Raw genomic sequence first — 56,166 nt, forward strand, 5'->3', positions numbered from 1 at the left:
GACCGGGCGTGAAAACCGGCTTAACAAGTAAAATGCGCGGCTTTTTCAGCCGTTCAGGCGGGGTTTCCTTTGGCTTCAATCAGCTCGGAAATCTCGGTGACCTTCTGCTCCAGAAGCGCGCGATTTCCCTTTGTTTCAACGTTCAAACGCAGCACTGGCTCGGTGTTGGACGAGCGCAGATTGACCCGCCAATTATCAAACTCAAGGCTCAGCCCATCAAGACGATCCTGGGTGTTGGCGGCGGCGGCATAGGTCGCCTCGAAGGCCGATTTAGCGGCCTCGGTGTCGGCCAGCCGAAAGTTGATTTCGCCGGAGGAGGGGTAGTTTTCGCGCATTTGCTGCACCATCTGCGACAGGCTTTTGCCCTCGCTCGACAAGAGCTGCGCGATCATCAGCCAAGGGATCATGCCGCTGTCGCAATACATGAAGTCACGAAAGTAGTGGTGCGCCGAAATCTCGCCGCCATAAACAGCATCCTCCCGCCGCATCAGCGCCTTGATCAGCGAATGCCCGGTTGGGGAGGCCACCGCAGTGCCCCCGGCCTCGGCGATTACCTCGCGCGAGTTGAAGGCGACGCGGGTATCATGAACGATCTTCGCGCCGGGATGGCTGACCAGAAAGGCCTTGGCCAGCAGCCCGACAACAAACTCACCCTCCACGAAATTGCCGGTTTCGTCGCACAGGAAACACCGGTCAAAATCGCCGTCCCACGCGACCCCCATATCGGCCTTTTCCGTCGTGACCCGTGTGCCGGTGGCAGGCTGGTTTTCGGGCAGGAGCGGGTTGGGGATGCCATTGGGAAAGGTGGCATCCGGCGCGTGATGCATCCGCACAAAACTCAACGGTGCGCCGCGCGCGGCCAGTTTTTCGGCAATCGCATCAAACGGCGCCCCCGCCACGCCATTTCCCGCATTCACCAGTATTGTCAGCGGCTTGAGCGCTGAAATGTCAACAAAGCTCACGATCTTTTCGGCGTAGGCGTCACGGCAATCAACGCTCCTGCGGCTCCCCTTGGTGGCCGCATCCGGCAGAGCTGCGCCGCCACAGAGTGCCTTCAGGCGCTCCATTTCGTCCTCGGCGGACAGGGGGCGCGATCCGGGGCCGACCATCTTGATTCCGTTGTAATCAATCGGGTTGTGGGAGGCGGTAATCATCAGCCCGCCACCGGCCTCCAGGTGCGTTGTGGCAAAATACACCTCTTCGGTGCCGCAAAGCCCGATATCCAGCACCTCGACGCCCGCCGCCATCAGCCCCTCGGCGATGGCATCGGTGATCTCGGGCGAAGAGGGGCGGATATCCTGGCCCACGACAGCCGTTTTGCAGCCCGTCACCTCGGCAAAAGCCCGGCCAATTTTATGGGCGAGGTCGGTATCGAGATTTACCCCGATCTGGCCGCGAATATCATAGGCCTTGAAGGCGGAAAGGTCGGTCATATGGGGTGGTCTCCGAAACAGGGGCGGGGTTTATGCTGCACTTGCAAATGAACCTGACCCGCGGGTGAACCGCAACCGCCAATACAGGGGGGCGTTGCGGGGGAATTCCCTTTCAAATACGGCTTCCATAGGCTATGGCCTCGCGCCAAACACACAGGAAGGAATCCCGCATGGGTTATCGCATCGCCGTCGTCGGTGCCACGGGCAACGTGGGCCACGAAATGCTGAACATCCTCGCCGAACGCCAGTTTCCGGTGGATGACATCGTGGCACTTGCCTCGCGCCGTTCGCTCGGAACCGAGGTGAGCTTTGGCGACAAGACCCTGAAAACCAAGGACCTTGATACCTTTGATTTCACGGGTTGGGACATGGCGCTGTTTGCCATCGGCTCAGACGCGACCAAGGAATACGCTCCCAAGGCAGCCAAGGCGGGTTGCCTCGTGATTGATAACTCCTCGCTCTATCGCTACGACCATGACGTGCCGCTGATCGTGCCCGAGGTGAACCCCGATGCGATCGAGGGCTATGCCAAGCGGATGATCATCGCCAACCCCAACTGCTCGACCGCGCAGATGGTGGTGGCCCTCAAGCCGCTGCATGACCGCGCGAAAATCAAGCGGGTGGTGGTGAGCACCTACCAGTCGGTCTCTGGCTCGGGCAAAGAGGCGATGGAAGAGCTTTGGAACCAGACCAAGGGAAAATACGTGCCGGGACAAGAGGTTGCGGCTTCCGTCTACCCCAAGGAGATCGCCTTCAACGTGATCCCGCACATTGACGTTTTCCTTGATGACGGCTCAACCAAGGAAGAGTGGAAGATGGTCGCCGAAACCAAGAAGATCATCGACAAGTCGATCAAGGTGACGGCCACTTGCGTGCGCGTGCCGGTGTTTGTGGGCCACTCGGAATCGGTGAATATCGAGACCGAAGATTTCCTTGATGAGGACGAGGCCCGCGACATCCTGCGCGAGGCTCCGGGCATCATGGTGGTCGATAAGCGCGAAGATGGCGGCTATGTGACGCCGGTGGAATGCGTTGGCGATTACGCGACTTTCATCAGCCGCATCCGGCAGGACAGCACCATCGACAACGGGCTGAACCTTTGGTGCGTCAGCGATAACCTGCGCAAGGGCGCGGCGCTGAACGCGGTTCAGATTGCAGAGCTTTATGGCAAGCGGATCCTGAAAAAAGGCTAGGCTTTCCCGCCAGAGCAAAAAACTTCAAGGCCGGTCCAAGGATCGGCCTTTTTGCTGAGTCATACTCAGGAACCGGCACCCGATGCGGTGCCATATTCCAAAGCTTGCCAAGCGTGCAGGGGGCTTTCACACTCCGCGCAGGGCATTTCAAAACAAGGATTCCTCTGGTGACACGTTTTTTGCTGGCAACCGCACTTTCAACCCTCCCCGCAATGGCCGCGCTGGCGGATGATTTCCGCGCCGATGCGCCGGTGAGTGCCGTCACGGTTTACCCCGAGGGCGCCTCGATCACCCGCCTGGTTTCGGCCGAGTTGCCAGCGGGCAGCCACAGGCTGTTGTTCCCGGTGCCGCCCAGAATGGCCGCCTACGGTCCACCGCAAATCCGCACCCAAAGCGGCGTGGCGCTGGGCGCAACCCAGTTGCTGAACGGCTATGTGACCGACGCCGAAACGCTTTATTCTGAGGAACAAGAAGCCGCGAAAGCCTCTGTCGAGGCCGCGCGCGAGGCCGTTGTGGGCAAGTCAAACGAGATCGAGCGGGCGCAGGTGGCCCTTGCCGCCGCCGACGCGCGCATTGCTTTTCTGGCTTCGGTGAAGGGGGTGGCGCTGGATGCGATTGATCCCGAGGCGCTGCGCAATGCCGCCGGGATGATCGGGAGCGAAACCGCTGCCGCACAGTTGGAAAAGCGCACCGCCATGGAGGCGCTTCGTGGGCTTTCCGAGCAGTTGGACGTTCTGAAAAAGGCGCTCGCCCAGTCCGAGGCGGATCTGGCCCGGCTGATACCGCCGCAGGGTGCAATTGATATGCTGGCCGTGTCGCTGGAGCTTGATAACCCGCAAACGGTTTCGTTGGAGGTTGAAAGCCTGAGCCGGGAAGCCGCGTGGCGCGCGGATTATGATTTGCGGCTTACGCGTGGGGATGACGCCTCGGTGCAGATTGATCGCAAGGCGGTGATCTTCCAATACACCAACGAGCTGTGGAACGAGGTTGATCTGGTGCTCTCAACCGCCGATCCCTTCGCCCGCATCGTGCCCAGCGAGCCGCCGGTCAACCAAGCCAGCATTGGTTCGTCGCTAGAAAAGCGATCCAAGGTTTCCTCCGCGCCGCCGCTTGCGGCCTCACAGCGATACGCCGAGGCTGATTCTGCGGGGATGGCACTTGAAGAGCCCATGGTCATCGTTGCCGGGGTGAAGGTTGAGGGTATATCGGTGCGCTATGATTATCCGCGCAAGGTAACGCTTTCGCCGCGAGACCGGGACGGGCTGCAACTGGCGCTCGATACGGTGACGCTGGACGCCGAAGAAGAAATCACCGCCGTGCCACGCTTTGATGACACCGCCTTCCTGATGGCGCGGATGCGCAACACGCTGCCAGAGCCGATCCTGCCCGGCGAGGCCTCGATCTACCGTGACGGGGTGTTCGTGGGCCGCGGCGGGATTGATCTGATCCCGGCGGGCGCTGAAGAGGTGCTGTCCTTTGGCCCGCTTGAGGCGCTGCGGCTGGAGTGGAAGCTGCTCAACAATGATACCGGCGACCGGGGCATCGTGAGCCGCTCCAACACCCGCGAACAGGCGATGGAGTTCACCGTTGAGAACCTTTCGGCAGAGCCGGTAGATCTCACGGCGCTCTTTGCCTTGCCTTACTCCGAGCAGGAAGACCTGGAGCTTGATGTCGAGGCCCGCCCAAGGCCAACCCGCGAAGACCACGAAAAGAAGCGCGGTCTTGGTGCCTGGGACATGGAGCTTGCCGCCGGGCAAAAGCAGGTGGTGCGCATCGATGTGACCTTTGATTGGCCCACCGGCTCGGGGTTGAACTGGCAGCCCTGAGCTGACATGCCCCGCCACCGGGACGTCAATTTATCGACCCGCGCCATGGATGCCCGTGGCGCGGGGGTGATATGAGGCATGGCTTCAGGCGGCGCGCTGCTCTTTTTGCGCGCTGTTTTTCCTGGGGGGCCGTGCGGCGGGGAACTGGCTGGCAAACTTCAGCGTAAGGTCCTCGCGGGTGAGGCCAAGCCGGGCCAGCGGCACCAGCGGTTTTTCTATCGGCCAGGTGCATAGCACCAAGGGCGCGCGGGCGGTGCTGCCCTCGCGCTCTTTGGGGGAACGCAGCACATAGCCAAGTTTCCTGAGCCGCGCCTGAAGCCCCGGCCAGGTGACCGAATCTTCAAAGGCTGCCGCCAGAGCGCGGCGTTTATCGACCACCGTCGGCGGCACCTTAGGCGCTTCATCGAGGCGGGTAAGGATCGCCTGGCGGAGAAATTCCGCCAAGGTTTGGTCAGCCGCGCGGGCGGCGCGGTTGGCCTTGTTCAGGAGCTTGAGAGGCATCCGAAGGGTGAGGGTCATCGCAGGCTGTTTCATGCCCTTGATCCTGAGACCACTCAGTTAATTCGTGGTAAACGCAACCCGAAAAACTGGCCTCAGACGGGCACGAAATCATCCTTCCTGCCATCATAGTTGAGCAATGCGCCCTCTCGGATATCGACCCAAAGGCCATGCAGGCTTAGCTCTTCGGCCTCCACAGCGCTTTTGACAAACGGAAATCCGATCAGGTTGGAGAGTGATTCCTTCACCGCCTGCTGTTCGAGCGCGCGCAGCCGCTGCGGCTCATCCTCAATGTCCTTCACCCGCTCGTAACCGGGCCGCAGAATATCCAGCCAGCGCCCGATGAATGAGGCCTTCTCCTCCAGTTCCGGCAGCTTGCCCGAGCACATATCGGCGCAGCCCTGCACCCCGCCGCAGTTGGAATGGCCAAGCACCAGAAGATGCGCGACCTTCAGCACCGAAACGGCATATTCCACCGCTGCTGACGTGCCGTGCGGGTCGCCATCGGGCTCATAGGGCGGCACCAGGTTGGCGATGTTGCGGTGCAGGAAAATGTCACCGGGTTGAGCGCTGAACAGATCGTTCACGTTAACCCGGCTGTCACAGCAGGAAATCACCATCATCGGCGGGCGCTGGCCTTCATCGGCCAACCGCCGGAACCAGCTTTTGTTCTGCTCATATCGAGTGGCTTTCCAGCCCTCATAACGGGTTACGAGATAGTCGGGCAGTGGCTTGGTCAAAGTATCCATTGGGTTCGCCTTTTTGGAGTCTTGCGAAATTAGGCTGTATTTACGGGAATTTCGAGTGATTTCCACCATCGGGGCTAACGGTTTTTTCAGGCTGCTGGCGCTATGCCCTGTCTGGCGAAACTTTGGGGTGTGATTTAGGAGGTGCGAGCCATGGCGCTTGTTTCCGTTTTGGACGTTGTTGATGATATCCGGCTTGATCCGGACAGGCTGGGCCATCTGTATTATCAGCTTGGCGAACAGGGGGCCGAGGATGTGGTGTGCCGCGCGATGGAGGAGCTAGCCGTGCGGCTGGCGGACCTTGATACACTGTACCGTGAGCGCAAGCTAGAGAAGGTGGCGCGGCTTTCGCGCAGCCTGATCGCGATTGCCGAGCAGATCGGCATGATCGGCCTTGCGCGCGTGGCCGGGGATGTTTCCTACGTGGCCAAGACGGGCGATTTGCCTGCGCTCTCGGCCACGCTGGCCCGGTTGAGCCGCATCTCTGACCGCTCGTTGACCGAGGTGTGGGACGCGCAAGACCTCTCTGTTTAGGTGGGCGGTATCGGCGGGCAGGTGCGAATCATTGCTTTGGGCCGGGTCGTGGGGCACCCGGCTTCCCCTTCCGGGGGGGAGGCTTTAGGTTGGCACCAAAATGCCAGAGGGAGCGCCGATGTATTCCACCCAGTTGCCGGAATTTTCCACCAGATCCGAAGGGGCTGTGCCCGTTTACCTTGTTCTCGCCGAAGATATTGGCAGTCTCGCCGCGCGCATTGGCGAGGCCGGGGAGGCCTGGGCCAAGGCGGCTGGCTTTGCAGGCGGTGCGGGCAAGATCTGCCTTGTGCCGGGCGAGGGGGCGTTGGCCGGTGGCCTCGGCGCGGTGCTTTTGGGGCTTGGCCCCAAGGCAAAGCGCAATCGGCGGCGGTTTGATACAGGCGGGCTGCCGCACACGCTGCCCGCGGGCAGCTACCGCTTGGCCGATGAGCTTGCGCCAGAAGCCGCTGAGGAGGCCGCTTTGGGCTGGTTGCTGGGCAGCTACCGTTTCACGCGCTACGCTGGTGAGGCCAAGGCCGCCGCGCAGCTTGTGGTGCCAGAGGGCGTTGACGCGAGGAGGCTGGAGGCCATTGCGGCTGGTGAATTCCTCACCCGCGATCTGATCAACACCCCGGCAGGGGACATGGGGCCAGAGGCGCTGGAAGCGGCCTTCATGGCGCTGGCGGCAGAGCATGGGGCGCAGGCCTCAGCGGTGCTGGGCGACGATCTGCTCGGCCAGAACTTTCCGATGATCCACGCCGTGGGCCGCGCCGCCGATGAGGCGCCGCGCCTGCTTGATATGCGCTGGGGCAGCGAAGGCCCAACGCTCACGTTGGTGGGCAAGGGCGTGTGCTTTGATACCGGCGGGCTTAACCTCAAGCCCGGTGCCTCGATGGGGCTGATGAAAAAGGACATGGGCGGCGCGGCAACCGTGCTGGGCCTTGCCCGGATGATCATGGCGCTTGGCCTCAAGCTGCGGCTCAGGGTGCTGGTGCCCGCCGTTGAAAACGCGGTGAGCGGCAACAGTTTTCGCCCGCAGGATATTTTGCCCTCACGCAAGGGCCTGACGGTTGAGATCAACAATACCGATGCCGAGGGGCGGTTGGTGCTGGCAGATGCGCTCACCCTGGCGGGCGAGGACGCCCCCGATATGATCATCTCGATGGCGACGCTCACGGGCGCGGCGCGGGTGGCGGTGGGCGATGATATCGCACCCTTCTTCACCGGAAACGAAACCTTGGCCTCTGCTCTCGGCGAGGCGGCAGCACGGGTGGCTGATCCGGTCTGGCGTTTGCCGTTCCATGAGCCTTATGAAGCCCGGATCGAGCCGGGGATCGCAGACCTTGATAACGCGCCAAAAGGGGGCATGGCAGGGGCCACAACGGCGGCCCTGTTCTTGCGCCGATTCGTGCCCGACGGCGCGGATTACACCCATTTTGACATTTACGGCTGGCAGCCAAACGCACAGCCGGGGCGGCCCAAGGGCGGGGTTGGCATGGGCGCGCGGGCGCTGCTGGACGCCCTGCCAAAGGTGCTGAACCTGTGACTATGGATCGCCGCCTCACCGCCGCCAACACCCGCGTTGCCGCCGCCGCCCTGAAAGGGCTGGTCGAGGCGGAGCGCTATGTGGAAGGCGAGGCGGCCTGCGTTTCGGTGGCCGTGGTTGACCTTTGCAGCGCCCCGGCGGGTGCGCGGGATCGCCAGCTTTTGCTGGGCGCGCGCGTTGTCGTCTATGAGCGCCAGGCAGGCTGGGCCTATGTGCAGGCGGCGAAGGATGGCTATGTCGGCTACCTGCCCGAGGAGGCACTGGGGCCAGCCTTTTCGCCCACCCACCGGGTTACGGCGCGTGCCACGCATCTTTACCCCGAGGCCAATTTCAAAACCCGCGAGCGCATGGCGCTGTCCCACGGCACCCGACTGGAGGTGATCGGGCAGGAAGGCCGTTTTGCGCAAACCCCGCTGGGCTTTGTGCCGCATCACCACCTTGTCACGCTGGATGCCCGTGAGCCGCCAATTGATGTGGCCCGCCGCTTTTTGGGCACGCCCTACCTTTGGGGGGGCAATTCGGGCAGCGGGATTGATTGTTCGGGGCTGGTGCAGGCCGCGCTTTGGGCCGCGGGGGTGGGCTGCCCCGGTGACAGCGACCTACAGGAAACCACCATTGGTGCGGCGGTCGCGCTGGATGATGAGGTGCGCCCGGCTGATCTGTTTTTCTGGAAAGGCCACGTGGCCATGGCGCAGGATAGCCAAACGCTGCTCCACGCGACCGCGCATTTCATGGCGGTGGTCGAAGAGCCGCTCGCCGAGGCGTTGGCGCGGATCGAGCGGGATGACAGCCCGCTACGCAGCCGTCGGCGGATTGCCGGGCTTTAACCCCAGCTTATCGGGTCCAGCCGGAACAGTTCTGCCAATTGCTCATAAACCTCGGGCTCATCGCTTTTCAGCGCTGAGGGCCGCTCAAAAAACAGCTCGACCGCGACGGCAAAAAACTCTTCCTGCCCTTCTGCGCCGTAAGGGTCGATCACCGTATGGTGGCCGTGCTGAACAGCGTGCAGATGCCGCTCATAGGCCCCCACAAAAACCCGCGCATACTCTGCAAAGCTCTGGCCCTTGGCCAGCACCGGGGCGCCATCGGCGCGGCCTGAAAGATCATCCACCTGATGGGCAAACTCGTGCAGCACAACATTGTGGCCATCACTATCATCCAGCGCGCCCTGCTCGGAATGCTGCCATGACAGGATCACCGGGCCGCGGGCCCAGCTTTCGCCGGTGCGCACGGTTTCATGCTCGGTTACCACGTAGCCGTTGTGCTTTTGCTGGCGCGATTTGAAGGCGCCGGGGTAAATCAGGATGGTGCGCAGGTTCCTGTACCAGGTGCCGCTGTTCACGATCAGCAGGCAGGCCTGCGCAGCAATCGAAAGGCGCATCGCCTCGGTCACGTCCAGCCCGTTGCAGCCGATAAATTCGATCTGATCGAGGAACAGGTTGATGCGGCCTTCAAGCTGGGCGCGCAGCTTGCCGGGCAACCGCCGGGTGATCGGCACCTCCTGCGCGATGATCTCGCGCTCGGCCTCGGTGAGCGGGCTGGCGAGCAGGGCGGCGCGGGCGCGCGCTTTGCTCCAGCGGCGGTAGCCATAGGCCCCGGCGGCGAGCACCACGAGAAGGAGGATTATGACGAAGGGCATGGGGATGGGCGGCACAAACGATCGTTGGGTTGCGGGCAAAACGGCGTGAAAGGCCGCGCGGGTTACTCCACCGCGCGGATCAGCTTGCGCTCCAGCACCCTGAGCACGGTGCGCAGATCATGGCCGCGTTTCAGCACCTGCCCGTCGATGCTGATCACCGCGTACATCCCCTGCTTGGCGCGCAGTTTGGGGCGCTTCTCGACCCGGTAGATCGGTTGCTCGGCTGTGCGACGGAAGATCGAAAAGATCGCCACGTCACGCAGATGGGAAATCCCATAGTCACGCCACTCTCCCGCCGCCACGAAGCGACCGTAAAGTCCGAGGATGAGCGAAAGCTCGGGCCGTTGGAAGGCCACCTGTTCCTCTGCGCGCCGTCCGGGAAACGGTGTAGGCGTTTGCATGTTCATAGGTCTTAGATTGGGGGTGCGGCCCGGTAAAATCAAGCGTCGTGAAATTGCCACGAAGACACCGCGCCCCTGACGCGGTCCTTTCCTCTGCGTGCCGCGATCACCGCTCAGAATGGTCTGCATGCAACGAGCCTCAGGGCTCTCCCCGGCGGGGCGGCTTTTTGCCCCCACCCAATCCGCCGCGCCGGGGCTGCTATTTTCGCCCGTCGTCCTTTTGGGCGGCGGGCGCTTTTTTGGGCGGGTCAGGCGAATTGCCCCTGGCAAAACCACCCCGCTGAAAGCTGGCCACCGTGGGCGTAGTAAAGCCACAGGCGCATCCCGCAGCGGGTTTCGACGCGCCAGTAATCGCGCTGGCCGCTGCGCCAGTCGGGATCGTCCAGCCACCATTCCGGCGCAATCCGCTCTGGCCCGGCGGCCGAGGCAGTTTGGAATGCGCGGTTGCGCCAACGAAAGGCGAGAGGCAGGGCGCTGGGCGCGGGCTGAGGCGCATCGCCCTCGGGGGGCAGCGGGCTTACAAGTTCTGGCGCAAACATCAGCAGCGGGCGCAGGGCGCGGGGCTTTTCGGGCCAGTCCGTTGCGGGGGCCGACCAGGCGGCGGCGCGCACCTGGGTGGCCTTTTCGGGGATGTGGCTTTCGGCGGGGGCGAGGCGGGTGATCTGCTCCAGCCCCACCCGTGCGCCCAGCCGCCCGATCAGATCATCCATCGCAGTATCGGTGGCTGCGCGGCTGCGTGCCTCGGCGCTGGCGCTCAGGTGGCCGCGGTGTTGCACCGCATGCACCGGCTCGGTGACATGGGCCTCAAGGCGCAGCGTGTCGATGCCCTCTCCGGCCTCCACCTCGCCCAGCTTCATCGCCAGAAGCGGGCGCAGGCGCTCGGGGTCTGCCGAGGGGCGGGCAAGGCCCACCTCAACCGTCTGGCTGGTGTGATCGCAGCGTAAAACCTGAAGCCTGAGCCGCCGTGCCCCGTGCCCTGCGGCGCGCAGGCGTTCCTCAAGCCGGGGCAGCAGCCGGTCGATCCCGGCGGAAACATCGGCCTCAAGGCCAATTGGCTCAGGGAGGGTGAGGCGCACGGCAAAGCGCGGTGCCTCGCGGGCGGGGGACACAGGCTCAGGCGCGGCCCCCAGCGCCTGATCGAGCCGCAGTACCAGTTCAGAGCCAAACCGCCGGGCCAGTGCGGCGCGGGGCTGGCATGCCAGCTCGTCGATCCGTCGCAGCCCCAGCCGCGACAATTGCCGTGTGACCTGCGGTGACAGGCGCAGCGCGGCCACCGGCAGCGCGGCCAGCGCCGCACGAGATTGCCCCGGCGGCGCGATCCGCCCGGCCGGGGCGGCGCCCGGCTCTGGCCCGGCCAGCGGCAGCGCCCCGCCGCGCTCCCAGTGCCGCCGCTTGGTGGCGCGGGCGCGGGTGGCGCGGGCTTCCCGGTCAATCGCATCGCCTGAGCGCAGCGCCTCGGCGCGCTGGCCTGCAAACCGCGCCAGCGCCCAGGCCGCGCCGACCGTATCGGCGATCCCGGCGCGCACGGTCAGCCCCAGCCCGGCGCATTCGCCCTCCACCTCGCCCAGCAGGCCTTCTTCGCCGCCAAACAGATGCGCACAGCCGGTGATGTCGAGCATGAGGGCGGCAGGCGCGGTCTCGCCCACCCATGGCGAAAACTTGCCAGCCCAGCGCCGCAACCCGGTGAGAAACCCCGCCTCGGCATGGGGCCGCGCAAGCCGGGTGACCAGCGTGGGGCACATGGCCTGGGCATCGCGCAGGGGCTGGCCCACCCGCAGCCCGGCCTCCTCGGCCAACCCGTTGAGTGAGGCCAGCAGCACCGAGTTGCCAACCTCCCCCACCACCGCAAGCGCCCCGCCGCCAAGCTGCGGCTCGGCGCGGATCACCCGCTCGGCGGCGAGCCGGGGGAACCAGAGCGATAGGATCCGGCGAGGGGGCATGGCGGCGATGGCACGGCTAAATTGTTCACGATATGTTCCAGCCTACAGGGGGTGTGCGGCAGAGTCGAGTCTGCCGCCGCCCTCTGCCGCCCGCTTGCCTCAGCCGCAGCTGACGCGGGTGATCACACCATTGCCATCAAGGTAAAAGTTCATCCGCGAGGGGTTATATTCCTGCGTGATGATCGCACCGGGCTGCACGGTGCGGGTGGTGCCCCGGATCCCCAAGGTTGAGATCACGCTGGCCGGTTGGCCAACCGCAACCTGTTGGTTTGAGGCGCCGCAGGTGTCTGGCTCACGCTCAAGCAGGCCGCTCGGGTCTGCGCCAGCATCTGTCGGGCCGCCCTCTTCATAGGCTGGTTGGCAGCCGGCAACAGCCAGCAGCAGGATCAACGGTAGTGCAGATTTCATCGCGCGCATCTCTCTTGTACCCGGTTGATTTACCGCAAGCCTTGCCTCACGGTCTGGCCAATGAGTCTAACGGGAGAATCCGGAAATGAAAACGCGTGCGGCAGTTGCCCTGGAGGCTGGCAAACCTTTGGAGATCATGGAGGTCAACCTGGACGGCCCGAAGGCGGGCGAAGTTCTGGTGGAGATCAAGGCCACCGGTATTTGCCACACCGATGAATTCACCCGCTCGGGCGACGATCCCGAGGGGCTGTTTCCGTCGATCCTGGGCCATGAGGGCGCGGGCATTGTGCTGGAAGTGGGGGAGGGCGTGACCACGCTGAAACCGGGCGATCATGTGATCCCGCTCTATACCCCCGAATGCCGCGAATGCCCCTCCTGCCTTAGTGGCAAGACCAACCTGTGCACCGCGATCCGGGGCACCCAGGGCAAGGGGCTTATGCCTGATGGCACCACCCGCTTTTCCATGCTCGATGGCACGCCGATCTACCATTACATGGGCTGCTCGACCTTCGCCAACCACACCGTGATGCCCGAAATTGCGCTGGCAAAGGTGCGGGAAGACGCCCCGTTTGACAAGATTTGCTACATCGGCTGCGGTGTCACCACGGGCATCGGCGCGGTGATCAACACCGCAGGGGTAGAGATTGGCGCAACGGCGGCGGTGTTTGGCCTTGGCGGCATTGGCCTCAACGTGATCCAGGGCCTGCGGATGGCCGGTGCCGATATGATCATCGGCGTCGATCTCAACGACTCCAAGGAGGAGATGGCGCGCAAGTTCGGCATGACCCACTTCGTGAACCCCTCCAAGATCAGCGGCTCGGTGGTGGATGAGCTGGTCAACCTCACCAAGCGCGGCGCGGATGAGATTGGCGGCGTCGATTACTCCTTTGATGCCACCGGCAACGTGAATGTCATGCGCGACGCGCTGGAATGTTCGCACCGCGGCTGGGGTGTGAGTGTTATCATCGGGGTCGCCCCGGCGGGGGCCGAGATCAGCACGCGGCCCTTCCAGCTGGTGACAGGGCGGGTCTGGAAAGGCACGGCCTTTGGCGGCGCGAAAGGGCGCACCGATGTGCCGAAGTTTGTTGAGTGGTACATGGATGGCAAGATCGAGATTGACCCGATGATCACCCACAAACTCACCCTCGACGACATCAACGAGGGGTTTGAGCTGATGCACGCAGGCAAATCCATCCGCTCCGTGGTGGAATACTAAGCCCGGCAGAACACGCCGCTGCTCGCGCCCAAAGGAGACGCCCCATGCCCCTGTTGCCGCCCTGCTGCTCCTGCCCGGCCTCGCCGCTGCCGAAACGGTGCTGGATATTCAGGTTGAGCTGCGCTCCCTTGAGATGACGGCAGGGGATATCAAGGCAGTTGATCTGGTGGCACAGGACGCGCCGGGCTTTCAGGTGCGCGTTTCGGCGCGAATGGCAGAGCAGGTGGCCAATCTGACCAGGGCGAATATCGGCAAGGAGGCGCGGCTGTCGATCTGTGGTGACGTCATTGCCCGCCCGGTCATCCAGGAGGCGATCACCAGTGGCGCGATGGTGATTGCACCGGTGCCGGGGGAGCGGATGCAGCCCTACCTTATGGCCCTCACCGGACAGGCCCCATGCCCGGCCAAAAACTGACGCATAGACATGGCAGGCTGGGGTTTTGGGCTTACCCCGCTTGCGGCGGTGCAGCCTTTGGGGCCGTGCCGCTGCATCCGCGTGGTATTGGAACCGCTGGCCGCAGCCCTGTGCCTGCTCACCACTTTGCAATCGCCACCAAAGCCACTAGGTGAAAGACATGGAAAAGAACAATAACACCCCAAAACTTCTCGCCGTCCTGATCGACGCCGACAATACCTCTCCCAAATGGGCCAAGGCGATCTTTGATGAGATCGCTGGCATGGGCGAGGCGTCTGTGCGGCGCGTCTACGGCGATTTCGCCTCCAGCCAGATGAATGGCTGGTCCAAGGTGCAGGCCGAATTTGGCCTCGTGCCGCACCACCAGCCTGCCAATACCGTGGGCAAGAACGCCTCCGATATCGCACTGGTGATTGACGCGATGGACCTTTTGCACTCGGGCCGGTTTGATGGCTTCATCCTTGTGAGCAGCGATAGCGATTTCACCCGTCTGGCCAGCCGCATCCGCGAGCAGGGCCTTGATGTGTATGGCATCGGCGCACAAAAAACCCCCGAAGCTTTCCGCAAGGCCTGCAAGCGCTTCATCTTCCTTGAAAACCTCGAAGGCGCGCCGCAAAAGAAAGAAGCGCCCAAGGGAGGCGACAACCTGAACGACGCGCGCGATCTGATTTTCCGCGCCATGGATGCACTGGAAACCGAGGATGATTGGTATGCCCTCGGCCCGCTTGGCCAGCAGGTCACCACCGCCAATCCGGATTTTGACGTGCGCAGCTACGGCTTTCGCAAGTTCTCTGATCTGGTCGGCAAAATCCCGGTTTTTGAAACCCGCCGTGGCTCGGGCAACCAGCTTCAGGTGCGCCGGGTGGATTGATCAGAGCGCTGCGCCATCAGGCGCATCCCGAGGGGCTGATCGAACGGGCGCAGCAGAGCGCGCGCCCGCGCCAAATCGCAAGCGGCGCCACAGGTGGGCCGCCTGAACGCCTTGCCTCAGCCTCTACGCCTCAACCCGTTGCGTAAGCCGTGTGAATGTGCAGCTTGCCGTCGATCTTGAAGATTTCGATCTTGATCTTGGGCAAGGTTCCGGCGCTCTCGACCGGCCCCTGACCGATCCGCAGTTCCGGGAGTCTGCTCTCGATCCCCTGCATCTCGGTGACGATCGCGGTTCCATGGGTGCCGGTATTCGGTCTTCCATCCAGTTGGTGCAGTTTCTGCTGTCCCTTGATCGAGTTCAGGCCGAAGGCGACGACCATCGCCTGATCCATCGGCGGTACGGGCGTGGACGGGCCACCGTTGGCGCCCGGAGTAACCAGCGTTTTCCCGAAGATCTGGACTTCCTTCTGGAACGCAGAATCATTGGGCTTGTTTCGGTCCGTAACCGCAACGCGATGGTGCCCATGGGTGGCAATCGCATGGCCGCCGGTGCCCGGACCTTCCCCCTCACATTCTTCAAGGAGCTTCTTCACTTCCAAAATTGAATATTGTCGAGCCAACATACCTCTATTCCCTCTGTTGCCTTGCTATTCGCCCATTCGAATACCAAGGCACCCATATCACAGGCCGCGCCTTACCTAGAGGCAATTATCCGTCAAATCTGGCAAAACACTCCCTCCGGCCGCTAATTCTCCAGCGGGTCCCATTCTTTTGCATGGCGGCGCAGCTCAAACTTCTGGATCTTGCCCGTCGGCGTTTTGGGCAGCTCGTGAAACACCACATGCTTCGGCGTCTTGAAACCAGCCAGCTCGCCCCGGCAATGGGCGATCAGCTCTGCCTCGCTCACCTCTGCGCCGGGCTTCAGCTCAACAAAGGCGCAGGGCACCTCGCCCCACTTTTCATCGGGCTTGGCCACCACCGCGCATAGTGCCACCGCCGGGTGGTGCATCAGCACGCCTTCCACCTCGACCGAGCTTACATTCTCACCACCCGAGATAATGATATCCTTGGCGCGGTCGGTGATCTGGATGTAGCCATCCGGGTGCTGAATGGCGATGTCTTCGGAGTGGAAATACCCGCCCCGAAAGGCGTGCTCACTGGCCTCGGGGTTCTTCAGGTAGCCCTTCATCACCATATTGCCGCGCATCACAACCTCACCCGGCGTGTCGGCGTCCATCGGGGATTGGGCGCAGTAATCATCCACCACGGTAACCTCTTCGGCGGTGGGCATCAGCACCCCGGTGCGGGCCTTGATCGCGGCGCGTTCCTTTTGCGCCAGCCCATCCCAGCGGGCGCTGTCCCACAGGCATTCGGTGATGGGGCCGTAGGTTTCGGTCAGCCCGTAAACCTGGGTGATGTTAAAGCCCAAAGGCTCGATCGCGGCGAGGATCGCGGCGGCGGGCGGGGCTCCGGCGGTAAACACCTCAACCGTGTGATCAAAGCTGCGCCGCTCTGCCTCAGGGGCGTTCACCAGGAGGCCCAGCACAATGGGCGCGCCGCCAAAATGGGTGACCCCCTCATCGGCCACCGCATCATAGATCGCCTTGGCGGTTACATCGCGGTTGCACACCACCGTGCCGCCAAGCGCCGGGATCATCCAGACGTGGCACCAGTTGTTGCAATGAAACAGCGGCACAATGGTCAGGTAACGTGGCTGCATTTGCAGCCGCCACGAAATCACCTGCCCCATGGTGCTGAGGTACGCCCCACGGTGGTGATAGACCACGCCCTTGGGCCGCCCGGTGGTGCCGGAGGTATAGTTGAGCGAGATGCTCTCCCACTCGTCCTCGGGCATGATCCATGGCGCATCCTCGCGGCCGTCTTCGAGCAGCGCCTCATAGGTAAGGTGCCGCCCGGTGGCCTCCAGCCCGGCCTCGCTGTCGGGCACCTCGATCAACTCTGGCCGCTCCACCCCCGCGGGCATCGCCTCCAGCGCCTTTTCGGCCAGCGGGATAAAGGCGGTATCCGCCAGCACCACCCGCGCCTCGCCATGCTCAAAGATATAGGCAACCGTGCCCACATCGAGCCGCACGTTGATCGCGTTCAGCACAGCGCCGCAGGCGGGCACCCCGAAATGCGCCTCGCAATGGGGCGCGGTGTTCAGCAGCAGGGTTGCCACCACATCGCCGGGCCGCACGCCACGGGCCTCAAGCGCCGAGGCAAGCCGACTGACCCGTGCATGATATTCGCCGTAAGTCCGCCGGGTGGTGCCATATACCAACGCCTCGCGTTCGGGAAACACCCGCGCCGCCCGCGCCAGATGGCTCAATGGTGTGAGCGCCGTGTAGTTGGCGCGGCATTTGCCCAACCCGCTTTCGTCCGACATCCAGCCCATGCAATAGCCCTCCCGTGCAACGCTTTGAACTTGCAGCATAGGCAGACGCGCCGGGCATTCAAGAATTTGCGCACCACAACCTCACGCCTTAGGATCGCCGCATGATCCTTTCACGCGGGCGCGGTTACCTTTTCATCCACATACCCAAAACCGGCGGCACCTCTATGGCGCTAGCGCTGGAGGCCCGTGCGATGAAGGATGATGTGATGCTGGGCGATACCCCGAAAGCCCGCAAACGCCGCCACCGGGTGAAAGACATGTCCACCGCTGGCCGTCTCTGGAAGCACACGCGCCTGGTTGATCTTCCGGGGCTTGTCGAGGAGGTGGAAATGCGCCGCCTGTTTACCTTCACCCTCGTGCGCAACCCCTGGGACAGGATGGTCAGCTATTATCACTGGTTGCGCGGGCAGGGCTTTCATCACCCCGCCGTGGCCCTCGCCAAAGCGTCGGATTTCGGCACTTTCGTGACACATCCTCGCACCGTCAAAAGCTTCAGCGCGGCAGATTATGGCAGCTACGTTACTCTCCCCTCGGGTGTAGAGCATTGCTCGTCGTTCATCCGTCTGGAGAATTTGGCCGAGGATATCGCGCCGCTTGAAGCCCACCTCGGCTACCCGCTCCTGCCCCTGCCGCGCGAAAACCAAAGCGACCGCGCGCAGGATTGGCGCACCTATTACACAAGGGAATCGCGCGAGTCTGTGGCCAAGTTCGCCGCCAGAGACATCGCCCGTTTCGGCTACAGCTTCGAAGAATAATCACATTGCCACTCTGATTTGCCAGTCACATAGGCCGCAAATTTCCCGATTACGGTTAACTGTCTCTTAACCGGAAACACTGCCCCATTTTGGCCCCCTTCGGGCCGAAGTCGCGGCACGGGAATCACTTCCACTGATTGTGCTGACACCGAAACCGCAGCTGCCAAATGGTTTCGCAAAAACGGGATGGTCAAAATGTTCATGGGATGGAAAACAAACGACTTCACCACGTCCGCCTTCGAGGGCTACCCTTCGGGCACCGAGGCCCGCGGTGCCGGGCACGGGATTGTGGCAGGCACGCTGATCGCAACCTCGATGGGCTGGCGCCCGGTTGAGGCGCTCACGGTCGGCGACGAAGTGATGACCTTTGATGGCGGCCTGCAACGCGTCACCGGGATGAGCCGCGCCCGCCTTTGGAACGGTGAAGCAGGTGCCTGTCCCCGCGCCATGTGGCCGATCCGCGTGCCCGCCGGGCTCATGGGTAACCGCCGCGATCTGGTGTTGATGCCCGAAGAGACCGTGGTGATCGAAAGCGACGCCGCCGAGGACATTTACAACGACCCTTTCGCCCTGATGCCCGCGCTCGCCCTCACCGAGATGCCCGGTGTCGAGCGGGTCTGCCCGCAGAACGAGGTTGAGGTTGTGTCGATCAGCTTTGAAGAGGATCAGGTGATCTTCGTCGAAGGCTCGGCGCTCATCTTTTGCCCCACCGGCGCTGCCGGCGAGCCGATTGGCATGGCCGCGCTGCTGGCCGACGAGTTTGACGCCGCCAGCCCCTACCATGTGTTGACGCTCAGAGATGCCCGGATGCTGGCCACCTGCATCGTGGCCGAGCAGGCGGTGCAGGATGCTCCGACCACCGCGATGGGCGCACGCATCTACGCCGCCTGAACCGGACGAGACGACCATCACCCGCGAGGATGTGCAGGCAGAGCGCATTCATCGCATCTGGCTTGGCCACATGGGCGTGCATCTCTCCCCGGCAGAAACGAGAGGCGCCGCCACCCTTCGGGCGGTGACAGCCCGCCAACGCTCCGGCCCTCCCCCGGAAGCTCACGCTGCCCCTCCCCGATGACATCCCTCAAAAATAGAAAACCCCGCTGCGCTTCACAGCGATGCGGTGGCAGAGAAAACAGGTGCAAAAAGGCGCAAATGGTGGGTTGGTACCCACCCTACGAGGCAGCCCGTAGGGTGGGTGAAACCCATGGTTGGTCAGGCCGCCTTGGCGTCTGATCCGGTGCCGAACCGGTCATAAAACCCACCGCCCGAGGCCGCGATTTCCCGCAGCAGATCGGGGGTGGCGAAGCGGGCGCCGTGTTTTTTGGCCAAGGCTTCTGTCAGCTCAACCGCGCGTTCGGCGCCCAAAATGTCGAGCCAGCCGAACGGCCCGCCGGACCACGGTGCAAAGCCCCAGCCAAGGATTGCGCCCACATCGCCTTCGCGGATGTCTTCCAGCACGCCTTCCTCAAGCGCGCGCACGGCCTCCAGCACCTGAGCAAACAGCAAGCGGTGCTGCACCTCACTCAGCTCTGGTTGCGCGTCGGAAACCGGATACCTAGCCTCCAGCCCGTCCCAGAGCCCCTGGCGCTTGCCCTTTTCATCGTAGGCATAAAAGCCCGCCGAGGTTTTGCGCCCCAAACGGCCCTCATCGGCCATCCAGAACAGCACCTCATCCACCTCGCCATCGGGGTAGTCATCCCCCATTGCGGCGCGGGTGGCCTTGGCGATCTTCACGCCCAGGTCGATCGAGGTTTCGTCAACCAGTTGCAGCGGGCCAAGCGGCATGCCGAGCAGCTTGGCGGCGTTCTCCACCAGCGTAGGCTCCACGCCCTCTTTCACCAGCCGGATACCCTCGTTGATGTAGGGGATGATGCAGCGGTTGGCGTAGAAGAATCGCGCATCGTTCACCACGATCGGCGTTTTGCGGATCTGGCGCACGAAGTCGAGCGCCTTGGCCACCGCGCGATCCCCGGTTTGCTTGCCCTTGATGATTTCGACCAGCAGCATCTTTTCGACTGGCGAGAAGAAGTGAATGCCGATGAACTGCTCGGCATTGTCTGCCGCCTTGGCCAGCTCGGTGATCGGCAGGGTCGAGGTGTTGGTGGCAAAGATGCAATCGGGGCCAACAGCGGCGAGCACCTCCTTGGTGACGGCCGCCTTCACGCCGACATCCTCAAACACCGCCTCAATGATCAGGTCCGCTCCGGCGAGGGCGGCGTAATCGGTGGTGGCGGTGATGCGGTTCAGGAGCTGTTCTTTCTTCTCCGGTGTCGCTTTTTTGCGGGCGATGCCCTTATCCATGTAGCTTTCGGAATAGGCTTTGCCGCGGTCGGCGGCTTCTTGTTTCTGATCAATCAGCACCACTTCGATGCCCGCCTGCGCCGAAACCAGCGCAATCCCGGCACCCATCATGCCTGCGCCGATCACGCCGAGTTTCTTGACCTTCTGGTCCGGCACATCCGGGCGGTTCGCACCCTTTTCCAGGGCTTCCTTGTTGATGAAGAGCGAGCGGATCATCGCGGTGCTCGACGGGTTCATCAGCACATTGGTAAACCAGCGCGCTTCGATCTTGAGGGCGGTGTCAAACGGAACCTGCATCCCCTCGTAAACCGCCGAAAGCAGCGCCTTGGCCGCCGGGAAAACGCCTTTGGTCTTGCCGTTGACCATTGCGTTGGCGCCGACGAAGGTCATGAAGCCAGCCGGGTGATAGGGCGCTCCGCCGGGGATTTTATAGCCCTTCTCGTCCCAGGGCTTCACGATCTTTGGCTCGCTCAGAACCCATTCCTTGGCCTTGGCGAGCAGCTCTTCGGGGGCGACAACCTCATCAACCACGCCCGCCGATTTGGCCCGCTTGGGATTGTTCAGCTTGCCTTCCAGCAGCAGCGGCGAGGCGGCCATGGCCCCCATCTTCCAGCTGAGCCGCGTGGTGCCGCCCATGCCGGGGAAAATGCCAACCATGATCTCGGGCAGGCCGATCTTGGCCTTGGGGTTGTCGGCGGCGATGATGTGATGGCAGGCCAGCGGAATCTCAAGGCCGATGCCCAGCGCGGTGCCGGGCAGGGCGGCGCAAATCGGCTTGCCACCCTTGTTTTTGGCATCCATGCCGCCGCGCTCGATCTTGCGCAGGATCTTGTGGGTTGCCATGACGCCGTCAAACAGGCCCTTGGCGGGGTTGTCGCCGACGCTGTCCTTCATCTTGGCGATGATGTTGAGGTCCATGCCCCCGGCAAAGGAGCCCTCCTTGCCCGAGGTCACGATCACGCCCTTCACGGCGTCATCGGCCAAGGCCTTGTCAATCAGGCCGTCAAGCTCGGAAAAGCCCTCAAGGCTCATCACGTTCATGGATTTTCCGGGGGTGTCCCAGGTGATGGTGGCGACGCCATCGGCGTCGGTTGCCATGGTGAATTCGGTCATGATCTTCCCTCCTCATGGGGCTGTCGTTGCGTCCATGCGTGATGGCCGCGTGTATGCGGGATGAAGCGGGCGCTGGCCCTCTTCGTTGTGATATCGTTGCCGCGATGGCTGTGTGGTAGCGCGGAATGCGTCATGCGACCGGCTCCTCGTAGGGCAGGCCATTGTGGGTGGTGAAAGTGGCTCCGCCATCCTTGAGCGCCACCGCTAGATCAATGTCGCTGTAAAAGGCGCGCTCGGGGTTCATTCTGGAGCCAAGCACCAGAAACCCGGCGAGGCTGTCGCTGTCGTTGATAAAGTGGTGGCCATTCTCCACGCCCGCCGGAAAGCCGGCAAAGCTGCCGGGCGCGGTGGGGTGGGGGCCGTCGTTTTCGACCAGAGTGGGCGTGCCCTTCACCACCATGGCAAACTCATCTTCGTGCTCGTGCCAGTGGCGCAGCGAAGATTTTGCGCCCGGTTCCAGCAGCACCAGATTGGCCCCGAACTGGCTAAGCCCGCCTGCCTGACCAAGCCGTAGAGAAGAGCGCCCCGCCATCATGGCACCGTAGGGCGCAGGGTAGATCGAGCCGGTTTTCATCGGGCAGGCCGCCCGGTCGATATAGCCCGAGGTGACACCGGGAGCTTGCGCATAGCTGGCAGGCTCTTCGCGCCGCTCATCGCCCTGCACCACCGCCCGCACCCCACGGTCGGGGTAGTGGACAACATCGTGCAGGGCCCGCCACCCGGCGACCAGAAAGCGCAGCGGCGTGTCGCAGCGGTTTTCAACCCTGTGGGCATTGGGCACTCCGGCGGGCCAGGCCATGCAATCTCCGGGCTGCAACGGGCGCTCGCCGCTGTCTTCAACCACGGTGGCCTCACCTTCGAGCACCCACAAAAACTCATCCTCTGCCTCATGCCAGTGGCGATCAGAGGAGGCGGCACCGGGGGGCAGCATCTCAAGGACCACGCCAAACTGACCAATCCCGCCCGCCGCACCGAGGTGCAGCCGCTCATAGCCGCCGAGGCGCTCATGGTTGCCTGCCTCGCGGGGCGCATCTGCGGGATCAATCAGGGGCATTCTGCTTGCCTTTTTGCGTCGGCACACCGCTCAAAGCTTCGGCAAAGCTGGTGGGGCGATCCACTGCATATTGGCTTGCGGCCAACCGCCAGGCGCCCTGCGAGCGCTTCACCAGGAAGAAAATCGGGAAGGGGCCGGCCAGCAGCCGATCCCCAATCACCAAACGGGACGAATGAGTGGCCTTGATGGTGTTTTCGTCGGCAAACAGGGCCTCGGTTGCGATCCGTATAAGCTGCGCCCCCGCCTTCGTGAGCACGTTCAGGGTATCGTCAAACAGCGCCTCCAGCTCGGCCTCATTCGTGATCTTGCGCGTGGCTTCAAAGGTATGCACCTCTGTCGGCAAGGCAAAACATGGAGCGAACAGCTCAAAACTGCCCGTGCGATAGGCTTCACCAGACCTGTCGAGCAGGGACTGGTGGATCGCGCGGGCAGTTTCGGGGCTCCTGTCCATCTTGTGGCTTTACACGCGCTCGATGATCGTCGCGGCGCCCATGCCGGAGGCCACGCAAAGCGTGGCGAGGCCCAGCTCCTTGTCCTGGCGCTCCAGTTCATCAAGCAGCGTGCCGATGATGATCGCGCCGGTCGCGCCCAGCGGGTGGCCCATAGCGATGGCACCGCCATTGGGGTTCACGATTGCCGGGTCCACATCAAACGCCTGCATGAAGCGCAGCACCACGGCGGCAAAAGCCTCGTTCACCTCAAAGAGATCAATGTCCGAAACCTTCATGCCACTGTCAGCCATGATCTTTTCGGTCACGGGCACCGGGCCGGTCAGCATGATGGTGGGGTCGGTGCCGATCTTGGCGTTGGCACGAATGCGGGCGCGTGGCTTCAGCCCGCGGGCTTCGCCAAACTCTTTCGAGCCGATCAGGATTGCCGCCGAGCCATCCACGATCCCCGAGGAGTTCCCGGCGTGGTGGATGTGGTTGATCGCCTCAAGATGCGGGTATTTCATCATCGCGATGGTATCAAAGCCGGGCATCACCTCGCCCATTTCCTTGAACGACGCGTTGAGCGCGCCGAGCGACTGCATATCGGTCTCCGGGCGCATGTATTCGTCTTGATCCAGAATGGTCAGGCCGTTCTGGTCACGCACCGGCACCACGGTTTTGCTGAACCGGTCAGCATCCCAGGCGGCCTTGGCGCGGCGCTGAGACTCAACCGCCAGTGCATCGGCCTGATCGCGGGTGAAGCCGTATTCGGTGGCGATGATATCCGCCGAAATGCCCTGCGGCACAAAGTAGCTTTTCATCGCAACGCTCGGGTCTACCGCAATCGCGGCCCCGTCAGAGCCCATGGCGACCCGGCTCATGCACTCCACGCCACCGGCGATATAGCCCTCACCGGCACCGCCCTTGATCTGGTTGGCCGCAAGGTTCACCGCTTCAAGGCCACTGGCGCAAAAACGGTTGATCGACAGGCCGGGGATGCGCTCATCAAGCTTTGAGGCAAGCACGGCGGTGCGGGCAAGGCAGCCGCCCTGCTCCTTGACCTGCGTGGCATTGCCCCAGATCACATCCTCTACCGCGTGGCCTTCCAGCCCGTTGCGATCTGCCAGTGCATCAAGCATCTGGGCGCTGAGGCGCAGCGAAGTAACTTCATGCAGGCTGCCATCCTTGCGGCCCTTGCCTCGGGGGCTGCGCACGGCGTCGTAAATATAGGCTTCAGACATATCGTCCTCCTGTCAGGCCCGGTCGGCTGGCGAGCCGGGCATCACATCATAAGGGTGTTTCCAGCCGGGCTGTGCGGAAATCCGCGTGAGCCAGGCGTCGATTTCGGGGTAGTCCTTGCGGTCAAAGCCGAAGGGCTCTTCGTAAAACAGGTAGCCGCAGCAGGCGCAGTCGGCGATGGTGAGGGCGTCCCCCACGATCCAGTCGCGCCCCTTGAGGTGGGCCTCCAACACCTTGAGCGCGGCGTGCATCCGTGCGCCGGTAAAGGCGATGATCTCTGCCGGGCGTTTGTCTTCGGGCAGGAAGTTCATCAAAAAGCGCAGGGGACCCTGCTGGCCAGAGCCTTTTTGCGTGTCCCACAGGATCCAGCGCAGAATTTCCTCGCGGTCGCCGTCCAGCAGCTTGCCGGTGGCGTCAGCGATATGAAACAGGATCGCGCCGGATTGGGTTAGCGTGCGCTCGCCGTCAACCAGCACCGGCACCTCCCCCATCTCGTTGATCGCGCGAAACTCCGGGCTGCGGGTCTCGCCGTTGAAGAAATCAACGTAGACCGGCTCCCAGTCAACGCCCGCCAATTCCAGCGCCAGCGCGTTTTTATAGGCATTACCGCTTTCACCAAAACAGTAGAGCTTCATCGTCATGTCGTTCCTCCCTTGGCAGGTGTTACAGGGGGGGTTTCACACCCCCGCACCCCCGTGGGATATTTCCGGCAAGGAAAGGGCGCAGGCGCGCGCCCCGTTTCTTGCGTTGATTTTCCCTGTCGCGGGCAATCAACCCACGGCCAGACGCGCGCGGCAAGCGCGACGTCACGTTTCTTGTGCCGCCAGGGCCGCCTTGAAGGCGCGCAGGCGGTGCGGCAGGCTTTCCTCATCGAGAACCGAGGTGGCGTTCTCGAACAGGAAGGTCAGCGCGAGGTTGGCCTCCAGCCCGGTTTCCTCACAGAACCGTTTGAAGGACCGATGGGCCGGTTCGCTTAGCGTGATCTGGTGTTTGCGGGTCAGGCGCAGCTTGTGGGGCATCGGCTCCTCGGGCGTTTTTCCGGCGTGGTGCGGGGCAGGGGGAATCCTCGCCCCGCGTGCAGGCTAGAAGGCCTCGGCGTCGAGGTCCATCACTGTTGCGGCGCCCGAATTGATCCGCGCGAGGTGCATTCCCGTCGCGGGCAGGCGGCGGGCCATGTAGTAACGCCCGGTGGCGAGCTTGGTTTCGTAAAAGCCCGCGTCCGAGGGGCCGTTGTCCAGCGCCTCCTGAGCCACCTTTGCCATCCGCGCCCACATCAGCCCAAGGCAAACGTGGCCAAACATGTGCATGAAGTCATAGCTGCCCGACAGCGCTGCATTCGGGTTTTTCATCCCGTGCTGCATGAAGAACATGCCCGCCGCTTGCAGATCTTTCGAGGCGGCCTTGAGCGGATCGAGGAAATCGGCCTTCAGCGCCTCGTTGCCTTCGTTCTCCTTGAGGAAGGTTTTCACCATCTCGAAGAAGGCCATCACATGCTTGCCGCCGTCCTGTGCAAGCTTGCGGCCCACCAGATCAAGCGCCTGCACGCCATTGGCGCCTTCGTAGATCTGGGTGATCCGTGCGTCGCGGGCGAACTGGCTCATGCCCCATTCTTCAATGTAACCGTGGCCACCGTAAACCTGCTGTGCCTGCACGGCCATGTCAAAGCCCTGATCGGTGAGGAAGCCCTTGATCACCGGGGTCAGCAGCGAAATCATGCCATCGGCCTCGGCATCCTGCTTGCGGTGCGCCTCGTCGATCAGCTTGGCCCCCCACATCAGAAACGCGCGGCCCCCCTCAACAAAGGACTTCTGGTCCATCAGGTTGCGGCGGATATCGGGATGCACGATCAGCGGATCGGCGGGGCCATCGGGGTTTTTCACGCCGGTCACGTCGCGGCCCTGAAGCCGGTCCTTGGCGTAAACCACTGCGTTCTCGTAGGCTGCGGCCGCTTGGGCGAGGCCCTGCATGCCAACGCCAAGGCGGGCCTCGTTCATCATAGTGAACATTGCGCGCATGCCCTTGTGCTCGGTCCCGAGCAGGTAGCCCGTGGCCCCGTCATAGTTCATCACGCAGGTGGCATTGCCGTGGATGCCCATTTTCTCTTCGATCTTGCCGCAGGCCACGCCATTGCGCGCGCCGATGGTGCCTTCGTCGTCCACAAGGAACTTGGGCACGATAAACAGCGAGATGCCCTTCACCCCATCAGGGCCGCCGGGGATTTTGGCCAGCACGAGGTGAACGATGTTATCGGCCATGTCGTGCTCACCGGCAGAGATGAAAATCTTCTGCCCGGTGATCTTGTAGCTGCCATCCTCCTGTGGCTCTGCCTTGGTGCGCAGCAGGCCCAGATCGGTGCCGCAATGCGGCTCGGTCAGGTTCATCGTGCCGGTCCACTCGCACGATACCATCTTGGGCAGCCACTTGTCCTTCTGCGCATCGGTGCCATGCGCCAGAATGGCCGAAGCCGCGCCGTGGGTCAGGCCCTGATACATCGTGAAGGATTGGTTGGCGGCCGAAAACATCTCGCCCACCGCGGTGTTCACCAGATAGGGCATGTTCTGCCCACCGTATTCCTCGGGCAGATCGAGGCCGGGCCAGCCGCCCTCCTTCATCTGCTCGAAGGCGTCCTTGAAGCCCTTGGGGGTGTAGACCACGCCTTTCTCAAAGCGGCAGCCTTCGCGGTCGCCGGACGCGTTGAGCGGCGTCAGAACCTCGCTGGCCAGCTTGCCGGCCTCTTCAAGAACCGCCCCGGTAAACCCTTCATCCAACTCGCTATAGCCGGGGATATCGCTCTCGGAGACTTTCAGAAAGTCGTGGAGCAGGAATTGCAGGTCTTTGGTGGGCGCAGTGTATTGCGGCATGGTCGTCCTCCCTAGGTGCCGAGCATTGCTTTACTCGGCGGCTTCCTTGTTATGTCGTGCGGCGATCGCGTCGCGGCCCCATTCGATCTGGTTTTGCAACTCGTTGATCGCCAGCGCGAGTTCGTCGCGCTGGGCGACCATCTCGGCAAGCCGATCTTCGGCCGCATCCAGAGTGGCTTCAAGCTGTATGCTTTCGCCACCATCCGTATCATAGAGGTCAAGAAGCTGGCGGATCTTCTCAAGCGAAAATCCAAAGCGCTTTCCACGAAGGATAAGCGTCAAACGTGCCCGGTCGCGCTTGGTGAAGAGCCGTTTCTGGCCTTCGCGCACCGGGAACAATAGCTCCTTGGCCTCGTAAAACCGCAAAGTCCGTGCCGTCACATCATAGGCATCGCACATTTCACGGATCGTCATTTCTTTCTCGGTCATCACAGTCGCTCCCGGTTCACCCTCATATATGCCTCTTCTTGCATAAGCCGGGAGATGCTTAGTTCTGGGGCAGCTTACAAGGATTCCTGAAGTTGACGCAGTCGGAACGCTACGTCACGAACGCCGGTGCATACTATTCGGAAAGATTACCCCAGGGAATGCGCAACTTTAAGCCTCACCAAAGCGGTTTGGGAACTTAAGTATTGAGGTATTTTAGCTTTTATAATGATAATTATAATTCAACGTGTCAGGATGAATCCATGCCTGCCGCACGGCGTAAATATGCCATCAGGAGTCACGGTCAGGGCGCATCAAACCCGTGCGCTGCGCTTTGGCCTGCGTCAATCAGTCTGCCAATGCGTTTCAGGCTATTTAAGGGATCCCGCCGTCTCGTCGCGCAACCGGCGCAGATCGGCGATGGACTCGTCAATCTCGCGGCGCTGGCGTGCCAGTTCGTCAAGTTGGCGGTCGGCCCGCTCGATCCAGGTTTCAAGCTGAGCGCGGTTGTCATCGCTTTCATACATGTCGAGCCACTGGCGGATTTCTTCCAATGAAAATCCAAACCGGCGGCCACGCAGAATCAGCGTCATCCGGGCAACCTCGCGCTGGTTGTAAAACCGCGAGCGCCCCTGCTTCTCGGGTTTCAGCAGCTCGATATATTCATAGTAGCGCAGGGTGCGCGGCGTCACATCGAACTTCGCACACATCTCCTTGAAGCTTAGTCCTGTATCGGCTTTCACCTCCGACATCTTGCGGAACTCCCGGTAGCCATTGGTCTGGCCACAACCCTAGAGCAGCCGACCGGGCGGATCAATCAGTAGGGTTGCGAGGGGGCCGCCAGCGACCGATAAAGGCCTTGCAGGACAAAAGGAAAGCCAATGGCAAACGATGACGAAATCAAGGTGGCGCAAGAATTCATTTCGGCGCTGCCGCATGCCAAGGAGCTGGGTTTGACGGTTGAAGACATCGGGCCGGGCCATGCTGTGGTGGCGCTGCCCTATGCCGAGCGCCTCATTGGCGATCCGCGCACACGTGTGTTGCATGGCGGCGCGATCTCGGCGCTGATGGATACCACCTCGGGCGCCGCCGTGATGTCCTTGCCCGAAGGGTTTGGCACCGCCACGCTTGATCTGCGGATTGATTACATGCGCTCCGCCACGCCCGGCCAAACGGTTCATGCGGCGGCTGAGTGCTATCACGTTACCCGCTCTGTCGCCTTCGTGCGCACCACCGCCTACGACGATGATAAAGAGCGCCCCGTTGCCACCGCCACGGGTGCGTTCACCTACGGCCACGCCACCGCCCCTTCAACGCCCGAACAAATGGCCACGGCGATGGACGTGTTCGAAAACGGCAAGAAGGAGTTGGGCCTTTGAAATACCCCGAGCCTGTTCAGGTCATCAAAGAGCGGCGCGATACGGCGCTGGGCGCGCTGGTTGGCGGCATCCCCTACATCGGTTTCATGGGCATCACCTTTGAACGGCGCGGCGATGAGCTGACGGCGATCATGCCTTACCGCGGAATGCTGGTGGGCAACCCCGTGCTGCCGGCGCTGCACGGCGGGGCCACCGCCGCCTTCCTCGAAATTGCAGCCCTGGTCGAGCTGGCCTGGTCTGGCCTCTGGTCGGAGATCGAAAGCGGCGCTGTGGATGTGTCCAACCTCACCCCCGAGACCCTGCCGCGCCTTCCCAAAACGATTGATTTCACCGTTGATTACCTGCGCTCCGGCCTGCCGCGCGATGCCTATGCGCGTGCTCGGGTCAATCGCTCGGGGCGGCGGTATGCCTCGGTGCATGTGGAAGCCTGGCAAGACAATCGCTCGCGGCTGTTCGCGCAGGCCACCGGGCATTTCCTGATGCCCGCCCCGAATGATGGCTGATCTGAAAGCCACGCCTAAGCCGATCACCCACCGGCGTATCCTCAAGGTCGCCGTGCCCATCGTCATATCCAACGCCACCGTGCCAATCCTTGGCGCGGTGGATACCGGCGTTGTGGGCCAGTTGGGCGATCCGGTGCCGATTGGCGCGGTGGGTCTTGGGGCGATCGTTCTCACCGCGATCTACTGGATCTTCGGGTTTTTGCGGATGGGCACCGTTGGCCTCACCAGCCAGGCTGAAGGGGCGGAGGACCGCGCCGAGGTTTGCGCCCTCCTGATCCGCGCGCTGCTCATCGCGGTGGCAGGCGGGGTGTTGCTGATCATCGCCCAGCTTCCGCTCTTCGCTGCGGCCTTCTGGCTCGCCCCTGCCTCACCCGAGGTGGAATCCGCTGCTTGGGGCTACATGCAAATCCGCGTCTGGTCGGCCCCCGGTGCGATTGCGATCTATGGCCTCACCGGCTGGCTCATCGCCAAGGAGCAATCACGCGCGGTGTTGATGATCCAGCTCTGGATGAACGGCCTGAACATCGGTCTTGATCTGCTCTTTGTGCTGGTGCTTGGCTGGGGCATCGAAGGCGTGGCCATTGCCACCTTCATCGCCGAGTGGACAGGTGCCGCCCTTGGCCTTTACCTCTGCCGTGACGCCTTTGAGGGCGGGCACTGGCGTAACCGTGCGCTCATCTTCAACCCCGCCCGGCTGATCCACATGGCGGGGGTAAACACCAATATCCTGCTGCGCTCTGCGATGCTTCAGGTGATCTTCGTCTCGTTCCTGTTCCTCGGTTCCGGCTTTGGCGATGTGCAACTCGCCGCCAACCAGATCCTGCTGCAATTCCTCTACATCACCTCCTATGCGATGGATGGCTTCGCCTTCTCTGCCGAGGCCGTGGTGGGCCAGGCCTATGGGTTGAAAAGCCCGGCGCGGGTGCGCAGGGGCGCGGTGATGACAGGCGGCTGGGGCATGGCGACCGGCGCGGTGCTGGCGTTCGCCTTCCTGCTCGCCGGACCAAGCATCATCGACGTGATGACAACCGCCCCCGAGGTGCGTGAAGCCGCGCGCACCTATCTGGCCTATATGGTCTTCGCCCCGCTGATCGGGGCGGCGGCGTGGATGTTTGACGGTATCTTCATCGGCGCAACCCGCACCCGCGATATGCGCAACATGATGGCGCTGGCGCTCATCTGCTATGGCGTTGCCGTGGCGGTCCTCATCCCGCTTCTGGGCAATCACGGCGTGTGGCTGGCCCTGCTTATCAGCTTCGCGGCCCGTGGCCTCTTCATGGGCCTGCGCTACCCCGCCCTGGAGCGTGACGCCGCCCTTTAGGGAAGCGGTCCCAGCGGGCACGCGACGAACGGAAGGCTGGCCATGATGAAAGTGATCGCCCGCCCAATCAGGGGTGTTGCGCCGATATCACCCTTGCGCCGGATGACACCTGACCCCGAGACCCCTTGGAAGCGCTTGAACCTCGCCCCGAAAACCGGGATCACTTCACAATGCGCCCGGTGGCTTGCGATCACCTGGCGAAAACCGCGCTCCTCAGGCAACCTTTTGGCCCCGCCTGCGTTCTGTTACCAAGCCAGCCTCGCCCGATGAGGCCTCTCTGCAAAATGAAAGACACCAATGAAGCGGTTTACCTGCCCTCAATGTGGGCACGAAGTTCACTTTGATAGTCTAAAATGCGTCCGCTGCGGTCAGCCGCTCGCCTTGCTGCCCTCTGCTCTGGACATGCGCGCCACAGATGGGCAGGGCCGTACGCAGGATGGCTGGGTCGCCTGCCGCAACATCGCCGCTGGCGGGTGCAACTGGCTTGCCGCGCCGGGCAGCGAGAGCGGCTATTGCACGGCCTGCGAGCACAACAAGACCGTGCCCAATCTTGATAATCCGTCGCACCGTGAAAAGTGGAAAGAGCTGGAGCTGGCCAAGCGGCAGCTGATCTTTGAGCTTTTGTCATGGTCGCTCGATTGCCCGACCAAGGCCGAGGAGCCAGAAACCGGGCTGGCCTTTGATTTTCTGGCAGACACCCAAACGCCGGACGGCAAGACCGTTGCGGTTTCAACCGGCCACAGCCTTGGCCTGATCACGCTCAACATTGCCGAGGGCGATGAGATCGAGCGGGCCGAGCGCAAGCGCGACCTTCATGAGCCATACCGAACCGTCATCGGCCACCTGCGCCACGAGATCGGCCATTACTACTGGATGCGCCTGGTGCACGGCACCTCAGACCTTGAAGAATGCCGCCGGCTCTTCGGAGATGACCGGGCGGACTACGGCGAGGCTTTGCAGACCCATTACGCAGGCCCACCGCCCGCCGGGTGGCAGCAATCCTTCATCAGCGCCTATGCCACCGCCCACCCCTGGGAGGATTTTGCCGAAACATGGGCGCATTGGATGCACATTGTTGATGGCCTGGAAACGGCCGAGGCCTACGGCGTGTTCGGGGTCACATCGGGGCAGGGAGACAGTGTTTATCGCTCCGAGGATGTCGAGCATATGATCGGGCGTTGGGTGCACCTCACGGTCACGGTCAACAGCCTCAACCGGGGCATGGGCCAGCCAGATTTTTACCCCTTCGTGCTGTCTGACCCGGTGATCGAGAAGATGCGCTTCATCAACCGCCTCATCCACAAGAACGCCGCCAAAGCGCCCGGCGTGATCGCACAGTAAAGAGGCAAAGCGCACGGCTGGCGGGGGCCGAAGTTGCCCCCGCCGCGCTCAAGGGCCGTTTGTGCGTGAAACCTGTGCGCCTTCGTGCGAGAACATAGGAAAAGCAGGAGAGACCCCTTGGCAATTCTGGCGAGTATCCACCACCTCACGCACTACAAATATGATCGCCCGGTTACGCTGGGCCCGCAGATCATCCGCTTGCGGCCAGCCCCCCACAGCCGGACCCGCGTGGTGTCACACTCGCTCAAGGTCACGCCCGAAAACCACTTCGTGAATTACCAGCAAGACCCCTATGGCAACTGGATGGCGCGCTTTGTCTTCCCCGAGCCGGTGCGCGAATTTCGCATCGAGGTCGATATCACCGCCGATCTCAGCGTTTATAACCCGTTCGACTTTTTTGTTGAGGACTATGCCGAGACCTGGCCGTTCGACTACGCCGAGGATTACGCGCGGGATCTCACGATCTACCGCGAGTGCGAGCCTACGGGGCCAAAGCTGCAAGCCTTCCTTGATAGCATCCCGCGTGACGAGATGCGCACCACCGACTTTATCGTTGGCCTCAATGCGCGGCTGGCCGATGAGATTGGCTATGTGATCCGCATGGAGCCCGGCGTGCAAACGCCCGAAGAGACGCTGGAAATTGGCAAAGGCTCCTGCCGCGATACAAGTTGGCTTCTGGTGCAGGTGCTGCGCCACCTTGGCTTTGCCGCCCGCTTTGCCTCGGGCTACCTGATCCAACTAAAGCCCGATCTGATCGCTGTTGATGGCCCTGCTGGCACCGACAAGGACTTCACCGATCTGCACGCGTGGTGCGAGGCCTATATTCCCGGCGCGGGCTGGGTGGGCCTTGATCCCACCTCGGGCCTGTTGACGGGCGAAAGTCACATCCCGCTGGCCACCACCCCGCATTACCGCAACGCGGCGCCGATTTCGGGCATGGCGAGCTTTGCCGAGGTCGATTTTGATTTTGACATGACGGTCACGCGCACCGCCGAGCATCCGCGCATCACCAAGCCGTTTTCCGAGCAGTCATGGGGGCGGCTCAACGACATGGGCCACAAGGTGGATCAGGCGCTGCGCGACGATGACGTGCGCCTCACCATGGGCGGCGAGCCAACCTTTGTGTCGATTGATGATTTCGAGGCCGATGAGTGGAACACCGAGGCCGTTGGCCCCACCAAGCGCAGCTTTGCCGATGCCCTGTTGCGCCGCTTGCAGGCCAAGTTCGCTCCCGGCGGCTTTTTGCATTACGGGCAGGGCAAGTGGTATCCCGGTGAAACCCTCCCCCGCTGGACCTTCTCGCTTTACTGGCGCAACGATCAAAAGCCGATCTGGCAGAACCCCGATCTGATCGCCCCCGAAGTCACCGATGGCGAGGCCTCCCCCGAAGAGGCCAAGGCCCTGCTCGGCGCGATGGCCACAAACCTTGGCGTGCCCTCGGACAATGTGTTTGCCGCCTATGAAGACCCCGCCGAATGGGTCGTCAAGGAAGGCAATCTGCCCGAGAATGTGACGCCCGAAAATTCCAAGTTGAAAGACCCTGAGGAACGCGCCCGCATCGCCCGCGTGTTTGAGCGCGGCCTGAACGAGCCTGCCGGGTTTGTGCTACCGATCCAGAAGTGGCAGGCTAAAGGCCCGCGCACCTGGCTCTCTGAAAAGTGGGAGTTGCGCCGCAAGCATCTCTTCCTCGTGCCCGGTGACAGCCCGGTTGGCTATCGTCTGCCGCTTGGCTCCTTGCCCCATGTCCCCGAGGCCGAGTATCCGCATCTCTACCCGGCGGACCCGATGGTGCAGCGGGGTAATCTGCCGGATTACCACGCCAGAGAAGCCGTCGCCGAGCAGGAGGCAGAGGAAAAGGCCGCGCGCACGGCCGGCCAGAAGGTGGCCAGCTTCACCGCCAGCGAGCCGGGGCAAAGCCAGGTTGAGCAGGTGATTTCCGATCTCAAGGGCAAGGTGCGCACGGCCCTGTCGGTCGAGCCGCGTGACGGGCGGCTATGCATCTTCATGCCGCCGGTCGAGGAGCTGGAGGACTATCTGGAGCTGGTCGCCGCCGCCGAAGCCGCCGCCGATCAACTTGGCCTTCAGGTGCATATCGAAGGCTATGGCCCGCCAAGCGATCCGCGCATCAACGTGGTGCGCGTCGCCCCCGATCCCGGCGTGGTCGAGGTCAACGTGCATCCGGCCCATACCTGGGACGAAACCGTCAGCATCACCGAAACCGTTTATGAAGAAGCCCGCCAGCTGCGGCTTGGGGCTGACAAGTTCATGATCGACGGTCGCCACACCGGCACCGGTGGCGGCAACCATGTGGTCGTCGGCGGCTCCACCCCGTCTGACAGTCCCTTCCTGCGGCGGCCTGATCTGCTGGCCAGCCTGATTTTGCACTGGCAGCGCCATCCCAGCCTGTCCTATCTGTTCTCCGGGTTGTTCATCGGCCCCACCAGCCAAGCCCCCCGGATTGACGAAGCCCGGATGGACAGCCTTTACGAGCTTGAGATCGCGCTGGCCCAGGTGCCCCGGCCGGGCGAGGGCGCCGCGCCGCCGCCATGGCTGGTGGACCGTCTGTTCCGCAACCTGCTGGTTGATGTCACCGGCAATACCCACCGCGCCGAGATCTGCATTGATAAGCTCTACTCCCCCGATGGCCCCACCGGGCGCCTTGGGCTGGTAGAGTTTCGCGGCTTCGAGATGCCGCCCAACCCGCGCATGAGCCTTGCGCAACAGCTTTTGATCCGCGCGCTGATCGCCCGCATGTGGCGCTCCCCGATCACCGGCAACCTCACCCGGTGGGGCACCGCGCTGGGGGATCGCTTCATGCTGCCGCATTTCGTGTGGGCTGATTTTCTGGAGGTGCTGGACGATCTGCGCCAGCACGGCTTTGATCTGGAGCCTGAGTGGTACAAGGCGCAGGCCGAGTTCCGCTTCCCGTTCTGCGGCGAAGTTACCTTCGAGGGCGCAACGCTGGAGCTGCGTCAGGCGCTTGAGCCTTGGCATGTGCTGGGTGAAACCGGCGCGATTGGCGGCACGGTGCGCTATACCGATAGCTCGGTAGAGCGCCTTCAGGCCAAGTTGATTACCGGCGATCCGGGCCGCTACAGCGTCACCTGCAACCGGCGCAGCCTGCCAATGCACCGCACCGAAGACAGCGCCATTTCGGTGGCCGCCGTGCGTTATAAAGCGTGGCAACCGCCCTTGGCGCTGCACCCGGTTTTGCCGGTCGATGCACCGCTGGTGTTTGACATCTATGACACATGGACCGGGCGGGCGATTGGCGGCTGCACCTATCACGTCGCCCATCCGGGGGGCCGCAATTACGATGTGTTCCCGGTCAACGCCAATGAGGCCGAGGCCCGGCGTCTGGCGCGCTTCGAGGCGCATGGCCATAACGCCGGAGATTATGAGCCTGCTACGGAAACCCCGCATCGCGAGTTCCCGATGACCCTTGATCTCAGGCGAGCGCCGCGCCGGTGAGTCCGACAGGCGCACATACGGCCTTCCCTGATGGGGGCCACCTGCTCGAAGGTTACCAGCCCCAGCCGGGGGTGCCTGACGAGATGATCGCGCCGGACGGCTCGATGCGCTATGTCTGGGCGCCCTTGGTCACGCAGCTGTCGATGATGACCCCCGAAGAGGTGGAGGGGGCCTTTGCCCACGGTCACCAACACCTCGCCAATTCGGGGGTTTTCTTTCGCCACTACGGCGATCCTTCGGGCGCTGTGCGCGACTGGCCGCTCAACCCGGTCCCGGTGGTGCTGCACGAAGCCGAGTGGCGCAAAATCGAGGAAGGGCTGGTGCAACGCGCCGGGCTTCTCGATCTGGTGGCACAGGATCTCTACGGCGAAAACCGCCTGATTGCCGAGGGAAAGCTTCCGGCGCGCCTGATCGCGTCCAACCCCGAATGGCTGCGCCCGATGGTTGGCATCAAGCCACGCGGCGGGCATTTCTTGAACTTCATCGCCTTCGAAATCGGCCGTGGCCCCGATGGCCGCTGGTGGGTGCTTGAAGACCGTGTCGATGCGCCCTCTGGCGCAGGCTTCGCGCTGGAAAACCGGATTGCCACCAATAGCATCTTTCCGCAGTTGCACCGCGCCTCGCGCATCCGCCGCTTGGCCGGGTTTTTCGAGGCGTTCCGCTCCATGCTGGATGGCCTCAGCGCCGATGGCACGCAGGCAGGCGTGCTCACGCCGGGGCCAAACGCCGATACCTATGACGAGCACGCCTACCTCGCTCGCTACCTCGGGATGCCGCTGCTGGAGGGCGAGGATCTGTTGGTGGATGGTGGCGAGCTCAAGGTGCGCACGGTGGATGGGCTGCTGCCGATCAATGTGCTCTGGCGGCGGATGGATGGCATCTGGTCTGATCCGCTTGAACTGGCCTCCGAAAGCCAGCTTGGAACGCCCGGCCTGGTGTCGGTCATCCGGCAAGGCAAGCTCACCATGGTCAACGCGCTCGGCTCCGGGGTGCTGGAAACCCAGGCGCTCATGGCGTTTCTGCCGCAACTCAGCCGCTCGCTCACCGGCGAGGCGCTGAAGCTGCCCAACCTCGCGACATGGTGGTGCGGCCAGCCCTCTGAGCTTGCACATGTGCGCGCCCATGCCGACCGGATGTTGATCGGCCCGGCGCTTTCAACGCGCATGCCCTATGAAACCGACGCCACCTATGCGCTCGGCGGACGCCTGCGCGGCCCCGATCATGGCGGTGATCTGGATCGCTGGCTTGTTGAAAATGCCGATGGGCTGGTCGCCAAGGAGCTTGCCACCCTGTCCACCACCCCGGTCTATCAGGCTGGCGGCTTCGTGCCGCGCCCAATGTCGCTTCGGGTGTTCCTTGCCCGCACCGAAAACGGCTGGCAAATGATGCCCGGCGGCTTTGCCCGCATCTCAGGCTCTTCCGATCCCACCGCCGTTTCCATGCGCAATGGCGGCACCGTTTCCGATGTGTGGGTGGTCAGCGATACGCCCGTCGCGGCCCAAACCCTGATCGCAAGCGGCAACATGCGCCCCGCCTCGGCGCATATCAATGCGCTGCCCGCGCAGGCGGCGGACAATCTTTTCTGGGTCGGGCGCTATACCGAGCGCACCGAGCATCTGCTGCGCATGGTGCGCGCCTATAACATCCGCCTCGATGAGCCGGTCTCAAAGGCGCTGATGAAGCAGTTGCGCAAACAACTGGCGTTCTATGGGGTGAAGCCCGCGCAGCCGTTTCCCAAAGCTGTCCTCGCGGCGCTGGACTCGGCCGTCAACGCGGCCAGCCAGATACGTGACCGCTTCAACGTGGATGCCTGGGCCGCACTGATGGACATGCAAAAATCCACGCACCGGATCTCCCGGCGCACCAAGCGCGGGGCCGATGCCGCCTCGGTGATGAGTGTGATGTTGCGCAAGAGCGCAGGGTTTTCCGGCCTTGTGCATGATAACATGGCCCGCAGTTCCAGCTGGAACTTCCTCATGCTCGGCCGCTCTCTGGAACGCGCTTCAAACATGGCCAGCCTGCTGGCCGTTGTCACCAGCAAGAAGGCCCCCGAAGGCGGGCTGGATCTGGCGATCGAGGTGGGTGACAGCATCATCCTGCATCACCAGAAGTATGCGCTTTTCACCAGCCGCGAGAGCGTGATTGATCTGCTGGCCTGTGATCCGACCAACCCGCGCTCCATCGCGTTTCATCTCGATGTCATCTGCAAAGGCATCCAGCGCCTGAGCCAGTTGCACTCGGATCAGCGCACCGATGAACTGCTGCAAAAGGCGACCGATATCCGCGAGGGCTTCGCAGCGCGCGGGGTGATGGGGTTGAGTAGCAAGGCGCTGTGGCAGGTGAGCAGTGATCTGCTCGACCTGTCCACCATGCTGAACACCATTTTCATCCACTAGAGGTGCCCTGTGATCTACGACATCACACTCAAAATCGAATACCTCTACCAAAGCCCCGTCTCCAAGGGGCGGCACACCGTTTGCGTGGCGCCCTCGACCATCGACGGCGTGCAGCGCCTCCTGGCCAGCGACATCGCCTTTGATCCCGAGCCGGACGAGAAAACCGAGCGGCAAGACTTTTTTGGCAACCATATTGTCGATATCGGCCTCGCCCATGAGCACGCCGGCACCGGTCTGGCCGCCACCTTCCGGGTAGAGCGCTTGCAGGCCGCGCTTGAAGTCTCCCGCTCGTTGCCGTTTGCCGATCTGCCCGCGACCCTCACCAAATGCCGCTCGATGAAGGCGGCATCGCCACTGCATTTTCTGGCCGCCTCACCGCGCGTATCACTTTCCCCGCTGATCGGCGCCTTCGCCCGCGATGCTGCGGGTGCGCCCCACAGCGTGTTTGATGCGGTGCTCGCGGTGGGGCAGGCGCTGTTTCACCGCATGACCTTCGATGCCACCGCGACCGATGTCGATACCTCGCCCGAGGAGGCCTTCACCAACGGCTCCGGCGTGTGTCAGGACTTCGCCCATATCATGATCGCGGCCCTGCGCTCCCTGGGCATTCCGGCGGGCTATGTCAGCGGCTACCTGCGCACCCTTCCGCCCGAAGGAATGGAACGCCTTGAGGGGGCGGATGCCATGCACGCCTGGGTGCGGGCATGGTGCGGTGATGCGCTGGGCTGGGTTGAGTTTGACCCCACCAATGATCTTTTCGTCGGCACCGATCATATCGTCGCCGCCTATGGGCGCGACTATTCCGACGTCGCGCCCATTCGTGGCGTCGTGCGGCTGTCGGGCGCGCAAGATAGCACTCACAGCGTTGATGTCGCGCCCGTGCCGGAGCCAGCTTGAACCGGCCCTCCAACTCTTGAAGATGTGGTAATCGCCGGGATCTCCAACACCGCGCCAAGCGTCGCCTTGCCACCGCTCACCTTGCCACATTCCCGTTTCAAACATGGCCCGCGTTGATTGTGCGCCTTCTCCCGCGTCTCCGCGATCTGGCCGCTTGACCGCCCTGAAACCGACCCAAGTCTTTACGGGATGTTAAACCGCCGTGCGTAGGGTGGCGACAGAGTGTCTCTCGATACCGCCGGTTTTGCGAATGGTTGGCCGGAGTGAGTTTTAACGAGGAATGTATTTATGCAGCATGATTTGGCCGTGATTCAACAATCTCCATCTTCGGTTGGCGCAACCCGCTTGCGGGCTCTGGTTCTTGATGATGACGAGGTTGATCAGCTTCGCATCCAGCAGATCGCGCACAAAGCCGGTCTCGACCTTGATTTTACAGAGGTTTTCACCATTGGTGAAATGCGCGCGCAACTCGAAGTGCCCTTCGATCTGGTGTTTATCGACTATAACCTCGGCATGGAAACCGGGCTTGATGCCCTCAAGGTGCTGCTCGCCCATGAGGAGCAAACAGAGGCAATCCCGATCATGCTCACCTCGGTCACTCGCCGCGCCATTGCGGTTGAGGCCATGCGCCGTGGCTGTGCCGATTATCTGGTCAAGGAAGAGCTTTCGATAGACAGTCTGCGCAAGGCCATCGTCTCAGCGTTTGAGCGGCGCATGTTCTATTCCGCAATCTCCGATGCGCGCGCCTTTCAGGACCGGATGAAGGTGACAGTCGCGCGCTTTATGGGCACCTGCGGCCCGGAAATGCGTGATATCATGTCCAACACCCTCAATACACTGCGCCAAATGAAGATGGAGGGAGACACCACCACCCCCGCCGATGAAAATTTCACCCTGCTGGAGCGCGGGTGCAACGATCTGGTGATTTTCCTCGATGATCTGATGGGCATTGTCGATGTGAGCCGCAGCCAAAAACCCGAGTCGGTCAAGCTTTTCTCTGCCAAGAAGGTCTGATGATGCCAGCCGTGCGCGTTGTGAGGGCCGGGCAATGAAGTTGAGCACCCGGTTGGCTCTGGTGGCGCTCACGGTCGTGCTGACAGTCACCGGCATTTTCGCGCTCTTGATCCACCGCACGGCGCGCCATGACGCCAAAGTCGTGGCGACCGATGCCATGCGGCTGAATTCCATCATTTATGCAAAACGGATCGACGATAAGTTCGTTGATCTCGAAGGCACCCTTCAGCGCCTCGCCGGGTCAATCACCATCGCCACCTTGGCGCAGCACGCTCTGCGATCCTCCTCCGATGAGGACATTCCCAATGAAATCGAGCGCGGGCGCACTCTGCTCGCCAACGCTTTTTTCAACGCGATGACGAACGAGCCGAGCTATCTCCAAATGCGGCTACTGCATCGTCAGGATAACTGGAAAGAAGTCGTGCGCATAAACCGCCTTGGCACAGAACTGCGCCGCACCGCTCCGGATGAGCTTCAGTCCAAGGGCGATGAATTTTACATGCAGGACCTGATAAATGGGACCAGTGGCGGCACCCATTACACCCCCGTTTCCTACAACCGCGAGCATGGCGTTTCAGATGGCACCCCGGTGTTCCGCATTATTCGCCCTGTCTACGCGGGCCGTGTTGAGTTGATCGGCGCGCTGATCATCAATGTCGACTTTGAGCAATTCCTGCGAATCCGCCGCGACTCCCGCATCGTTGAGCGCGAAGTGGCCGCGATTGATCGCGCCGGATCCTACATGCTCTACATCGCCGGAAAAACGCTCCCCGCCCTGTCCTACGTTGAGGATCCCGGTTTTGAGCCCTTCGTGGGAGCGGAGCAAATCGGCGAGCATGGCGGTACCTCCGATGTGCTGGATCTCGGTGACCGTTTGGCCGTTGTGACAACGGTTGAAAACAGCTTGAACAGCGCTTCGCTGGGGTTAATCGTCGTGTCCAGTGAGCCAAAGTCGCTGATGTATGCGACTTTGAACCAACGGCTTTTTCAGCAACTCGCCGTCGCCGCAGCCCTCTCACTGGGGGCGGCTCTCCTGACCTTCGTGGCCACCCGTCACGCCACGCGCCCCATGAACCGATTGATCAAGGCGGTCTCCGAAGGCGAAAGCCTCTTGGAGGTGGAACTACCAAAGCTTGACCAAAGAGACGATGAAATCGGCACAATCGCCACCAAATTCATCTCTCTCACGACAGCCCTGCAACATGATCGCGCAAGGCTGGAAGCGATCCACAACAACGTCGCCGATTCCATCATCATGATCACCGACAAAGGGTTAATGGCTGATATCAACCCGGCGGCATCAGAGATGTTTGGCTATCAGCCCGATGAGATGATCGGCCAGCCTCTCACCATGCTTATGCCCCAGAACATGGCGAAGGAGCATCAAGGCCACGTGGCTCGCAGCACCATCTCCTTTGAAACTCGGATGATGGGCAGGAACCGCGAAATTATCGGCATGACCAAACAGGGCACGGAAGTGCCGCTCGAAATCAAGGTAAGCCGCGCCGTTCTCGATGGGCAAGTGCACTTTATCGGCTCCGCCCGAAGCATCTTTGAACGCAAGGAAGCGGAGCGCCGCCAACTGGAGCTTTTGGCGGCGCTGGAACGTTCCAACACCGAGCTCGACCGATTCGCCTACGTGGCCTCCCATGATCTCAAGGCCCCACTGCGCGCGATCAGCAATGCGTCAAACTGGTTGGCCGAAGACCTGGAGCATGTTCTTACCGATGACACCCGCGATAGTCTTGGCATCCTGCGCAGCCGCGCCGCGCGCATGGAGCGCTTGCTTGATGACCTGCTGGAGCATTCCCGCATCGGGCGCACCCGGCACGCCCAAGAGGCCATTTCTGGCGCAGCCCTGCGGGCGGAACTGACGGAACTGATCAACCTGCCCCCCGGAATGTCTTTGCAGGTTGACCCACGTTTCGAGCAGGGCACCTTTCCGGTCATGCCGCTCAAGATTGTTCTGCTGAACCTCTTGAGCAACGCGATCAAACACCACCATGACCCGTCTCACGGGCACATCTCGCTGGAAATGCTGGAGGCTGATGCATTCTGGGAATTTGTCGTCATGGATGACGGTCCGGGCATTGCCGAAGCTTACCATACTAAGATTTTCGAAATTTTTCAAACCCTTCAGCCGCGAGACGAGGTGGAGTCCTCCGGTATGGGCCTCGCGATTATCCGCAAACACATGGCCGTCGTTGGCGGTGATGTGCGCGTTGTGTCCGATGGCACGCGCGGCACCGCCTTCCATGTGATCTGGCCCAAACAGCCTGATGGCAAGGCCGGTGATACAGCTGAAGGAATGGCCGCATGAATGTGATGACTGCCCCAGACCCCGCCAAGGTTCACCCGTTGGACATCATTTTGGTTGAGGATGACGACGCCGATGCCAAGGCCGTACGCCGCGCGCTGGAAAAATCCTGCATCGCCAACCCGGTGCGCCGCCTGAAAGACGGGGTCGATGCGCTGGCCTTTCTACGCGGCGAAGCCCCCACAAAACCGCCGCCACAATACATCATCTTGCTCGATCTCAATATGCCACGCATGAACGGGATCGAGTTTCTGGAGGCTCTGCGCAATGATCCAAAGTTACATCGCGCGATCGTCTTCGTTTTGACGACGTCCAGCGACCAGCGCGATATTGGTAACGCCTATGATCACAATGTCGCAGGCTATATTCTCAAAGATGACGCGGGCTTTGACTTCATCAAGCTGGTCGGCACGCTTGATCATTTTTGGCACGTTGTCGAACTACCCGAGATACCAGCGGGTGGGGGCCGCTGAACAGATGCCCGGTCTCGTAGTCATGGTGATTGACGATGACGCGGCTGACCGCAAGCAAATCCACCGTTTGCTGACCCGCATGCCGATGGAGTGCGAGGTTGTCGAAGTCGCTGATGGCGCCAAACTGGCCGAGGTGACCGCTCCAAAGGTTGATCTGGTCCTGTTGGACCATCTTCTGCCCGGTATCAGCGGGCTTGATTTGATTGATGTTTTGCAGGAGCGCTGGCCGCGCGCCGGGGTCTGCGTGGTCACAGGGCAGGGTGATGAAACCGTTGCAAAGAACGCCATCCAGCGCGGTGCGGTCGATTATGTTCCAAAGCGCAGCCTGTCGGAAAACGTGTTGGAGCGGATCATAGAGAATGGGTGCAAGGTTGCGCGAATGCGGTGGGAAATCGAGGAGCAGCGCCAGGACATGGGCGTTTTTTCAGAGGTTCTGGTGCATGACCTGAAGGCGCCGATCCGCTCGACCCTGTTTCTCATCGAGAAACTCGCCGAAGACATTGGCGCACAGGACACCAAGGAAGTTGAGCGCGATATGCGCCTCATCGCCCAGACGGCTGAGCGAATGTCCGACCTGGTGGCCAGTCTTGCCGGCCATGTGCAACTTGATCGAGACTCAGAGCCAAAGTTTTGCGCGCCCAGAGAGTTGGCCGATCAGGCGGCCTCGCTTTTGCTTGCGGCCGTTGAAAAGAGCGGAGCGCAAATCACGGTTGAAGCTGATGATGTGCCGCTTGTCCTGTGCCATGGGCCACAGATCGTACAACTCCTGCAAAACCTTATAAACAACGCCATCAAATACGCGGGCGACAGTGCGCCCTGCATTCATGTCCACTGCACAAAATTGGGCAGGCGATTGCAATTTTCGGTGTCAGACAACGGCATCGGGGTGCCCGAGCAGTACAAAGAGCGGGTTTTTCAGCCATTCAAGCGCCTGCCTGTCGCCGCATCCATTCCTGGCACCGGGCTTGGGTTGGCCACATGTCGCAAGATCGTGGATCGCCATAACGGGCGCATTTGGTGCGAGCCTAACGTGCCGCAGGGCACCGTGTTCCGGTTTGAACTCCCGCTTGGAAAATCAGCCTCCGCGCATGGTGCTTGATGGCGCGCGCTGGCGCGCACAAACCCCTTCGGCCCAGCGTTGCGCCGCTGCGCCAAAACAATCGTGCAGCGAGTCGACAGCGATGACGCTGCCATAGGCCATGCGTCCCAGCACCGAAAGCCCGGGCTGCACCTGCCCATCCGGCTCGGTCTTGGCGGCAAGCCCCTCGGCCAATGGCACCAGCACCCCACGATCCCGCAGCCGGGCAATCAACGGATCAGAGACAATGCTCAAATCCGGTGACGGCAGCACAGCATCTACCATCGCTGCAACCTCCACCCGGTCCTCATCGTTGCAAAGGCGCCAGCCATCGGGGCCAGTCACGATATCCGGGTCATCCACCGCGCGCATATCTACCCGCCCGTCTTCGATAAGGGTCATTAGCTCTGTCGCGGACGTCAGCGGGGGCCCATAGGAAAACCGCTTCATACCATCGTCAAACCCGGTGACGGCCTGGGCTATCTCCGGCGCCACATCGCGCGGATTGAAGCCTTTCCGCAAAGCATCTTGCCATTTGCGCCAAACCTGCCCGGCCACATAGCCGGGTGAGGCCGAGGCGCTGCCGTCAGCCATGGCGATCAACCCGCGCAGCACCTCGGGCGCGGCGCGATCTTCCTGTGATCCGGGGTTTTCGCGCTCGGCTGCCAGCCAGTCGCGGGTGGCTGCGCGATCGCCAGTGATCCGTTCCACGGGCACTTCAAGCGCGGCGCAAATCATGGCAAGCGGGGGTTCGGCGGGGCTATCCAAAGCCTCTGCCAGCGCGGCTTCAAAGCGGGCGGTTTCGGCCTCTGTGGCATCAAAACCTGCGTCCAGCGTCGCTGTGGCAGGCTTGGGCGCGGGGGGCAGGCCGTTCAGTGAAAAGGGCACGATCCGCGCCGGTTCCATCCCCGAGGGCAGGTAGCGTCCGGCCTTGAAACGCCCGCCCATCCCCAACGTCAGCAGGCGCACCACGTCTATCGACGACAGGGCCAGCCCCCGCACCCCCACGGCTTTTCCGGCCCAGCCTTTGGCGACGGCAAGCAAGGCGCGGTCGGGGTAGGCGGGAACAAGATCAAGCGCGTGCTCCTGCGCATGGGCCTTCCATTTGCTGAATTGCGGATCCGGGTGAGAGCGGGGCTGGCCGGGCGCGATCAGCACTTCGGCAAAGGGGCCTTCGGGGCCTTGCGGCGTGCTCAGCATCCATCCACCCGATGCCTCGTCATGCTGAATGTCGCGTACCGCGCGATGGTGGTGGGTGAGGCCCAAGGCGTTGAACCGTTGGCACAGGTGCTGGCCCAGTTCGGCCCGCGCGGGAAAGCGCTCCGGGTCGCCTGTGATGTCGTCGATCAGGGTGCCGTCGCGGGCGATATCAAGGTTGCGCAGCGGCAGGTTCAGCAGGCAATGCGGGCTTTGATCGGGTGAAAAGTTTGGCCCGGCCCCCGGATGCATCCCCGGATCGAACACCTCGATCATGGCCTCGGGCCAAAGGGCCAGCAAGGCTTCTGCCGCGCCCAGCCCGCGCGGCCCCATACCGATAAATGCAATGCGATGTGTCATTGCGCAGAGAGTGGCCGCGCGGCTGCGGCGTGGCAAGCCCTCAAGGCCGTGCGAGGTGAAAGCCGGTGATCAGTTGTTTCAAGCCCAGGGCCGCGCCCGCGAAGATCGCCGCAAAGGTCACCGGGGCCGAATAAGCCAGCACGGAAAACGCTGAAATCCCTTGGCCAACAGAGCATCCCATTGCCAGGATCGCGCCGGGCCCCATAAGCGCCGCGCCCAGCATTTGCCGCTTCAATTCCCGCGGGTCTTCGCAGGCTTCCCAGCGGAAATGCCCTTTGAACAGCGAGCCAATGAAGGCCCCTGCCAGCACTCCGGCCACCGAGCCCACGCTGAAGGAAAGGGTGTTTCCGCTCGCGGTCATGAACCAGTAGATCGTGTCGCCAAGGGGCTGCGCGAAGGTGTGGGTGGTGATGCGCTCGCCGTCAAACCCGGTTTCGGCCACCCAGAACGTGCCGATCCAGCCCGATGCCACCGCAAGGCCAACTGCCGTGCCCCAGGTCAGCGTGCGCGGAGAGCGCAATGTTGGCCCATGCGCGATCGAAAACAGCAGGATCAGCGCCCCCACGGCGCTCCCCACCGCCCAAGGGGCCACGCCGGTTGCGCCGCTCAACCCATCGGCAAACCCCTGCGCCGTTGCCCGCCCGTCCTCTACCGGGAACAGCCAGACGCGTGCAAAGGCCAGCGGCCCGGAAAGCACCACATAGGCCGATAACCCCATGACGAGCACAATCACGAACCCCCGCAAATCGCCGCCGCCAAGCCGCGCCAAAGCGCCGTAGCCGCAGTTGCCCGCAAGCGCCATGCCGTAGCCAAACAGCAAGCCGCCCACGATGCTGGCCATCGGGACCCAGTCACGCGAAAGATATACCGTGCGCGCCGGATCAAAATGGCCCGTTGCCGTAGCGATATTTAGCGAAAGAATGGCCAGCCCAATGGCGATGCCCCACATCCGCAAGCGGCGGCTGTCATTGGCGTAAAGCATGTCCTCGATGGCGCCGAGCGTGCAAAATCGCCCGATCCGCGCGGCGAGGCCCAACAGGAGGCCGCCGACCAGGCCCACAAGGGCCACGGCATTGGCGTCTCCCAAGACCTCCAGCGAGGTTTCGAGCATTGTGATAAACCTCCCCAGGTCCAGCCTTTGGCTTGGGCTGTCAGTCGTCGTCGCGGCAGAACATGTCGTAGACGACTTCCATGATCTGCTTGGGGCGATCATCCGTCAAGGAATAGTAAATCGCCTTGCCATCACGGCGCGGTGTGACAAGGCCTTCCAGCCGCAGCCGCGAAAGCTGCTGGGAAACGGCAGCCTGGCGGGCCGAAAGCAGCTCTTCCAGCTCGGTCACGGTCTTTTCGCCGGTGGTCAGGTGGCACAAGATCATCAACCGGCCCTCGTGGCTGATCGCCTTGAGAAAGTTCGAGGCTTTCTCGGCATTGCTCACCATGCGATCCATGTCTTCGGGGCACATGTTCTTGTCGAAGACCGGCAGTTTTGTTGGTTCGTCCAGCATCATTCTCTCTCTCGCCCCCGTTGTCCGGCGGCCCCTTTTTGTCACCCGGTGCTGCCGGAGTCTTCCAGCGCGATGCCATGCTCTTTCAACAGCATGCCGAGCAACCCCCAAAAGAAATCCTCGCCCGGATAGCCCTCAATCCGGCCCAATTCCTCACCGTCCCGCACCAAAACAAAGGTTGGTGTGTAAAAAAGCGGCGCGTCAAAGGCAATGTCTTCGGGCGGGTGGCGCACATCGACCCGGCGCAGCGGCGCGGCGCGGCCTTCGGCGGTGATCGGATATTCCGGCCCCACTTCCTGCAACCAGCGGGCACACCACGCGCAGCCCTCTTCCTCGGCCATGATCAAAACAGTCTCCGCCCGCGCCACCAAGGGCGTCAGCAGGATCGCGGCGCAAAGCGCAATTTTGGCGATAAAACGCATGACTAAACCGGATTGATATGTTTCATTCACCAAATATAATATGTTAATGCGATTATCTCAAGGTTTTGAAGGGCAGGGAGGGCTCAATGTTATTGGACATTAGCGTTTGGGGCGCGTTCGTAGGCGGCATCATCGTGTTTTTCTCGCCCTGCATCCTGCCCATCGTGCCTTTTTACCTGTCTTACATGGCCGGCGTCGGCATGAACGAAATCACCGCCGATGGCTCGCTGGCCCGTGGCGCGCGCTTGCGGCTCATTGCGGCGGCGGTGATGTTTTCGCTCGGGATGATGACGGTGTTCACCATCCTCGGGGCGGGGGCCTTTGCCGTCTCCACGATCTTCAAGCAGAATATGGATTGGTTTCGTTATTTCGCAGCGGCCATCGTGTTCATCATGGGGCTGCACTTTCTGGGCGTGTATCGGATCGGCTTTCTGGATCGCACCCTGCAAATGGATGCGGGCGACACCTCCAACATGACCATCTGGTCAAGCTATCTCGTTGGCTTTGCCTTCATGGCCGGGTGGACCCCTTGCGTGGGCGGCGTTCTGACCGGGGTGTTCATGATGGCCTCAACGGATGAAACCGCCTGGCAGGGGCTGATGATGGTGGTGATCTTCGGCGCGGGCGTTGTGCTGCCCTTCATCCTTGCGGCGCTCTTTACCGCGCCCTTCATGCAATTCGCCGGGGCCTTCAAGAAGCACCTTGGCAAGATGGAAAAGGTGATGGGTGCGCTGCTCGTGGTCTTTGCCATTCTCATCATCACCGGTTCGGTCAATAATATCGCCAACTGGATGCTCGAAATGTTCCCCGGCTTTACGCAAATCTGAAGAGGTTAGAACAAATCCGATGAAAAAATTTCTATTCGCCCTCGCCAGCCTGATGCTGGCCACCCAGCTCCATGCCTCCGAGATCGGTGACGATGGCCTGCACAAGGAACCGTGGTTCCGTGATACCTTCAAGGATCTCTCCGAAGATCTCTCCGAGGCCAACGCTGAGGGCAAGCGCCTGATGGTGATGATCGAGCAGCGCGGCTGCATCTATTGCAAGAAGATGCATGAAGAGGTCTTCTCGCTGCCCGAGGTCAAATCGCTGATCGAGGAGAACTTTTATGTCATCCAGATCAACATGTTTGGCGATGTCGAGGTGACCGACTTTGACGGAACCGCGCTCCCCGAGAAGGACATGGTTTCAAAATGGGGCGCGCTGTTCACCCCAACGATTCTCATTTTCCCCGAAGAGGTGGGCGAGGGTATGAGTGCGCCGCAAGCTGCGGTTGCAAACATGCCGGGTGCGTTTGGCAAGTGGACGACCATCAACCTTTTCAACTGGGTGCTTGAAAAAGGGTACGAAGGGGATGAAACTTTTCAGAAATACCATGCGCGTAAGTTCATGGAGCAAAACGGCTAGGTGAGTCGCTGCGTGGCGATGGTAGCGTATGAAATCACTTAAATGAATATGTTGTTGCGTCGCGGACGGTCCGTGCGCTACGGTGTTCAAACGATCTGCGCCACAGGCAGGAAAGTGGCGTATAAGGGAGGGATCATGAAGAAAACGCTAGGATTGGCGTCTGTTGTGGTGGCTTGTGCGTCCTTGGCTTCGGCCGAGGCGGTCGCGCCCACAGATGTAACTTACGAAGAGGGCGCTGTAACCACATCGCTGAGCGGAACGCCCGGCAACCCGGAAAACGGCGCCAAGCTGATGGATAAGGGTGTGGGCAACTGCATCGCCTGTCACGAGGTGAGCGCGCTGTCGCATCTGGCGTTCCAGGGAAATGTCGGCCCCTCGCTTGATGGCGCCGCCGACCGCTGGAGCGAAGCCGAGCTGCGCGGCCTTGTCGCCAACGCCAAGATGACCTTCGAAGGCACGATGATGCCGTCGTTCTACAGGACCGAGGGTTTCATCCGCCCGGGCAATGGCTATACCGGCAAGCCCGTTGAGGGAGATGTTCAGCCGCTGCTCAGCGCGCAGGATGTCGAGGATGTGGTGTCCTTCCTGATGACGCTCAAAGATTAACTGACATTCCAAGACACTGGCCCCAACGTGCGGGGCCCAAGGAGGCATAACCGATGAAACTCAGCAGACGAGAAACCCTTCTCCTCGGTGCCGGTGCGGCGGTTGCGGCAGTTCTGCCGCTGCCCACCTACGCCGATGCCGTGGCCGACGCCGTGGCCGCCTTCACCGGCGGCGCCGATGTGGCCGATGGCGGCGTAACCGTGGACGCGCCCGAAATCGCCGAGAACGGCAACACCGTTCCGATCAGCGTCAGCTCTGATGGCGCCGAGTCGATCATGGTTCTGGCAACTGGCAATCCCACGCCTGCTGTCGCGACCTTCACCTTTGGTGAGCTGGCCGCATCGCAGTCTGGCTCCATTCGCATCCGCCTGGCCCAAACCCAGGACGTGATGGCGATTGCCAAAATGCCCGACGGCACCTTCCAGAAGGCGTCTGCGACCGTGAAAGTAACCATCGGCGGCTGCGGCGGCTGAGGCAGAGACAAGGAGACGAAAACTATGGCATCTGGTGTAAAACCCCGCGTCAAAGTCCCAAAGAAAGCCTCCGCTGGCGAGGCGATCACCATCAAAACGCTGATCTCCCACAAAATGGAGAGCGGTCAGCGCAAGGACAGCGACGGCAATCTGATCCCGCGTTCCATCATCAATCACTTCGCTTGCACCTTTAACGGCAAAAGCGTGATTGAGGTGGTTCTCGAGCCGGCGATCTCGACCAACCCCTACATCGAATTCGAGGCCACCGTGCCTGAAACGGGCACATTCGAGTTCACGTGGCAGGACGACGATGGCTCAACCTATACTGAGTCAAAAGACATCACCGTCGGCTGAACGCCGCGCTTCTAGGGAGGAAAGCGTGATTAAATTAGCAAGCAAAAGCGCAAGCTATATCGCACTGGCAGCGGCCACCGTTCTGGCGGGGGCTGCAATGGCTGATCCGGATGAGGATCAGCTTGTCATCAATGGCGAAATCGAGATCGTGACCGAAACGAAAGCCCCGGCGCATGTCGAGAATTTCGATACGATCTACTCCGGTTGGCGGTTCCGTTCCGACGAGACCCAGGCCTTTGAAATTGACGACTTTGACAATCCGGGCATGCTCGGCGTCGAGGCCGCATTGGATGTATGGGCCACCGCGGAAGGGTCTGAGGGCAAGTCCTGTGCCGATTGTCACGGCGAGCCCGATGAAATGGCCGGTGCGCGCGCCGTCTATCCCAAGTGGAACGAAGAGGCTGGCGAGGTCCGCACCCTTGAGATGCAGGTCAACGACTGCCGCGAAACCCGCATGGGCGCCGAAGCGTGGAAGTATAATGCCCGTGGCATGACCGATATGGTCGCGCTGCTGTCAAGCGTTTCGCGTGGGATGCCGATGAACGTCGCCATCGACGGCCCCGCCCAATCCACCTGGGAAAAGGGCAAGGAGATCTACTACACCCGGTATGGCCAGCTTGAGCTGTCCTGCGCAAATTGCCACGAAGACAACTACGGCAACATGATCCGGGCCGACCATCTCAGCCAGGGGCAAACCAATGGTTTCCCGACCTACCGGCTGAAAAACACCAAGCTGAACTCGGTGCATGACCGCTTCAAGGGCTGCATCCGCGATACCCGTGCGCACACCTACGCGCCCGGCTCGCCCGAGTTTGTCGCCCTTGAGCTCTATGTCGCCTCGCGCGGCAATGGTCTCTCGGTCGAAGGGCCCTCGGTCCGCAACTGAACCAAAGCGACCTGTGTTCCACCGTGGGCACAGGTCGTTTCCATATCAAACAAATGCACTTATGCGTATATGTATCTGCGCCAGTGCCTGTCAAAAGGGTGACTCCAGATGATTTCGCGCCGCGATTTTCTTCAGGTCGGCATGGCCGCTTCGGCGGTTCTTGGGGCTTCGGGCTTCGGCAATTGGGCGCGGCTTTCGGCCCAGCAGTCCCTCACGCAAGACCAGCTTCTGGAGTTTGATACCTTTGGCAACGTGTCGCTGATCCACGTCACCGACATCCACGCACAGCTCAAGCCGATCTATTTCCGCGAACCCTCGGTCAACCTTGGCGTTGGCCCCAACAAGGGCGAGGTGCCGCATGTCACCGGCGCCGATTTTCGCAAGCTTTACGGCATCGCCGATGGCTCGCCCTCGCATTATGCGCTCAGCTCGGGTGATTTTTCGTCCCTCGCGCAGGCCTATGGCAAGGTCGGCGGGATGGACCGTGTCGCCACCGTGATCAACGCGATCCGCGCCGCCCGCCCCGATGCGCTGCTGCTCGATGGCGGCGACACCTGGCACGGCTCCTACACCTGTCTCAAGACCGAAGGTCAGGACATGGTGAACGTGATGAACGCGCTCAAGCCCGATGCGATGACCTTCCACTGGGAGTTCACCCTTGGCTCCGAGCGGGTGAGCGAACTGGTCGAAAGCCTGCCTTTCGCCGCGCTTGGCCAAAACATCTTTGACGCCGAGTGGGATGAACCCGCCGAGCTGTTCCCGCCCTATAAATTCTTCGAGCGTGGCGGCGTGAAGATCGCCGTCATCGGCCAGGCCTTCCCCTATATGCCCATCGCCAATCCGGGCTGGATGTTCCCCGAATATGCCTTTGGCATCCGCGATGAGCATATGCAGGAAATGGTTGATGAGGTCCGCGCGCAGGGGGCCGAGCTGGTGGTTTGCCTGTCCCACAACGGTTTTGATGTTGATAAGCGCATGGCCTCCGTGGTTTCGGGAATCGACGTTATCCTCACCGGCCACACCCATGATGCGCTGCCAGAGCCGGTGCTTGTGGGTGACACGATCCTCATCGCCTCCGGCTCCAACGGCAAGTTCGTCAGCCGGGTTGATCTGGATGTGCGCGATGGCAAGATGATGGGCTTTCGCCACAAGCTGATCCCGATCTTCGCCGATGTCATCGAGCCTGATGCCGAAATCTCGGCCCTGATCGACGAGCAGCGCGCGCCCTTCCAATCGGAGCTTTCCGAGGTGATCGGCCAGACCGATACATTGCTCTACCGGCGCGGCAACTTTAACGGCACCTGGGATGACCTGATCTGCGATGCGCTCCTGTCCGAGCGCGAGGCCGATATCGCCATGTCGCCCGGCGTGCGTTGGGGCCCCTCGCTCATCCCCGGTGATGATATCACCCGCGAGGATATTTTTAATGTCACCTCAATGACTTACGGCAAGGCCTATCGCTCCGAGATGACCGGCGAGTTCATCAAGGTGATCCTCGAAGACGTGGCCGACAACATCTTCAACCCCGATCCCTACTACCAGCAGGGCGGCGACATGGTTCGCATCGGCGGCATGGGCTACCAGGTTGATGTGAACAAGCCCGCGGGCGATCGCATCTCCAACATGACCCTGCTGAAGACCGGCGCGCCGATTGACGCGTCCAAAAGTTATGTGGTCGCGGGCTGGGCCTCGGTCAACGAGGGCACCGAAGGGCCGCAAATCTGGGACGTGGTCGAAAGCCATATCAAGAAGCTCGGCACGGTTACCGTGGCCGACCATGACAACGTGAAGGTTGTGGTGGAGTAACGCCGCACCCCTTTGAAAACACGAGTGAAGGAGCCAAAACGCATGAGCGACGAAACGACAGGTCAAAAGACCTCGCGCCGTGGCTTTCTGGCTGGTGCCGCCGCCGCCGGAGCCGGTGCCATGGCCGCAGGAGCCGCCAGGGCCGAGGGGGATCCGCTGATCACCGAGGTGCAGGATTGGGCGATGAGCCTGGGCGAGGGCGTTGACGCCACGCCTTACGGCATGCCTATCGAGTTTGAGGGAGATGTGATCCGCCGCAACGTGCCGTGGCTCACCGCTGATACGATTTCCTCGATCAACTTCACGCCGATCCACGCGCTCGATGGCACGATTACCCCGCAGGGCTGCGCCTTTGAGCGCCACCACTCCGGCGCGATCGAGCTGAAAAAGGAAGACTACCGCCTGATGATCAACGGCCTCGTCGATCAGCCGCTGGTCTTTACCTACGAAGATCTTGAGCGTTTCCCGCGCGAGAACCATGTGTATTTCTGCGAATGTGCCGCCAACACCGGCATGGAGTGGGCCGGCGCGCAGTTGAACGGCGCGCAATTCACCCACGGCATGATCCACAACATGGAATATTCCGGCATCCCCCTGCGCACCCTGCTGGAGGAGGCGGGTCTCGCCAAGGCGGGTGATTTTGCCAATAAGTGGGTCTACGTTGAGGGGGCGGATGCCTCGTCAAACGGTCGCTCGATCCCGATGGAAAAGGCGCTGGATGATTGCCTCGTGGCCTTCAAGGCCAACGGCGAGGCGCTGCGCATGGAGCACGGTTACCCGGTGCGCCTTGTGGTGCCGGGATGGGAAGGCAACATGTGGGTCAAATGGCTGCGCCGCATCGAGGTGACAGACGCCGCCGTTGAAAGCCGTGAGGAAACCTCCAAATATACCGACACCTTGGCCGACGGCACCTCGCGCAAGTGGACATGGGTGATGGACGCCAAATCCGTCGTCTCCTCGCCCAGCCCGCAAATGCCCATCACCCACGGCCACGGACCTCTGGTGATCACCGGCATGGCGTGGTCCGGCCACGGCAAGATCGTCCGGGTTGATGTATCCAAGGATGGCGGCAAAACCTGGGAAACCGCGCGGCTTGGCACCCAGGGCGACAACAAGGCGCTCACCCGTTTTTACCTTGATACCGAGTGGAACGGCGAGGAAATGCTGCTGCAATCCCGCGCGATTGACGAAACCGGCTATGTTCAGCCCACCAAAACCCAACTGCGTGAGGTGCGCGGCCTAAACTCGGTTTACCACAACAACTGCATTCAAACCTGGCATGTGAAAGCCAATGGGGAGGCTGAAAATGTCGAAGTTTCTTAATATTTTCGCCCCTGCGGCCACGGGTATGGTAGCGGTTCTGGGCAGCGCCTATTTTCTGGCGGACCAGTTCGTCGTTGATATGCCCGCCCCCGCGCGTGACCGGATCGTGACACCCGCTAAAGCCGAAAGCCACAGCGCCGAAAGCGCTGAAGCGATAGCTCGCGCCGATGAAGACGCCGCCACAAAAGAGGCCGCCGTGCCCGCTGGTGCCAAACATGGCCTCGGTCGCCCGGCCACTGATGAGGAAATCGCCGCCTGGGATGTCAAGGTTTTCCCCGATGGGCGCGGCCTGCCCGTTGGTTCCGGTTCGGTTGAAGATGGCGAGATGATCTTCTCCGACAATTGCGCCGTCTGCCACGGTGAGTTTGCCGAAGGGTCGGGCAACTGGCCCAAGCTCGCCGGCGGCGACGATACCCTTGCAGATGACGATCCGCTCAAGACCGTCGGCTCCTACTGGCCCTACCTTTCCACCGCTTTTGACTACGTTCACCGCTCCATGCCGTTTGGCGCGGCGCAAACCATGTCGGCGGATGATACCTATGCCATCGTCGCCTATATTCTCTACTCCAACTTCCTCGTTGAGGATGATTTCGTCCTCTCCAACGAGAACTTCCTCGATGTCGAAATGCCCAACGCCAATGGCTTCATCGTCGATGACCGGCCCGAGACGGAATACACCAAGTGGCGCACCGAACCCTGCATGGAAAACTGCAAGGAAAACGTCGAGATCACCATGCGCGCCACGGTGCTTGATGTAACCCCCGATGAGCCTGCCGCCGGTGAGCCCGAGGCCGATGAGCCCACCGAAGAGGCCACCACCGAAGCCCCCGCCGATGAAGCTGCTGTTGAAGCGATCGCCGAAGCCGAGGAGATGGTATCAGAAGCCGAAATCGCCGCCGCTGATCCGGAGCTGATCGCCAAGGGCGAAAAGGTCTTCAAGAAGTGCCAGGCCTGCCATCAGGTTGGCCCCGATGCCTCCAATAAAACCGGCCCCCTGCTCAACGGGATCGTCGGGCGCAAGGCGGCCACGCTCGAAGGTTTCAAGTATTCCAAGGCGATGAAAGACGCAGGCGAAGAGGGCCTCGTGTGGACACCGGAAACCATGCACGAGTTTCTGACCAAGCCAAGAACCTTCATCAAGAAAACCAGAATGTCCTTTAACGGCTTGAAAAAGCCCGAAGATATCGACGCCGTCACCGCATACCTCAGCACCTTCCCTGAATGACGGCACCCAAACTCCTCTCTCTGGTCGCGGCTCTCTGCCTTTTGGGGCAGGGGGCCGTGGCCGATGAGTTTGGCGATGCCGAGCGTGGTGAAAAGGTCTTCGCCCAATGCAAAGGCTGCCATATGGTTGGGGCCAAGGCCAAAAACCGCATCGGCCCCACGCTCAATTCCCTGTTCTCCCGTCAGGCCGCCTCGGTTGAGGGGTTTGCCTATTCCAAGGCGTTCAAACGGGCGGGCGCAAAGGGGCTGGAGTGGCACGCCGACACGCTCGATACCTTTCTCGAAACCCCCAGGCAAATGGTCCCCGGCACAAGGATGAGCTTCCGCGGCCTGCCCGATAAGCAAGACAGGCTCGATCTCATCGCCTACCTGCGCAGCTTCTCCGTGTCGCCCGCCAATATCCCCGAGGCCGATCCAACCGCCGCACCAACCGACCATGATCTTGATCCCGAGATCCTCGCGCTGGTCGGGGATCCGGAGTATGGTGCATATCTGTCGTCTGAATGCACCACCTGCCATCAGGCTTCCGGCGGCGATGAGGGCATCCCCTCTATCGTGCTCTGGCCCGAAGAGGATTTTGTGCTCGCCATGCACGCCTACAAGGCGAAAAAGCGCATTCACCCGGTCATGAACATGATCGCAGGCCGGTTGAGCGACGAGGAGATTGCGGCCCTGGCTGCATATTTTGTGGCTCCGGAGGAGTAGGGTCACGTCGAATGGAAGAGGGAGGAAAAACATGAAACTCAACCGCAGGACGTTCCTCGGAACAACCGTGGCCGGCGCGGCCACTTTTGGGGCACCAATGGTGATGGGGGCCTCGCATGGCAAACCCCGCGTCGTGGTGATCGGCGGCGGCGCTGGTGGGGCCACGGTGGCGCGCTATCTGGCCAAGGACAGCAAGGGGGAGCTTGATGTCGTGCTGATCGAGCCAACCCGCACCTATTACACCTGCTTTTTCTCCAACCTCTATCTTGGCGGCCTGCGCGATCTTTCTTCGATCGCCCACAGCTATGGCACCCTGGCCGCTGAATACGGGGTGAATGTGGTGCATGACTGGGCCGTTGGCGTGGACCGTGATGCCAAAGCCGTAGCTCTCGCTGGCGGCGGCTCCGTGCCCTATGACAAGCTGGTCGTCTCGCCCGGCATCGACTTTGTCGAAGGTTCGGTGCCCGGCTGGTCTGCCCTGTCGCAAAA

At 61.9% G+C, this 56,166-nt stretch carries 54 protein-coding genes (1 of these 54 only partly in view); 32 read left to right on the forward strand and 22 right to left on the reverse strand.

The features are described from left to right. Nucleotides 1–53: 53 nt before the first annotated feature. Nucleotides 54–1,433 carry a phosphomannomutase gene (locus P1U55_RS06875; RefSeq protein ID WP_301046795.1) on the reverse strand — a complete coding sequence of 460 codons (1,380 nt, stop codon included), beginning with the start codon at nt 1,431–1,433 and terminating at the stop codon, nt 54–56. 170 nt (nt 1,434–1,603) lie between these two features. Here P1U55_RS06875 and P1U55_RS06880 point away from each other — a divergent pair, with 170 nt between their 5' ends. Continuing rightward, entirely contained in the window at nt 1,604–2,626 is a 1,023-nt protein-coding gene (locus tag P1U55_RS06880) for an aspartate-semialdehyde dehydrogenase (RefSeq protein WP_301046796.1), read from the forward strand. Nucleotides 2,627–2,793: 167 nt separating this feature from the next. Next, a complete protein-coding gene (locus P1U55_RS06885) occupies nt 2,794–4,452 on the forward strand; it encodes a mucoidy inhibitor MuiA family protein (protein WP_301046797.1) in 1,659 nt (552 codons plus the stop codon). Between the two features lie 84 nt (nt 4,453–4,536). On the opposite strand, the gene P1U55_RS06890 is transcribed toward P1U55_RS06885, so the two are convergent. Beyond that, complete coding sequence (locus P1U55_RS06890; RefSeq protein WP_301046798.1) at nt 4,537–4,986, reverse strand: hypothetical protein; 450 nt, start codon at nt 4,984–4,986, stop codon at nt 4,537–4,539. Nucleotides 4,987–5,045: 59 nt separating this feature from the next. After that, nucleotides 5,046–5,699 (reverse strand): carbonic anhydrase, encoded by a 654-nt coding sequence (locus P1U55_RS06895; protein WP_301046799.1) that lies wholly within the window; start codon nt 5,697–5,699, stop codon nt 5,046–5,048. Nucleotides 5,700–5,849: 150 nt separating this feature from the next. On the opposite strand from P1U55_RS06895, the gene P1U55_RS06900 reads away from it, so the two are divergent. The 3 genes from P1U55_RS06900 to P1U55_RS06910 all read left to right on the forward strand — a co-directional run bounded on the left by P1U55_RS06900 (nt 5,850) and on the right by P1U55_RS06910 (nt 8,582). Continuing rightward, on the forward strand, nt 5,850–6,230 hold the full coding sequence (locus P1U55_RS06900; protein ID WP_301046800.1) for a hypothetical protein: 381 nt from the start codon (nt 5,850–5,852) through the stop codon (nt 6,228–6,230). Between the two features lie 118 nt (nt 6,231–6,348). After that, nucleotides 6,349–7,755: a M17 family metallopeptidase gene (locus P1U55_RS06905; protein ID WP_301046801.1), complete on the forward strand. Its 1,407-nt coding sequence runs from the start codon at nt 6,349–6,351 to the stop codon at nt 7,753–7,755. Nucleotides 7,756–7,757: 2 nt separating this feature from the next. Further along, the gene (locus P1U55_RS06910; protein ID WP_301046851.1) at nt 7,758–8,582 is read left to right on the forward strand and encodes an NlpC/P60 family protein; all 825 of its coding nucleotides are present in this window, start codon (nt 7,758–7,760) and stop codon (nt 8,580–8,582) included. On the opposite strand, the gene P1U55_RS06915 is transcribed toward P1U55_RS06910, so the two are convergent. The 4 genes from P1U55_RS06915 to P1U55_RS06930 form a co-directional block, all read right to left on the reverse strand. Further along, nucleotides 8,579–9,394, reverse strand: a complete 816-nt coding sequence (locus P1U55_RS06915) for a M90 family metallopeptidase (RefSeq protein WP_301046802.1) — start codon at nt 9,392–9,394, stop codon at nt 8,579–8,581. The genes P1U55_RS06910 and P1U55_RS06915 overlap by 4 nt on opposite strands. A gap of 62 nt (nt 9,395–9,456) precedes the next feature. After that, nucleotides 9,457–9,801: a DUF2794 domain-containing protein gene (locus tag P1U55_RS06920; protein ID WP_301046803.1), complete on the reverse strand. Its 345-nt coding sequence runs from the start codon at nt 9,799–9,801 to the stop codon at nt 9,457–9,459. 242 nt (nt 9,802–10,043) lie between these two features. Further along, nucleotides 10,044–11,735: a DNA polymerase Y family protein gene (locus P1U55_RS06925; RefSeq protein ID WP_301046804.1), complete on the reverse strand. Its 1,692-nt coding sequence runs from the start codon at nt 11,733–11,735 to the stop codon at nt 10,044–10,046. 99 nt (nt 11,736–11,834) lie between these two features. After that, complete coding sequence (locus P1U55_RS06930) at nt 11,835–12,143, reverse strand: I78 family peptidase inhibitor (protein ID WP_301046805.1); 309 nt, start codon at nt 12,141–12,143, stop codon at nt 11,835–11,837. A gap of 85 nt (nt 12,144–12,228) precedes the next feature. Here P1U55_RS06930 and P1U55_RS06935 point away from each other — a divergent pair, with 85 nt between their 5' ends. The 3 genes from P1U55_RS06935 to P1U55_RS06945 all read left to right on the forward strand — a co-directional run bounded on the left by P1U55_RS06935 (nt 12,229) and on the right by P1U55_RS06945 (nt 14,645). Further along, on the forward strand, nt 12,229–13,359 hold the full coding sequence (locus tag P1U55_RS06935) for an S-(hydroxymethyl)glutathione dehydrogenase/class III alcohol dehydrogenase (RefSeq protein ID WP_301046806.1): 1,131 nt from the start codon (nt 12,229–12,231) through the stop codon (nt 13,357–13,359). A 97-nt stretch (nt 13,360–13,456) separates the two neighbouring features. Beyond that, nucleotides 13,457–13,774: a hypothetical protein gene (locus P1U55_RS06940; RefSeq protein ID WP_301046807.1), complete on the forward strand. Its 318-nt coding sequence runs from the start codon at nt 13,457–13,459 to the stop codon at nt 13,772–13,774. 160 nt (nt 13,775–13,934) lie between these two features. Beyond that, on the forward strand, nt 13,935–14,645 hold the full coding sequence (locus tag P1U55_RS06945; protein WP_301046808.1) for an NYN domain-containing protein: 711 nt from the start codon (nt 13,935–13,937) through the stop codon (nt 14,643–14,645). Between the two features lie 130 nt (nt 14,646–14,775). Here P1U55_RS06945 and P1U55_RS06950 read toward each other — a convergent pair whose 3' ends face one another. Beyond that, the gene (locus P1U55_RS06950) at nt 14,776–15,267 is read right to left on the reverse strand and encodes a hypothetical protein (protein ID WP_301046809.1); all 492 of its coding nucleotides are present in this window, start codon (nt 15,265–15,267) and stop codon (nt 14,776–14,778) included. A 122-nt stretch (nt 15,268–15,389) separates the two neighbouring features. After that, the gene (locus P1U55_RS06955; RefSeq protein ID WP_301046852.1) at nt 15,390–17,039 is read right to left on the reverse strand and encodes an AMP-binding protein; all 1,650 of its coding nucleotides are present in this window, start codon (nt 17,037–17,039) and stop codon (nt 15,390–15,392) included. 101 nt (nt 17,040–17,140) lie between these two features. On the opposite strand from P1U55_RS06955, the gene P1U55_RS06960 reads away from it, so the two are divergent. Then, a complete protein-coding gene (locus P1U55_RS06960) occupies nt 17,141–17,794 on the forward strand; it encodes a sulfotransferase family 2 domain-containing protein (RefSeq protein WP_301046810.1) in 654 nt (217 codons plus the stop codon). 201 nt (nt 17,795–17,995) lie between these two features. Then, nucleotides 17,996–18,685 carry a Hint domain-containing protein gene (locus P1U55_RS06965; RefSeq protein WP_301046811.1) on the forward strand — a complete coding sequence of 230 codons (690 nt, stop codon included), beginning with the start codon at nt 17,996–17,998 and terminating at the stop codon, nt 18,683–18,685. A gap of 321 nt (nt 18,686–19,006) precedes the next feature. Here the strand turns inward: P1U55_RS06965 and P1U55_RS06970 are convergent, their stop codons facing one another. From P1U55_RS06970 to P1U55_RS07010, 9 genes are all read right to left on the reverse strand, one after another. Continuing rightward, nucleotides 19,007–21,208 (reverse strand): 3-hydroxyacyl-CoA dehydrogenase NAD-binding domain-containing protein, encoded by a 2,202-nt coding sequence (locus P1U55_RS06970; protein ID WP_301046812.1) that lies wholly within the window; start codon nt 21,206–21,208, stop codon nt 19,007–19,009. A 130-nt stretch (nt 21,209–21,338) separates the two neighbouring features. Then, nucleotides 21,339–22,262: a cupin domain-containing protein gene (locus P1U55_RS06975; RefSeq protein WP_301046813.1), complete on the reverse strand. Its 924-nt coding sequence runs from the start codon at nt 22,260–22,262 to the stop codon at nt 21,339–21,341. After that, nucleotides 22,249–22,713, reverse strand: a complete 465-nt coding sequence (locus P1U55_RS06980) for a hypothetical protein (RefSeq protein ID WP_301046814.1) — start codon at nt 22,711–22,713, stop codon at nt 22,249–22,251. The genes P1U55_RS06975 and P1U55_RS06980 overlap by 14 nt, the downstream gene beginning before the upstream one ends. Before the next feature lie 9 nt (nt 22,714–22,722). Next, nucleotides 22,723–23,934: an acetyl-CoA C-acetyltransferase gene (locus P1U55_RS06985; RefSeq protein WP_301046815.1), complete on the reverse strand. Its 1,212-nt coding sequence runs from the start codon at nt 23,932–23,934 to the stop codon at nt 22,723–22,725. 12 nt (nt 23,935–23,946) lie between these two features. After that, nucleotides 23,947–24,573, reverse strand: a complete 627-nt coding sequence (locus P1U55_RS06990; protein WP_301046816.1) for a glutathione S-transferase family protein — start codon at nt 24,571–24,573, stop codon at nt 23,947–23,949. A 165-nt stretch (nt 24,574–24,738) separates the two neighbouring features. Continuing rightward, nucleotides 24,739–24,951, reverse strand: a complete 213-nt coding sequence (locus P1U55_RS06995; RefSeq protein ID WP_301046817.1) for a hypothetical protein — start codon at nt 24,949–24,951, stop codon at nt 24,739–24,741. A gap of 63 nt (nt 24,952–25,014) precedes the next feature. Next, entirely contained in the window at nt 25,015–26,793 is a 1,779-nt protein-coding gene (locus P1U55_RS07000) for an acyl-CoA dehydrogenase C-terminal domain-containing protein (RefSeq protein ID WP_301046818.1), read from the reverse strand. Nucleotides 26,794–26,823: 30 nt separating this feature from the next. Further along, complete coding sequence (locus P1U55_RS07005; RefSeq protein ID WP_301046819.1) at nt 26,824–27,222, reverse strand: MerR family DNA-binding transcriptional regulator; 399 nt, start codon at nt 27,220–27,222, stop codon at nt 26,824–26,826. Nucleotides 27,223–27,590: 368 nt separating this feature from the next. Continuing rightward, nucleotides 27,591–27,971: a MerR family DNA-binding transcriptional regulator gene (locus P1U55_RS07010; RefSeq protein WP_301046820.1), complete on the reverse strand. Its 381-nt coding sequence runs from the start codon at nt 27,969–27,971 to the stop codon at nt 27,591–27,593. A gap of 129 nt (nt 27,972–28,100) precedes the next feature. On the opposite strand from P1U55_RS07010, the gene P1U55_RS07015 reads away from it, so the two are divergent. The 11 genes from P1U55_RS07015 to P1U55_RS07065 all read left to right on the forward strand — a co-directional run bounded on the left by P1U55_RS07015 (nt 28,101) and on the right by P1U55_RS07065 (nt 43,430). Continuing rightward, nucleotides 28,101–28,598 carry a PaaI family thioesterase gene (locus P1U55_RS07015; protein WP_301046821.1) on the forward strand — a complete coding sequence of 166 codons (498 nt, stop codon included), beginning with the start codon at nt 28,101–28,103 and terminating at the stop codon, nt 28,596–28,598. Continuing rightward, a complete protein-coding gene (locus P1U55_RS07020) occupies nt 28,595–29,101 on the forward strand; it encodes a PaaI family thioesterase (protein ID WP_301046822.1) in 507 nt (168 codons plus the stop codon). Before P1U55_RS07015 ends, P1U55_RS07020 begins: the two co-directional genes overlap by 4 nt. Further along, nucleotides 29,094–30,422 (forward strand): MATE family efflux transporter, encoded by a 1,329-nt coding sequence (locus P1U55_RS07025; RefSeq protein WP_301046823.1) that lies wholly within the window; start codon nt 29,094–29,096, stop codon nt 30,420–30,422. Before P1U55_RS07020 ends, P1U55_RS07025 begins: the two co-directional genes overlap by 8 nt. Before the next feature lie 297 nt (nt 30,423–30,719). Next, the gene (locus tag P1U55_RS07030) at nt 30,720–31,763 is read left to right on the forward strand and encodes a putative zinc-binding metallopeptidase (protein WP_301046824.1); all 1,044 of its coding nucleotides are present in this window, start codon (nt 30,720–30,722) and stop codon (nt 31,761–31,763) included. A gap of 117 nt (nt 31,764–31,880) precedes the next feature. Next, the gene (locus tag P1U55_RS07035; RefSeq protein WP_301046825.1) at nt 31,881–35,234 is read left to right on the forward strand and encodes a DUF2126 domain-containing protein; all 3,354 of its coding nucleotides are present in this window, start codon (nt 31,881–31,883) and stop codon (nt 35,232–35,234) included. Continuing rightward, on the forward strand, nt 35,231–37,630 hold the full coding sequence (locus tag P1U55_RS07040) for a circularly permuted type 2 ATP-grasp protein (RefSeq protein ID WP_301046826.1): 2,400 nt from the start codon (nt 35,231–35,233) through the stop codon (nt 37,628–37,630). The genes P1U55_RS07035 and P1U55_RS07040 overlap by 4 nt, the downstream gene beginning before the upstream one ends. Before the next feature lie 9 nt (nt 37,631–37,639). Next, nucleotides 37,640–38,527 carry a transglutaminase family protein gene (locus tag P1U55_RS07045; protein ID WP_301046827.1) on the forward strand — a complete coding sequence of 296 codons (888 nt, stop codon included), beginning with the start codon at nt 37,640–37,642 and terminating at the stop codon, nt 38,525–38,527. A 288-nt stretch (nt 38,528–38,815) separates the two neighbouring features. Further along, on the forward strand, nt 38,816–39,541 hold the full coding sequence (locus P1U55_RS07050) for a response regulator (RefSeq protein ID WP_301046828.1): 726 nt from the start codon (nt 38,816–38,818) through the stop codon (nt 39,539–39,541). A 34-nt stretch (nt 39,542–39,575) separates the two neighbouring features. After that, nucleotides 39,576–41,861: a PAS domain S-box protein gene (locus P1U55_RS07055; protein WP_301046829.1), complete on the forward strand. Its 2,286-nt coding sequence runs from the start codon at nt 39,576–39,578 to the stop codon at nt 41,859–41,861. After that, nucleotides 41,858–42,331, forward strand: a complete 474-nt coding sequence (locus P1U55_RS07060) for a response regulator (protein WP_301046830.1) — start codon at nt 41,858–41,860, stop codon at nt 42,329–42,331. The genes P1U55_RS07055 and P1U55_RS07060 overlap by 4 nt, the downstream gene beginning before the upstream one ends. A 4-nt stretch (nt 42,332–42,335) precedes the next feature. After that, the gene (locus tag P1U55_RS07065) at nt 42,336–43,430 is read left to right on the forward strand and encodes a hybrid sensor histidine kinase/response regulator (protein WP_301046831.1); all 1,095 of its coding nucleotides are present in this window, start codon (nt 42,336–42,338) and stop codon (nt 43,428–43,430) included. Here P1U55_RS07065 and P1U55_RS07070 read toward each other — a convergent pair. Genes P1U55_RS07070 through P1U55_RS07085 form a run of 4 tightly spaced genes read right to left on the reverse strand, consistent with a single transcriptional unit; the run spans nt 43,407 to nt 46,893 of the window. Further along, nucleotides 43,407–44,966 carry an FAD/NAD(P)-binding protein gene (locus tag P1U55_RS07070; protein ID WP_301046832.1) on the reverse strand — a complete coding sequence of 520 codons (1,560 nt, stop codon included), beginning with the start codon at nt 44,964–44,966 and terminating at the stop codon, nt 43,407–43,409. The two genes, P1U55_RS07065 and P1U55_RS07070, sit on opposite strands and share 24 nt — an antisense overlap. Nucleotides 44,967–45,006: 40 nt before the next feature. Continuing rightward, entirely contained in the window at nt 45,007–46,077 is a 1,071-nt protein-coding gene (locus tag P1U55_RS07075) for a YeeE/YedE family protein (protein WP_301046833.1), read from the reverse strand. Between the two features lie 40 nt (nt 46,078–46,117). Further along, complete coding sequence (locus P1U55_RS07080) at nt 46,118–46,471, reverse strand: metalloregulator ArsR/SmtB family transcription factor (RefSeq protein ID WP_301046834.1); 354 nt, start codon at nt 46,469–46,471, stop codon at nt 46,118–46,120. 41 nt (nt 46,472–46,512) lie between these two features. Beyond that, the gene (locus tag P1U55_RS07085) at nt 46,513–46,893 is read right to left on the reverse strand and encodes a hypothetical protein (RefSeq protein WP_301046835.1); all 381 of its coding nucleotides are present in this window, start codon (nt 46,891–46,893) and stop codon (nt 46,513–46,515) included. Between the two features lie 86 nt (nt 46,894–46,979). On the opposite strand from P1U55_RS07085, the gene P1U55_RS07090 reads away from it, so the two are divergent. The 11 genes from P1U55_RS07090 to P1U55_RS07140 all read left to right on the forward strand — a co-directional run. Further along, nucleotides 46,980–47,720: a cytochrome c biogenesis protein CcdA gene (locus tag P1U55_RS07090; RefSeq protein WP_301046836.1), complete on the forward strand. Its 741-nt coding sequence runs from the start codon at nt 46,980–46,982 to the stop codon at nt 47,718–47,720. A gap of 19 nt (nt 47,721–47,739) precedes the next feature. Then, entirely contained in the window at nt 47,740–48,300 is a 561-nt protein-coding gene (locus tag P1U55_RS07095) for a thioredoxin family protein (RefSeq protein WP_301046837.1), read from the forward strand. Nucleotides 48,301–48,435: 135 nt separating this feature from the next. After that, nucleotides 48,436–48,906, forward strand: coding sequence for a sulfur oxidation c-type cytochrome SoxX (gene soxX / locus P1U55_RS07100; protein ID WP_301046838.1), 471 nt, complete (start codon nt 48,436–48,438; stop codon nt 48,904–48,906). Between the two features lie 53 nt (nt 48,907–48,959). Then, nucleotides 48,960–49,379, forward strand: coding sequence for a thiosulfate oxidation carrier protein SoxY (gene soxY / locus P1U55_RS07105; protein WP_301046839.1), 420 nt, complete (start codon nt 48,960–48,962; stop codon nt 49,377–49,379). A 24-nt stretch (nt 49,380–49,403) separates the two neighbouring features. Continuing rightward, on the forward strand, nt 49,404–49,733 hold the full coding sequence (gene soxZ / locus P1U55_RS07110) for a thiosulfate oxidation carrier complex protein SoxZ (RefSeq protein ID WP_301046840.1): 330 nt from the start codon (nt 49,404–49,406) through the stop codon (nt 49,731–49,733). Between the two features lie 97 nt (nt 49,734–49,830). Beyond that, the gene (soxA, locus tag P1U55_RS07115) at nt 49,831–50,619 is read left to right on the forward strand and encodes a sulfur oxidation c-type cytochrome SoxA (RefSeq protein ID WP_301046853.1); all 789 of its coding nucleotides are present in this window, start codon (nt 49,831–49,833) and stop codon (nt 50,617–50,619) included. Between the two features lie 108 nt (nt 50,620–50,727). Next, a complete protein-coding gene (gene soxB, locus P1U55_RS07120) occupies nt 50,728–52,425 on the forward strand; it encodes a thiosulfohydrolase SoxB (protein ID WP_301046841.1) in 1,698 nt (565 codons plus the stop codon). 42 nt (nt 52,426–52,467) lie between these two features. Next, nucleotides 52,468–53,748, forward strand: coding sequence for a sulfite dehydrogenase (gene soxC / locus P1U55_RS07125; protein ID WP_301046842.1), 1,281 nt, complete (start codon nt 52,468–52,470; stop codon nt 53,746–53,748). Then, nucleotides 53,732–54,973: a c-type cytochrome gene (locus P1U55_RS07130; protein ID WP_301046843.1), complete on the forward strand. Its 1,242-nt coding sequence runs from the start codon at nt 53,732–53,734 to the stop codon at nt 54,971–54,973. The genes soxC and P1U55_RS07130 overlap by 17 nt, the downstream gene beginning before the upstream one ends. Continuing rightward, nucleotides 54,970–55,677, forward strand: coding sequence for a c-type cytochrome (locus tag P1U55_RS07135; RefSeq protein ID WP_301046844.1), 708 nt, complete (start codon nt 54,970–54,972; stop codon nt 55,675–55,677). Before P1U55_RS07130 ends, P1U55_RS07135 begins: the two co-directional genes overlap by 4 nt. Before the next feature lie 31 nt (nt 55,678–55,708). After that, nucleotides 55,709–56,166 carry the beginning of an NAD(P)/FAD-dependent oxidoreductase gene (locus P1U55_RS07140; RefSeq protein ID WP_301046845.1) on the forward strand. The gene runs 811 nt beyond the window's last position, so only the first 458 of its 1,269 coding nucleotides appear in the window; the start codon lies at nt 55,709–55,711; the stop codon falls past the right edge of the window.

The organism is Vannielia sp. (assembly GCF_029212645.1).
Lineage (GTDB): Bacteria > Pseudomonadota > Alphaproteobacteria > Rhodobacterales > Rhodobacteraceae > Vannielia.

Bases quoted from the DNA above. Each gene is read 5' to 3' on its own strand.
- P1U55_RS06875 (WP_301046795.1), bottom strand. From the start codon at position 1,433: ATGACCGACCTTTCCGCCTTCAAGGCCTATGATATTCGCGGCCAGATC.
- P1U55_RS06880 (WP_301046796.1), top strand. From the start codon at position 1,604: ATGGGTTATCGCATCGCCGTCGTCGGTGCCACGGGCAACGTGGGCCAC.
- P1U55_RS06890 (WP_301046798.1), bottom strand. From the start codon at position 4,986: ATGAAACAGCCTGCGATGACCCTCACCCTTCGGATGCCTCTCAAGCTC.
- P1U55_RS06895 (WP_301046799.1), bottom strand. From the start codon at position 5,699: ATGGATACTTTGACCAAGCCACTGCCCGACTATCTCGTAACCCGTTAT.
- P1U55_RS06900 (WP_301046800.1), top strand. From the start codon at position 5,850: ATGGCGCTTGTTTCCGTTTTGGACGTTGTTGATGATATCCGGCTTGAT.
- P1U55_RS06905 (WP_301046801.1), top strand. From the start codon at position 6,349: ATGTATTCCACCCAGTTGCCGGAATTTTCCACCAGATCCGAAGGGGCT.
- P1U55_RS06910 (WP_301046851.1), top strand. From the start codon at position 7,758: ATGGATCGCCGCCTCACCGCCGCCAACACCCGCGTTGCCGCCGCCGCC.
- P1U55_RS06915 (WP_301046802.1), bottom strand. From the start codon at position 9,394: ATGCCCTTCGTCATAATCCTCCTTCTCGTGGTGCTCGCCGCCGGGGCC.
- P1U55_RS06920 (WP_301046803.1), bottom strand. From the start codon at position 9,801: ATGAACATGCAAACGCCTACACCGTTTCCCGGACGGCGCGCAGAGGAA.
- P1U55_RS06925 (WP_301046804.1), bottom strand. From the start codon at position 11,735: ATGCCCCCTCGCCGGATCCTATCGCTCTGGTTCCCCCGGCTCGCCGCC.
- P1U55_RS06930 (WP_301046805.1), bottom strand. From the start codon at position 12,143: ATGAAATCTGCACTACCGTTGATCCTGCTGCTGGCTGTTGCCGGCTGC.
- P1U55_RS06935 (WP_301046806.1), top strand. From the start codon at position 12,229: ATGAAAACGCGTGCGGCAGTTGCCCTGGAGGCTGGCAAACCTTTGGAG.
- P1U55_RS06945 (WP_301046808.1), top strand. From the start codon at position 13,935: ATGGAAAAGAACAATAACACCCCAAAACTTCTCGCCGTCCTGATCGAC.
- P1U55_RS06950 (WP_301046809.1), bottom strand. From the start codon at position 15,267: ATGTTGGCTCGACAATATTCAATTTTGGAAGTGAAGAAGCTCCTTGAA.
- P1U55_RS06955 (WP_301046852.1), bottom strand. From the start codon at position 17,039: ATGGGCTGGATGTCGGACGAAAGCGGGTTGGGCAAATGCCGCGCCAAC.
- P1U55_RS06960 (WP_301046810.1), top strand. From the start codon at position 17,141: ATGATCCTTTCACGCGGGCGCGGTTACCTTTTCATCCACATACCCAAA.
- P1U55_RS06965 (WP_301046811.1), top strand. From the start codon at position 17,996: ATGGGATGGAAAACAAACGACTTCACCACGTCCGCCTTCGAGGGCTAC.
- P1U55_RS06970 (WP_301046812.1), bottom strand. From the start codon at position 21,208: ATGACCGAATTCACCATGGCAACCGACGCCGATGGCGTCGCCACCATC.
- P1U55_RS06975 (WP_301046813.1), bottom strand. From the start codon at position 22,262: ATGCCCCTGATTGATCCCGCAGATGCGCCCCGCGAGGCAGGCAACCAT.
- P1U55_RS06980 (WP_301046814.1), bottom strand. From the start codon at position 22,713: ATGGACAGGAGCCCCGAAACTGCCCGCGCGATCCACCAGTCCCTGCTC.
- P1U55_RS06985 (WP_301046815.1), bottom strand. From the start codon at position 23,934: ATGTCTGAAGCCTATATTTACGACGCCGTGCGCAGCCCCCGAGGCAAG.
- P1U55_RS06990 (WP_301046816.1), bottom strand. From the start codon at position 24,573: ATGACGATGAAGCTCTACTGTTTTGGTGAAAGCGGTAATGCCTATAAA.
- P1U55_RS06995 (WP_301046817.1), bottom strand. From the start codon at position 24,951: ATGCCCCACAAGCTGCGCCTGACCCGCAAACACCAGATCACGCTAAGC.
- P1U55_RS07000 (WP_301046818.1), bottom strand. From the start codon at position 26,793: ATGCCGCAATACACTGCGCCCACCAAAGACCTGCAATTCCTGCTCCAC.
- P1U55_RS07005 (WP_301046819.1), bottom strand. From the start codon at position 27,222: ATGACCGAGAAAGAAATGACGATCCGTGAAATGTGCGATGCCTATGAT.
- P1U55_RS07010 (WP_301046820.1), bottom strand. From the start codon at position 27,971: ATGTCGGAGGTGAAAGCCGATACAGGACTAAGCTTCAAGGAGATGTGT.
- P1U55_RS07015 (WP_301046821.1), top strand. From the start codon at position 28,101: ATGGCAAACGATGACGAAATCAAGGTGGCGCAAGAATTCATTTCGGCG.
- P1U55_RS07025 (WP_301046823.1), top strand. From the start codon at position 29,094: ATGGCTGATCTGAAAGCCACGCCTAAGCCGATCACCCACCGGCGTATC.
- P1U55_RS07030 (WP_301046824.1), top strand. From the start codon at position 30,720: ATGAAGCGGTTTACCTGCCCTCAATGTGGGCACGAAGTTCACTTTGAT.
- P1U55_RS07050 (WP_301046828.1), top strand. From the start codon at position 38,816: ATGCAGCATGATTTGGCCGTGATTCAACAATCTCCATCTTCGGTTGGC.
- P1U55_RS07055 (WP_301046829.1), top strand. From the start codon at position 39,576: ATGAAGTTGAGCACCCGGTTGGCTCTGGTGGCGCTCACGGTCGTGCTG.
- P1U55_RS07060 (WP_301046830.1), top strand. From the start codon at position 41,858: ATGAATGTGATGACTGCCCCAGACCCCGCCAAGGTTCACCCGTTGGAC.
- P1U55_RS07065 (WP_301046831.1), top strand. From the start codon at position 42,336: ATGCCCGGTCTCGTAGTCATGGTGATTGACGATGACGCGGCTGACCGC.
- P1U55_RS07070 (WP_301046832.1), bottom strand. From the start codon at position 44,966: ATGACACATCGCATTGCATTTATCGGTATGGGGCCGCGCGGGCTGGGC.
- P1U55_RS07075 (WP_301046833.1), bottom strand. From the start codon at position 46,077: ATGCTCGAAACCTCGCTGGAGGTCTTGGGAGACGCCAATGCCGTGGCC.
- P1U55_RS07080 (WP_301046834.1), bottom strand. From the start codon at position 46,471: ATGCTGGACGAACCAACAAAACTGCCGGTCTTCGACAAGAACATGTGC.
- P1U55_RS07085 (WP_301046835.1), bottom strand. From the start codon at position 46,893: ATGCGTTTTATCGCCAAAATTGCGCTTTGCGCCGCGATCCTGCTGACG.
- P1U55_RS07090 (WP_301046836.1), top strand. From the start codon at position 46,980: ATGTTATTGGACATTAGCGTTTGGGGCGCGTTCGTAGGCGGCATCATC.
- P1U55_RS07095 (WP_301046837.1), top strand. From the start codon at position 47,740: ATGAAAAAATTTCTATTCGCCCTCGCCAGCCTGATGCTGGCCACCCAG.
- soxX (WP_301046838.1), top strand. From the start codon at position 48,436: ATGAAGAAAACGCTAGGATTGGCGTCTGTTGTGGTGGCTTGTGCGTCC.
- soxY (WP_301046839.1), top strand. From the start codon at position 48,960: ATGAAACTCAGCAGACGAGAAACCCTTCTCCTCGGTGCCGGTGCGGCG.
- soxZ (WP_301046840.1), top strand. From the start codon at position 49,404: ATGGCATCTGGTGTAAAACCCCGCGTCAAAGTCCCAAAGAAAGCCTCC.
- soxA (WP_301046853.1), top strand. From the start codon at position 49,831: ATGGCTGATCCGGATGAGGATCAGCTTGTCATCAATGGCGAAATCGAG.
- soxB (WP_301046841.1), top strand. From the start codon at position 50,728: ATGATTTCGCGCCGCGATTTTCTTCAGGTCGGCATGGCCGCTTCGGCG.
- soxC (WP_301046842.1), top strand. From the start codon at position 52,468: ATGAGCGACGAAACGACAGGTCAAAAGACCTCGCGCCGTGGCTTTCTG.
- P1U55_RS07130 (WP_301046843.1), top strand. From the start codon at position 53,732: ATGTCGAAGTTTCTTAATATTTTCGCCCCTGCGGCCACGGGTATGGTA.
- P1U55_RS07135 (WP_301046844.1), top strand. From the start codon at position 54,970: ATGACGGCACCCAAACTCCTCTCTCTGGTCGCGGCTCTCTGCCTTTTG.